This window comes from Halorientalis pallida (genome assembly GCF_004118325.1).
Taxonomy (GTDB): domain Archaea; phylum Halobacteriota; class Halobacteria; order Halobacteriales; family Haloarculaceae; genus Halorientalis; species Halorientalis pallida.
This window is the reverse complement of sequence record NZ_RDFA01000001.1, coordinates 348,261-401,583: the sequence shown is the minus strand read 5'-3', so window position 1 is coordinate 401,583 and position 53,323 is coordinate 348,261. Positions and strand designations below refer to the sequence as shown.

At 66.9% G+C, this 53,323-nt stretch carries 65 protein-coding genes, 1 tRNA gene and 1 other RNA gene (2 of these 67 only partly in view); 33 read left to right on the top strand and 34 right to left on the bottom strand.

Annotated elements, in window-relative coordinates:
* From nth to EAF64_RS02225, 4 genes are all read right to left on the bottom strand, one after another.
* On the bottom strand, window positions 1–429 hold the 5' portion of the coding sequence (nth, locus tag EAF64_RS02240) for an endonuclease III (RefSeq protein ID WP_129067342.1). 255 nt of this gene lie to the left of the window's left edge; the window shows 429 of its 684 coding nt (coding positions 1–429); the start codon lies at window positions 427–429; its stop codon lies off the left edge, out of view.
* A gap of 73 nt (window positions 430–502) precedes the next feature.
* Complete coding sequence (locus tag EAF64_RS02235) at window positions 503–880, bottom strand: hypothetical protein (RefSeq protein ID WP_129067341.1); 378 nt, start codon at window positions 878–880, stop codon at window positions 503–505.
* Window positions 881–882: 2 nt separating this feature from the next.
* Entirely contained in the window at window positions 883–1,107 is a 225-nt protein-coding gene (locus EAF64_RS02230; RefSeq protein WP_129067340.1) for a hypothetical protein, read from the bottom strand.
* Between the two features lie 63 nt (window positions 1,108–1,170).
* The gene (locus EAF64_RS02225) at window positions 1,171–2,313 is read right to left on the bottom strand and encodes an acyl-CoA dehydrogenase family protein (RefSeq protein WP_129067339.1); all 1,143 of its coding nucleotides are present in this window, start codon (window positions 2,311–2,313) and stop codon (window positions 1,171–1,173) included.
* Window positions 2,314–2,409: 96 nt separating this feature from the next.
* On the opposite strand from EAF64_RS02225, the gene EAF64_RS02220 reads away from it, so the two are divergent.
* The 3 genes from EAF64_RS02220 (at window position 2,410) to EAF64_RS02210 (ending at window position 5,282) form a co-directional block, all read left to right on the top strand.
* A complete protein-coding gene (locus EAF64_RS02220; RefSeq protein WP_129067338.1) occupies window positions 2,410–3,207 on the top strand; it encodes an RIO1 family regulatory kinase/ATPase domain-containing protein in 798 nt (265 codons plus the stop codon).
* 93 nt (window positions 3,208–3,300) lie between these two features.
* Window positions 3,301–3,681 (top strand): hypothetical protein, encoded by a 381-nt coding sequence (locus EAF64_RS02215; protein ID WP_129067337.1) that lies wholly within the window; start codon window positions 3,301–3,303, stop codon window positions 3,679–3,681.
* Window positions 3,682–3,755: 74 nt separating this feature from the next.
* Window positions 3,756–5,282 (top strand): aldehyde dehydrogenase family protein, encoded by a 1,527-nt coding sequence (locus EAF64_RS02210; protein ID WP_129067336.1) that lies wholly within the window; start codon window positions 3,756–3,758, stop codon window positions 5,280–5,282.
* A 211-nt stretch (window positions 5,283–5,493) separates the two neighbouring features.
* Here the strand turns inward: EAF64_RS02210 and EAF64_RS02205 are convergent, their stop codons facing one another.
* The 4 genes from EAF64_RS02205 to EAF64_RS02190 are packed head-to-tail and all read right to left on the bottom strand — an operon-like array spanning window position 5,494 to window position 7,248.
* On the bottom strand, window positions 5,494–6,309 hold the full coding sequence (locus EAF64_RS02205) for a carbon-nitrogen family hydrolase (RefSeq protein WP_129067335.1): 816 nt from the start codon (window positions 6,307–6,309) through the stop codon (window positions 5,494–5,496).
* Complete coding sequence (locus EAF64_RS02200) at window positions 6,306–6,734, bottom strand: CoxG family protein (RefSeq protein WP_129067334.1); 429 nt, start codon at window positions 6,732–6,734, stop codon at window positions 6,306–6,308. The genes EAF64_RS02205 and EAF64_RS02200 overlap by 4 nt, the downstream gene beginning before the upstream one ends.
* 50 nt (window positions 6,735–6,784) lie before the next feature.
* Window positions 6,785–7,009 carry a DUF7123 family protein gene (locus EAF64_RS02195; protein WP_092660546.1) on the bottom strand — a complete coding sequence of 75 codons (225 nt, stop codon included), beginning with the start codon at window positions 7,007–7,009 and terminating at the stop codon, window positions 6,785–6,787.
* Window positions 7,010–7,062: 53 nt separating this feature from the next.
* The gene (locus EAF64_RS02190) at window positions 7,063–7,248 is read right to left on the bottom strand and encodes a DUF7525 family protein (RefSeq protein WP_129067333.1); all 186 of its coding nucleotides are present in this window, start codon (window positions 7,246–7,248) and stop codon (window positions 7,063–7,065) included.
* 132 nt (window positions 7,249–7,380) lie between these two features.
* Here EAF64_RS02190 and EAF64_RS02185 point away from each other — a divergent pair, with 132 nt between their 5' ends.
* The gene (locus tag EAF64_RS02185; protein ID WP_129067332.1) at window positions 7,381–8,187 is read left to right on the top strand and encodes an LEA type 2 family protein; all 807 of its coding nucleotides are present in this window, start codon (window positions 7,381–7,383) and stop codon (window positions 8,185–8,187) included.
* A gap of 141 nt (window positions 8,188–8,328) precedes the next feature.
* Window positions 8,329–8,748 (top strand): DUF7528 family protein, encoded by a 420-nt coding sequence (locus tag EAF64_RS02180; protein WP_193767574.1) that lies wholly within the window; start codon window positions 8,329–8,331, stop codon window positions 8,746–8,748.
* A gap of 58 nt (window positions 8,749–8,806) precedes the next feature.
* Here EAF64_RS02180 and EAF64_RS02175 read toward each other — a convergent pair whose 3' ends face one another.
* Window positions 8,807–9,841: a phosphate signaling complex PhoU family protein gene (locus EAF64_RS02175; protein ID WP_129067331.1), complete on the bottom strand. Its 1,035-nt coding sequence runs from the start codon at window positions 9,839–9,841 to the stop codon at window positions 8,807–8,809.
* Window positions 9,842–9,944: 103 nt separating this feature from the next.
* The gene (locus EAF64_RS02170; protein ID WP_129067330.1) at window positions 9,945–11,012 is read right to left on the bottom strand and encodes an ATP-NAD kinase family protein; all 1,068 of its coding nucleotides are present in this window, start codon (window positions 11,010–11,012) and stop codon (window positions 9,945–9,947) included.
* Between the two features lie 136 nt (window positions 11,013–11,148).
* Between EAF64_RS02170 and EAF64_RS20720 the strand changes: the two genes are divergently transcribed.
* A complete protein-coding gene (locus EAF64_RS20720) occupies window positions 11,149–11,289 on the top strand; it encodes a hypothetical protein (RefSeq protein WP_193767540.1) in 141 nt (46 codons plus the stop codon).
* A 1-nt stretch (window position 11,290) separates the two neighbouring features.
* Here EAF64_RS20720 and EAF64_RS02165 read toward each other — a convergent pair whose 3' ends face one another.
* From EAF64_RS02165 to EAF64_RS02140, 6 genes are all read right to left on the bottom strand, one after another.
* The gene (locus EAF64_RS02165; protein WP_129067329.1) at window positions 11,291–11,986 is read right to left on the bottom strand and encodes a competence/damage-inducible protein A; all 696 of its coding nucleotides are present in this window, start codon (window positions 11,984–11,986) and stop codon (window positions 11,291–11,293) included.
* Between the two features lie 86 nt (window positions 11,987–12,072).
* Window positions 12,073–12,708, bottom strand: coding sequence for a chemotaxis protein CheC (locus EAF64_RS02160; RefSeq protein ID WP_129067328.1), 636 nt, complete (start codon window positions 12,706–12,708; stop codon window positions 12,073–12,075).
* A gap of 56 nt (window positions 12,709–12,764) precedes the next feature.
* A complete protein-coding gene (locus EAF64_RS02155) occupies window positions 12,765–13,532 on the bottom strand; it encodes a DUF5803 family protein (RefSeq protein ID WP_129067327.1) in 768 nt (255 codons plus the stop codon).
* Entirely contained in the window at window positions 13,529–14,194 is a 666-nt protein-coding gene (locus EAF64_RS02150) for a DUF2110 family protein (protein WP_129067326.1), read from the bottom strand. Before EAF64_RS02150 ends, EAF64_RS02155 begins: the two co-directional genes overlap by 4 nt.
* Complete coding sequence (locus EAF64_RS02145; RefSeq protein ID WP_129067325.1) at window positions 14,194–14,727, bottom strand: transcription factor; 534 nt, start codon at window positions 14,725–14,727, stop codon at window positions 14,194–14,196. Before EAF64_RS02145 ends, EAF64_RS02150 begins: the two co-directional genes overlap by 1 nt.
* 89 nt (window positions 14,728–14,816) lie before the next feature.
* Window positions 14,817–15,365 (bottom strand): tRNA (cytidine(56)-2'-O)-methyltransferase, encoded by a 549-nt coding sequence (locus EAF64_RS02140; RefSeq protein WP_129067324.1) that lies wholly within the window; start codon window positions 15,363–15,365, stop codon window positions 14,817–14,819.
* Window positions 15,366–15,495: 130 nt separating this feature from the next.
* Between EAF64_RS02140 and EAF64_RS02135 the strand changes: the two genes are divergently transcribed.
* Both EAF64_RS02135 and EAF64_RS02130 read left to right on the top strand, forming a co-directional pair.
* Entirely contained in the window at window positions 15,496–15,813 is a 318-nt protein-coding gene (locus tag EAF64_RS02135) for a hypothetical protein (protein ID WP_129067323.1), read from the top strand.
* 128 nt (window positions 15,814–15,941) lie between these two features.
* Complete coding sequence (locus tag EAF64_RS02130; protein ID WP_129067322.1) at window positions 15,942–16,151, top strand: hypothetical protein; 210 nt, start codon at window positions 15,942–15,944, stop codon at window positions 16,149–16,151.
* On the opposite strand, the gene EAF64_RS02125 is transcribed toward EAF64_RS02130, so the two are convergent.
* Window positions 16,108–16,773, bottom strand: coding sequence for a hypothetical protein (locus tag EAF64_RS02125; RefSeq protein WP_129067321.1), 666 nt, complete (start codon window positions 16,771–16,773; stop codon window positions 16,108–16,110). The genes EAF64_RS02130 and EAF64_RS02125 overlap by 44 nt on opposite strands.
* A gap of 256 nt (window positions 16,774–17,029) precedes the next feature.
* Between EAF64_RS02125 and EAF64_RS02120 the strand changes: the two genes are divergently transcribed.
* From EAF64_RS02120 to EAF64_RS02100, 5 genes are all read left to right on the top strand, one after another.
* Window positions 17,030–17,959, top strand: a complete 930-nt coding sequence (locus EAF64_RS02120) for an NAD-dependent epimerase/dehydratase family protein (RefSeq protein WP_129067320.1) — start codon at window positions 17,030–17,032, stop codon at window positions 17,957–17,959.
* A gap of 72 nt (window positions 17,960–18,031) precedes the next feature.
* Window positions 18,032–18,790, top strand: coding sequence for a DUF2797 domain-containing protein (locus EAF64_RS02115; protein WP_129067319.1), 759 nt, complete (start codon window positions 18,032–18,034; stop codon window positions 18,788–18,790).
* Window positions 18,791–18,851: 61 nt separating this feature from the next.
* On the top strand, window positions 18,852–19,868 hold the full coding sequence (locus tag EAF64_RS02110) for a DUF7490 domain-containing protein (RefSeq protein ID WP_129067318.1): 1,017 nt from the start codon (window positions 18,852–18,854) through the stop codon (window positions 19,866–19,868).
* On the top strand, window positions 19,865–20,179 hold the full coding sequence (locus tag EAF64_RS02105) for a hypothetical protein (protein ID WP_129067317.1): 315 nt from the start codon (window positions 19,865–19,867) through the stop codon (window positions 20,177–20,179). The genes EAF64_RS02110 and EAF64_RS02105 overlap by 4 nt, the downstream gene beginning before the upstream one ends.
* A 49-nt stretch (window positions 20,180–20,228) precedes the next feature.
* Window positions 20,229–20,693 (top strand): hypothetical protein, encoded by a 465-nt coding sequence (locus EAF64_RS02100; protein ID WP_129067316.1) that lies wholly within the window; start codon window positions 20,229–20,231, stop codon window positions 20,691–20,693.
* Window positions 20,694–20,741: 48 nt separating this feature from the next.
* Here the strand turns inward: EAF64_RS02100 and EAF64_RS02095 are convergent, their stop codons facing one another.
* From EAF64_RS02095 to EAF64_RS02085, 3 genes are all read right to left on the bottom strand, one after another.
* Window positions 20,742–21,773, bottom strand: coding sequence for a sensor histidine kinase (locus tag EAF64_RS02095; RefSeq protein ID WP_193767539.1), 1,032 nt, complete (start codon window positions 21,771–21,773; stop codon window positions 20,742–20,744).
* A 132-nt stretch (window positions 21,774–21,905) separates the two neighbouring features.
* Entirely contained in the window at window positions 21,906–23,012 is a 1,107-nt protein-coding gene (locus tag EAF64_RS02090; protein WP_129067314.1) for a glycosyltransferase, read from the bottom strand.
* 25 nt (window positions 23,013–23,037) lie between these two features.
* Window positions 23,038–24,099 carry a glycosyltransferase family 4 protein gene (locus EAF64_RS02085; RefSeq protein WP_129067313.1) on the bottom strand — a complete coding sequence of 354 codons (1,062 nt, stop codon included), beginning with the start codon at window positions 24,097–24,099 and terminating at the stop codon, window positions 23,038–23,040.
* 109 nt (window positions 24,100–24,208) lie between these two features.
* Between EAF64_RS02085 and EAF64_RS02080 the strand changes: the two genes are divergently transcribed.
* From EAF64_RS02080 to EAF64_RS02070, 3 genes are all read left to right on the top strand, one after another.
* Window positions 24,209–24,493, top strand: coding sequence for a ribonuclease P protein component 4 (locus EAF64_RS02080; RefSeq protein WP_129067312.1), 285 nt, complete (start codon window positions 24,209–24,211; stop codon window positions 24,491–24,493).
* A gap of 81 nt (window positions 24,494–24,574) precedes the next feature.
* Window positions 24,575–24,823 carry a YhbY family RNA-binding protein gene (locus tag EAF64_RS02075; protein WP_129067311.1) on the top strand — a complete coding sequence of 83 codons (249 nt, stop codon included), beginning with the start codon at window positions 24,575–24,577 and terminating at the stop codon, window positions 24,821–24,823.
* Entirely contained in the window at window positions 24,820–25,716 is an 897-nt protein-coding gene (locus tag EAF64_RS02070; RefSeq protein ID WP_227738857.1) for a mechanosensitive ion channel family protein, read from the top strand. The genes EAF64_RS02075 and EAF64_RS02070 overlap by 4 nt, the downstream gene beginning before the upstream one ends.
* Window positions 25,717–25,951: 235 nt before the next feature.
* Here EAF64_RS02070 and EAF64_RS02065 read toward each other — a convergent pair whose 3' ends face one another.
* The 3 genes from EAF64_RS02065 to EAF64_RS02055 all read right to left on the bottom strand — a co-directional run bounded on the left by EAF64_RS02065 (window position 25,952) and on the right by EAF64_RS02055 (window position 27,349).
* On the bottom strand, window positions 25,952–26,314 hold the full coding sequence (locus EAF64_RS02065; protein WP_129067310.1) for a VOC family protein: 363 nt from the start codon (window positions 26,312–26,314) through the stop codon (window positions 25,952–25,954).
* Window positions 26,315–26,545: 231 nt separating this feature from the next.
* Window positions 26,546–26,857: signal recognition particle sRNA (gene ffs, locus EAF64_RS02060), an RNA gene on the bottom strand.
* A gap of 96 nt (window positions 26,858–26,953) precedes the next feature.
* Window positions 26,954–27,349 (bottom strand): DUF7548 family protein, encoded by a 396-nt coding sequence (locus EAF64_RS02055; RefSeq protein WP_129067309.1) that lies wholly within the window; start codon window positions 27,347–27,349, stop codon window positions 26,954–26,956.
* A 111-nt stretch (window positions 27,350–27,460) separates the two neighbouring features.
* Between EAF64_RS02055 and EAF64_RS02050 the strand changes: the two genes are divergently transcribed.
* Window positions 27,461–27,775, top strand: coding sequence for a DUF5798 family protein (locus EAF64_RS02050; RefSeq protein ID WP_129067308.1), 315 nt, complete (start codon window positions 27,461–27,463; stop codon window positions 27,773–27,775).
* An 18-nt stretch (window positions 27,776–27,793) separates the two neighbouring features.
* Here the strand turns inward: EAF64_RS02050 and EAF64_RS02045 are convergent, their stop codons facing one another.
* From EAF64_RS02045 to EAF64_RS02035, 3 genes are all read right to left on the bottom strand, one after another.
* The gene (locus EAF64_RS02045) at window positions 27,794–28,201 is read right to left on the bottom strand and encodes a CoA-binding protein (protein ID WP_129067307.1); all 408 of its coding nucleotides are present in this window, start codon (window positions 28,199–28,201) and stop codon (window positions 27,794–27,796) included.
* Between the two features lie 60 nt (window positions 28,202–28,261).
* Complete coding sequence (locus tag EAF64_RS02040) at window positions 28,262–28,897, bottom strand: RAD55 family ATPase (RefSeq protein WP_129067306.1); 636 nt, start codon at window positions 28,895–28,897, stop codon at window positions 28,262–28,264.
* A 129-nt stretch (window positions 28,898–29,026) separates the two neighbouring features.
* Window positions 29,027–29,887 (bottom strand): geranylgeranylglycerol-phosphate geranylgeranyltransferase, encoded by an 861-nt coding sequence (locus tag EAF64_RS02035; RefSeq protein ID WP_129067305.1) that lies wholly within the window; start codon window positions 29,885–29,887, stop codon window positions 29,027–29,029.
* Window positions 29,888–30,025: 138 nt separating this feature from the next.
* Here EAF64_RS02035 and EAF64_RS02030 point away from each other — a divergent pair.
* Window positions 30,026–30,100, top strand: a tRNA-Arg gene (locus tag EAF64_RS02030).
* 166 nt (window positions 30,101–30,266) lie between these two features.
* Here the strand turns inward: EAF64_RS02030 and EAF64_RS02025 are convergent.
* On the bottom strand, window positions 30,267–30,683 hold the full coding sequence (locus EAF64_RS02025; protein ID WP_129067304.1) for a PIN domain-containing protein: 417 nt from the start codon (window positions 30,681–30,683) through the stop codon (window positions 30,267–30,269).
* Between the two features lie 8 nt (window positions 30,684–30,691).
* On the bottom strand, window positions 30,692–30,922 hold the full coding sequence (locus EAF64_RS02020) for a hypothetical protein (RefSeq protein ID WP_129067303.1): 231 nt from the start codon (window positions 30,920–30,922) through the stop codon (window positions 30,692–30,694).
* Window positions 30,923–31,806: 884 nt separating this feature from the next.
* On the opposite strand from EAF64_RS02020, the gene EAF64_RS02015 reads away from it, so the two are divergent.
* Entirely contained in the window at window positions 31,807–32,379 is a 573-nt protein-coding gene (locus tag EAF64_RS02015) for a hypothetical protein (protein ID WP_129067302.1), read from the top strand.
* A 326-nt stretch (window positions 32,380–32,705) separates the two neighbouring features.
* Here EAF64_RS02015 and EAF64_RS02010 read toward each other — a convergent pair whose 3' ends face one another.
* Window positions 32,706–33,071 (bottom strand): TFIIB-type zinc ribbon-containing protein, encoded by a 366-nt coding sequence (locus tag EAF64_RS02010; RefSeq protein ID WP_129067301.1) that lies wholly within the window; start codon window positions 33,069–33,071, stop codon window positions 32,706–32,708.
* 178 nt (window positions 33,072–33,249) lie between these two features.
* Between EAF64_RS02010 and EAF64_RS02005 the strand changes: the two genes are divergently transcribed.
* The 4 genes from EAF64_RS02005 (at window position 33,250) to EAF64_RS01990 (ending at window position 36,338) form a co-directional block, all read left to right on the top strand.
* Window positions 33,250–34,419 carry an ABC transporter substrate-binding protein gene (locus tag EAF64_RS02005; RefSeq protein ID WP_129067300.1) on the top strand — a complete coding sequence of 390 codons (1,170 nt, stop codon included), beginning with the start codon at window positions 33,250–33,252 and terminating at the stop codon, window positions 34,417–34,419.
* 65 nt (window positions 34,420–34,484) lie between these two features.
* Window positions 34,485–34,922, top strand: coding sequence for a DUF7552 domain-containing protein (locus tag EAF64_RS02000; protein WP_129067299.1), 438 nt, complete (start codon window positions 34,485–34,487; stop codon window positions 34,920–34,922).
* Window positions 34,919–35,857 (top strand): FAD-dependent oxidoreductase, encoded by a 939-nt coding sequence (locus EAF64_RS01995; RefSeq protein ID WP_129067298.1) that lies wholly within the window; start codon window positions 34,919–34,921, stop codon window positions 35,855–35,857. The genes EAF64_RS02000 and EAF64_RS01995 overlap by 4 nt, the downstream gene beginning before the upstream one ends.
* An 82-nt stretch (window positions 35,858–35,939) precedes the next feature.
* The gene (locus EAF64_RS01990; RefSeq protein ID WP_227738856.1) at window positions 35,940–36,338 is read left to right on the top strand and encodes a metal-dependent transcriptional regulator; all 399 of its coding nucleotides are present in this window, start codon (window positions 35,940–35,942) and stop codon (window positions 36,336–36,338) included.
* Window positions 36,339–36,428: 90 nt separating this feature from the next.
* Here the strand turns inward: EAF64_RS01990 and EAF64_RS01985 are convergent, their stop codons facing one another.
* On the bottom strand, window positions 36,429–37,448 hold the full coding sequence (locus EAF64_RS01985; RefSeq protein WP_129067297.1) for a DUF4397 domain-containing protein: 1,020 nt from the start codon (window positions 37,446–37,448) through the stop codon (window positions 36,429–36,431).
* Between the two features lie 623 nt (window positions 37,449–38,071).
* Between EAF64_RS01985 and EAF64_RS01980 the strand changes: the two genes are divergently transcribed.
* From EAF64_RS01980 to EAF64_RS01950, 7 genes are all read left to right on the top strand, one after another.
* The gene (locus tag EAF64_RS01980; protein ID WP_129067296.1) at window positions 38,072–38,476 is read left to right on the top strand and encodes a DUF5518 domain-containing protein; all 405 of its coding nucleotides are present in this window, start codon (window positions 38,072–38,074) and stop codon (window positions 38,474–38,476) included.
* 101 nt (window positions 38,477–38,577) lie between these two features.
* On the top strand, window positions 38,578–39,597 hold the full coding sequence (locus tag EAF64_RS01975; RefSeq protein WP_227738855.1) for a sulfite exporter TauE/SafE family protein: 1,020 nt from the start codon (window positions 38,578–38,580) through the stop codon (window positions 39,595–39,597).
* Window positions 39,598–39,861: 264 nt separating this feature from the next.
* Entirely contained in the window at window positions 39,862–43,437 is a 3,576-nt protein-coding gene (locus EAF64_RS01970) for a hypothetical protein (protein ID WP_129067295.1), read from the top strand.
* Window positions 43,437–45,881, top strand: a complete 2,445-nt coding sequence (locus EAF64_RS01965) for an efflux RND transporter permease subunit (protein WP_129067294.1) — start codon at window positions 43,437–43,439, stop codon at window positions 45,879–45,881. Before EAF64_RS01970 ends, EAF64_RS01965 begins: the two co-directional genes overlap by 1 nt.
* Window positions 45,882–46,110: 229 nt before the next feature.
* The gene (locus EAF64_RS01960) at window positions 46,111–47,445 is read left to right on the top strand and encodes a glycosyltransferase (RefSeq protein WP_129067293.1); all 1,335 of its coding nucleotides are present in this window, start codon (window positions 46,111–46,113) and stop codon (window positions 47,443–47,445) included.
* Between the two features lie 158 nt (window positions 47,446–47,603).
* Entirely contained in the window at window positions 47,604–48,284 is a 681-nt protein-coding gene (locus EAF64_RS01955; protein ID WP_227738854.1) for an HdeD family acid-resistance protein, read from the top strand.
* 3 nt (window positions 48,285–48,287) lie between these two features.
* Window positions 48,288–49,037: a hypothetical protein gene (locus EAF64_RS01950; protein WP_129067292.1), complete on the top strand. Its 750-nt coding sequence runs from the start codon at window positions 48,288–48,290 to the stop codon at window positions 49,035–49,037.
* Window positions 49,038–49,082: 45 nt separating this feature from the next.
* Here the strand turns inward: EAF64_RS01950 and EAF64_RS01945 are convergent, their stop codons facing one another.
* Together EAF64_RS01945 and EAF64_RS01940 are read right to left on the bottom strand one after the other, a co-directional pair.
* Entirely contained in the window at window positions 49,083–49,967 is an 885-nt protein-coding gene (locus tag EAF64_RS01945) for an ABC transporter permease (RefSeq protein WP_129067291.1), read from the bottom strand.
* Window positions 49,964–51,037: an ABC transporter ATP-binding protein gene (locus EAF64_RS01940; protein ID WP_129067290.1), complete on the bottom strand. Its 1,074-nt coding sequence runs from the start codon at window positions 51,035–51,037 to the stop codon at window positions 49,964–49,966. The genes EAF64_RS01945 and EAF64_RS01940 overlap by 4 nt, the downstream gene beginning before the upstream one ends.
* A gap of 105 nt (window positions 51,038–51,142) precedes the next feature.
* Here EAF64_RS01940 and EAF64_RS01935 point away from each other — a divergent pair, with 105 nt between their 5' ends.
* Window positions 51,143–51,532, top strand: a complete 390-nt coding sequence (locus EAF64_RS01935; RefSeq protein ID WP_129067289.1) for a hypothetical protein — start codon at window positions 51,143–51,145, stop codon at window positions 51,530–51,532.
* Window positions 51,533–51,537: 5 nt separating this feature from the next.
* Here the strand turns inward: EAF64_RS01935 and EAF64_RS20715 are convergent, their stop codons facing one another.
* Both EAF64_RS20715 and EAF64_RS01930 read right to left on the bottom strand, forming a co-directional pair.
* A complete protein-coding gene (locus EAF64_RS20715) occupies window positions 51,538–51,699 on the bottom strand; it encodes a hypothetical protein (RefSeq protein ID WP_193767538.1) in 162 nt (53 codons plus the stop codon).
* Window positions 51,699–52,907, bottom strand: coding sequence for an iron-containing alcohol dehydrogenase family protein (locus EAF64_RS01930; protein ID WP_129067288.1), 1,209 nt, complete (start codon window positions 52,905–52,907; stop codon window positions 51,699–51,701). The genes EAF64_RS20715 and EAF64_RS01930 overlap by 1 nt, the downstream gene beginning before the upstream one ends.
* Before the next feature lie 98 nt (window positions 52,908–53,005).
* Between EAF64_RS01930 and EAF64_RS01925 the strand changes: the two genes are divergently transcribed.
* Entirely contained in the window at window positions 53,006–53,185 is a 180-nt protein-coding gene (locus tag EAF64_RS01925; RefSeq protein WP_129067287.1) for a hypothetical protein, read from the top strand.
* Window positions 53,182–53,323 carry the beginning of a BKACE family enzyme gene (locus EAF64_RS01920; protein ID WP_129067286.1) on the top strand. It continues 701 nt past the right edge of the window, so only the first 142 of its 843 coding nucleotides appear in the window; it begins with the start codon at window positions 53,182–53,184; the stop codon falls past the right edge of the window. Before EAF64_RS01925 ends, EAF64_RS01920 begins: the two co-directional genes overlap by 4 nt.

Below are 53,323 nucleotides of genomic sequence, written 5' to 3'. Positions count from 1 at the left end.
GACGATGCCCTCGACCACTTCGTGGCCGTGCTGGAGGACCACGTTGGCCGTCTTCCGGCCGACGCCCTGGAGGTCGGTCAACTCGGCCATCGTGTCCGGGACCTCGCCGTCGTGTTCCTCGACGATCGTCCGGCAGGCGCTTTTGATGTACCCCGCCTTGTTGTTGTAGTAGGTGATCGAGTTCAGGTCCTCCGCCAGTTCCTCCTGGTCGGCTTCCGCGTATTCCTCGGCCGACGCGTACTTGGCGAAGAGGTGCTCGGTCTCCTGGTTGACCCGCTCGTCGGTACACTGGGCCGAGAGGATCACGGCGATCAGCAGTTCCAGTCGATCGGAGAAGCGGAGGGAGATCGTAGTGTCGGGATACTCGGCGTGGAGTCGGTCGATGACTTCCTCGGTCTGTTCCTCACGCGAGGAAAGCGGCGTGCCCATGCGCGAACGGCCGTTCGCGGGGGACTTGGCAGTGTCGGGTTCGGGCGCGCTCCGCCCGGCGCGCTCGCGGCGCTCACCGGAGCCGGAACGCGGCCTGGACCACTGCCCGTGGGTGCGTCTCGACCGGTCCTTCCGACAGCACCCAGTCCAGACGGCCCGGCGTGGCGTCGTCGCCGACGACGGCGACCACCGCGTCCCCGACCCGGATCTCGGCCGTCTCACCCGCGTCGGCGAGGATTCGGGCGAGCCGCCCGAGCCGCACCCGTTCGGTCCGACCCAGGCGGACGCCGTCCCACACGGAGGGTACCTGCACGCGGATCCGATCGTCGACGGTGCTGACGGCCAGGTCGACCCCGTCGACCGTCACCGAGAGGTTCGCGGTGACGTCGAACCGGTCGCCCGCACGCGCCACTCGCCCGACGGTGGCGGCGAGGTCACTGCTCGTCGCCACGCTCAGTCACGCTCTTCGGTCGTGATCCGAACCGTGCCGTCGACCTGCCAGTGGGCGTGGTCCGCGTCCTCGCCCACCTTGCTGGGGACGGCCACCTCCATGTCCTCGAACTCGTAGACGATCTCCGCCCCCCGACCCGTCAGTCGGTCGTAGAGGCTGATCGCGAGTTCCGGCCAGTTGGTCGTCTCTTCGATCGTCTCGTCCGGGGCCGCGTCAGATTCACTCACACACCAAACCCAGGATTCGTCTTACTTATAATTACGCCGCGGGGCCGACGAGTCCGCGGTCCTCTACAGCCCCAGCTCGTCACCCAGGATGGCGTGTTGGATCTCGCTGGTCCCCTCGCCGATCTCCATGAGCTTGGCGTCCCGGTAGAACCGCTGGGGAGAGAAGTCTTCGGTGTAACCGTAGCCGCCCAGCACCTGCACGGCGTCCTCGGCGACTTCGCGGGAGATCTCGCTGGCGTCGAGTTTGGCCAGCGAGGAGAGCCGCGTGGCGTCGCCGCCGGCGTCGTAGGTCGTGGCGGCCTTCTGGGTCAGCAGACGGGCGCGTTCGATCTTCCGGTCCATCGAGACGAGTTTGTCCCGGATAGCGTCGAACTTGGAGATGGCGTGTCCGAACTGTTCGCGCTCGCGTGCGTACTCGCGCGCAGCGTCGAACGCACCCTGTGCGAGCCCGACCGAGAGTGCCGCGATAGAGATGCGGCCGCCGTCCAGCGTCTTCATCGTCTGTGTCCACCCCTCACCTTCGCCCCCGAGCAGGCGCTCCTCGGGGACCCAGCAGTCCTCGAACTGGATCTCGCAGGTCGGCGAGGCGTTCAGTCCCATCTTGTCCCAGACCGTCGAGACCGAGAAGCCGTCGTCGGCCGCGGGGTCGACGACGAACGTCGAGATCCCGTCGTACCCCGCCTCGGGGTCGGTGACGGCCTTCACCAGGATGGACTCGGCGACACTGGCGTTGGTGATGAACTGCTTGGTTCCGTCCAGGACGTAGCCGTCCCCCTCTCTCTGTGCAGTCGTCTGCATGTTCGAGGCGTCACTCCCGGAACCGGGTTCGGTCAGGGCCCACGCGCCGAGCCCGTCGCCCTCTGCCAGCGGGCGGAGCCACCGCTCTTTCTGCTCTTCGCTGCCGAAGGCCTCGATGGGTTTCGCCCCCAGGGAGGTGTGGGCGACGAAGGAGAGGCCGATACTGCCCGAGACGCGGCCGAGTTCCTCGGCGACCAGGGCGTACATGAGGTAGTCCCCGCCCAGCCCGCCGTACTCCTCGGCGACGGGGACGCCCATCACGTCCAGGTCGGCCAGTTCGTCGAATACCTCCGCGGGGAACCGGTGTTCGTCCTCGATGTCCTGTGCGATGGGCTCGATCTCTTCGGCACAGAAATCGCGAACCGTCTCCCGGATCATCCGGTGTTCGTCGGGGAGGTCGAAGTCCATGGCGCCCCATAGCACGGAGCCGACAAAAGCCCTCGCCCGCTGGAACCGGGCCGCCGGGCCGAAAGGCTTTGTCCGTGGCCCGTCTGCCTCGAACCGATGGCGATCCGTCGACTGCTCAGAGGCCAGCTCTCGGCAGCGGCGGTCGAACCGGTCGTCGAGGCGGTCGCCGAGCGGTACGACCTGCCGGCCAATCGGGTGGCCTTCCTGGAGGCGGACAACTGGCTGTCGACCCCACTGGTCATCGACGACGAGGTGTTCGTGAAGGTCATCACCGACCGTCACACGCTCGTCCACGCCCTGTTGACCGCGGGACGGAATCTCGGTGCGTTCTCCAGCGGTACGGAGGGCTTCTTCGAGCATTTCGACTCTCCGGTCGAGATGGCCGAGCACGAACTCGCCGCGACCCAGCGGATGCTCGAACTCGGGCTCAACGTCCCCGAACCCCTGGAGGCCTTCGAGGTCGACGAGTTCGGTGTCCTCGTGCTGGAGTACCTCCCCGAGTTCCGGACGCTCGACGTGCTGGACGCCGAGACCGTCCGGGGGCACGCGCCCGACCTGTTCGCGGCGCTCTCGTCGATGCACGCCGACGGACTGGTCCACGGCGACCTCCGTGCCGAGAACGTGCTGGTGGCCGAGGGCGAACTCTACTTCATCGACGCGACGAACGTCCGCGGGGACGGTCTCGACGACGCACGGGCTTACGACGTGGCCTGTGCGCTGGGTGCACTGGCACCCGAAATCGGGGCTCGAGCGGCCGTCGCGGCGGCACTGACCGCGTACTCGCCCGCCGACTTGCTCGACGCGCGGGCGTTCCTCGATTTCGTCAACATCCGGCCGGACCACCGCTTCGACGCGGCCGCGGTCAAAGGCGAGATCGAGCGGGAGGCGACCTGACGGGTCCTCGACCGTTTCACACGTAACGACCGGCGTACTCCACGAGTAGGCGGTGGATAGCTATCACGCTGGGTTCGGAACCGCCGCGTGCCGATGACTCGACTCACACGCCGACGACTGCTCGGTGCGACAGCCGCGGCCGCCGCTGCGCTGGCGGGGTGTGCCGGCCCGGAAGGCGGCGGAAACGAGACCAGTCCAGAGGGCGAAGCCGGCGGGACCCCCGAAGGTGGCGGTCTCGGCGAGACGCCCGAAGACGGCATGGAGACACCGACAGAGGAAGGGATGGAGACACCGACAGAGGAGACGCCGATGATGCCGGGCGAGGAGACACCGACAGAGGAGACGCCGATGATGCCGGGCGAGGAGACACCGACAGAGGAGACGCCGATGATGCCGAGCGAGGAGACGGAGACGGGAACACCCGCGATGCCCGAAAACGAGACCACCACGACGGAAGACGGTGGGTTCCTCTGACCTGACTCCCGGCCACCGAACCGCCGACCGGGGATGGATTTTTACCCTCGCCGGTGCAATTTTTGCCGGAGAGTATGAGCCAGCAAGTCACGGGTCCGGTAGGCCACTACGTCGACGGCGAGTGGATCGAGAGCGGCGGTGACCCCTTCGAGAGTGTCGACCCTGCGACCGGTGAGTCGCTGGGCGAGTTCCACCGCGGGACACCGGCCGAGGTCGAACGCGCGGTGAGGGCCGCCGAAGACGCGTTCCCGGCCTGGCGCGCCCTCTCGTACGTCGACCGCGCGGAACACCTCTGGGAGGTGTTCCACGAACTCAGGGACCGCCACGAGGAGTTGGGGGAGATCGTCACTCGCGAGTGCGGGAAGGAGATCAGCGAGGGGAAAGCCGACGTGACCGAGGCCTGGCACATGGTCGAGTGGGCCGCCGGCAACGCCCGCCACCCCCACGGCGACGTGGTCCCCAGCGAGATCGCCGAGAAGGACGCCTACATGCGCCGGAAGCCCCGCGGCGTCGTCGGCTGTATCACGCCCTGGAACTTCCCCGTCGCCATCCCGTTCTGGCACATGGCCGTCGCCCTCGTGGAGGGCAACACGGTCGTCTGGAAGCCCGCCGAACAGACGCCCTGGTGCGGGCAGGTCGTCGCCGAGATGCTCGACGACACCGGCGTCCCCGACGGCGTATTCAACATGGTGCAGGGCTTCGGCGACGCCGGCAACGCCATCGTCGAGGACGACCGCGTGGACACCGTCCTGTTCACCGGTTCCGCCGAGGTCGGTCACTCCATCGCGGACAAACTCGGTAGCGAACCCGGACGCGAGGTCGCCCTGGAGATGGGCGGGAAAAACGCCATCGTCGTCACCGAGCACGCCGACCTCGACGTGGCCGTCCACTCGGCGGTGATGTCGGCGTTCAAGACGACCGGCCAGCGCTGTGTCTCGGCCGAGCGCCTGATCGTCCACGAGGACGTGCACGGGGAGTTCAAAACCAGGTTCGTCGATCTCGCCGAGGACGTGGCCGTCGGCGACCCCCTCGACGAGTCGACGTTCATGGGTCCCGTCGTCGACGAGAGTCAGGTCGAGAAGTTCCACGAGTACAATGGACTCGCTCGCGAGGAGGGCGTCGACGTGCTGGTCGACCGCGCCGAACTGGACGAGGGGGAAATCCCCGACGGCAGTGCAGACGGCTACTGGGTCGGCCCGTTCGTCTACGAGACCGAGTACGACCCCGAACTGCGCTGTCTCCAGGAGGAGGTGTTTGGGCCCCACGTCGCCCTGATCCCCTACAGTGGCGACATCGAGCGCGCCGTCGAGATCCACAACGACGTACCCTACGGGCTGGCAGGGGCGATCGTCTCGGAGAACTACCGACAACTCAACTACTACCGCGACCACGGCGAGGTGGGCCTGGCATACGCCAACCTGCCCTGCATCGGCGCGGAGGTGCAGTTGCCCTTCGGCGGCGTCAAGAAATCGGGGAAGGGCGCGCCGAGCGCGCGTGAGGTGATCGAGGCCGTTACCGAGCGGACGGCGTGGACGCTCAACAACGCGACGGACATCGAGATGGCACAGGGACTCTCGGCGGATATCACGACCGAGGAGTAACCCTCGAAACCGGCTCCAGCCGGCCGGCATCCCGGCCGGAGTCGGTCTCGCCGACGGGACGAGGCGGCTGGCGTCTTTCGACGCCGCCGGACGGACCGAGTGGCGGTGGCCGAGCAGCGAGGCGGGCGCCTGTTAGTTGCCGGCGTGACGTGAAAAGCGCCGTACCGGCACCCGCTGGTATGGCTGCCCACTGCATAAATATTCGGACCGCTCACCCGTTTCGACGGTCGGCCAGCGCGGGAAACTCCGTTCGGACCGACTCGACCGTGCCGGGGTCGAGATCGGCCGTCACCAGCGCCGGGTCGTCGTCGGAACTCGCGAGCACCGTGCCCCACGGATCGTAGACCGTCGAGCGGCCCAGCAGTTCCGCGTCGTCGAACCGCCCACTGCCGTTGATCGTCGCCACGTAGGCGAGGTTCTCGACGGCCCGCGCTCGCGGGAGGAGTTGCCAGTGTTCGACCCGTGGGTACGGCCACGCGCTCGGGACGAGCACGAGCGTCGCGCCGTCGTCGACGAGGTCCCGGTACAACTCCGGGAAGCGCAGGTCGTAACAGGTCGTGATGCCGATACCGAACCCCTCGAAGTCGACGACAGGTGCGCGCTCGCCGGGGACCAGCAGGTCCGACTCGGCCGACTCGTACCCGAAGAGGTGGTGTTTCCGGTAGACTGCCCGGCGCTGCCCGTCACGGCCGAAGAAGACGGCGGTGTTGGCCAGGCCCTCGTCGCTCGGTACCGCGAGATCCGTCCGCGCGGCGGTCGCGCCGAGGTCTTCGACCACGGTGCCGGCGAGGACGGCCACGTCGTGTTCGCGCGCGGCCGCGGCGAGTCGCTGATGGGTCTCGCCGCCGACCGGTTCCGCGGTGCGGGCGTACAGGTCGAACGCGAAGTACCCGACCGAGAACATCTCGGGGAGCGCCACGAGATCCGCGTCAGAGTCGGCGGCCCGCTCGACGGCGGCGACTGCGCGGTCGACGTTGCCGGACAGGTCGCCGGGCTCGACGGACAACTGCGCCAGTGCGACCTTCACGCCTCGAGCCCCAGGTCCTCGCGGATCGCGTTCTCGATGTTGCGGAGCTGTTCGTCCATGTTGCGCTTGAAGAAGCGCTCGACGCCCGGCAGCTTGCCGTCGACGGTGAAACGGTTGATGACGCGGGTTCCGTTCTCGGTCGTTTCGAGTTCGTGTTCACCGACGACACGCATCACCTTCGAGCGGCCGACGAACTCGACGTAGCGTGGCGGGTCGAACTCGGTCTCCTCCGTTTCGATGGCGACGCGTCTGTCGATCACGGGGATCGGGAGTTTGACGTACCACGTCGCGGTGTGTTCACCCGTCTTCTCGAAATCGTCGACGACGCTGATCGGACGGGCCCGTTTCTCCGGGTCTGCGATGAACGACCACACGCGGTCCCGTTCGGCGGGCAACTCGAACGTCCGCTCGACCCGGACGGTCATAGCCTACCTTCGGGCCGCCGGTCAAAAAAGAGTCCGACTTCCCTCGAGACTCAACTCCGGGTGACTCGCCAGGTCGTCGACCGCGCACGACCCCACTTTTCGATGTCCACGTCGTCGGACTTCTCGGCCAGTCGGGGGAGGCGTGCACCGACCTGCTTCGCCGAGAGTCCGATCTGCTCGGCGATGTTTTTGGCCCGGACGTAGGCTTCGTCCCCGCCGACCTGGTCACGGAGGTGCTCCAGGATACGCTGTTCCTCTTCGCTGAAATCGGCCATACTGGACGTAGGCGGTCCAGACCTTTAAGCTCTCGTTTTAGCGAAACGCCTGCCTACGAGAAGATCTGAATCGCGGCGACGGCGAGCGATCCGAACAGGATCGCGAGCGCGAAGCCCCAGCCGGCCAACAACTGTTGTTCGGCCGCGACGTACATCACGACTGCCCCCGCGACGCCGAGCGCCCCAAAGAGCAGTCCGAGGCCGATCGCCTTGTCCGACTGTAGTCCGGTTTCTGCCATTGTCCGCGCTACCAGTAGCGCGCACTTAGTCTATTCGAACCGCGCTACTGCCGTCTGCGCCGGCGTTCGTCGGCCACCCGGCTGGGCTGTCGGCCCAAAGACATCTCTGCGCAGTTGTATCACTCCCCGCCGATGGACACCGAACGGATCCGGTCGGCACTGCTCGGGAGTAGGCTGTGCATAGCCGGGTCGGTCGGCGGCGGACTGGTCGTGCTGGTCGCCCTCGCTTTCCTGCTGGGCGTGATCGGCGTCCCCGGCGTCGGGGCCGTCGAGAACTGCGTCGGGACAGTCAACGACTCCACGACGGTCGTCGAGACCGACATGGTCGTCACCAATCCCAACCCAGCCGGTGTCTCGCTGTCGGACACGGATGTCAACTTCCGGGCTTACAACCCCAAACAGTACCCCTACGCGCTCTCCGAACTCGGGTACACGATCACGACGAACGGCGTCCAGGTGGGTGCGGGCAGTAGCGAGGACGTGGCGACGCTCCTGCCACGCACCACCCAGCGCATCCGGGCTGACGTGGCAATCCGGAATCGAAACCTCGACGACTGGTGGGTGACTCACCTCCGGAACGGCCAGGTCACCGACCTGGAGATCCAGTTCTACGCCGTCGTCGACCCCGCCGACGACGCCGTGGGCAGCGGACTCGGAGACAGCGGCTCGTTCCGGATTCCCCTCGAACCGCTCGATTACCGGACTACCATCGACACCGACATGTTCGGCACGAAAGACGGGGCGACGAGCGGGAGCGCAGACGCCAGCGCCGGCGACGACAGCGGCCAGCAGACCACGACGGCCCCGACGGACGGGACGGCGGACGACGGGGCGACCGCGACCACCGACGACGGCCACGGTGACACCGGCGGTTCGGTCACGACGACCACCGACGGCGGACAGTCCGGGAGCGACGACGACGACGGACTGCTGGGGTGACTTAAAACACCCTGTCATCCCGCGGACAGGGCTTTATTATGCGGATCGAAACGTGTGGTTGCATGACACGGAGTGCTGACGCTCCTGGTCGCGTTCTTCGAGGGTAACGAGGATCGCGACACCGGGAAGGGTGTTACGGCGATGGGGGATCGCATCCGGGTCGAGATCGACGGGGTGACCCACGAGTTGACCCGCGAACAGGCGACCGAACTCAGGGGGACGATAGACGACGCGCTGACGAGCCGCCGGGAGTTCCTGCACACCGCAGGCGAGTACCGCGACGACGGCGCGTACGTCGTCTCCAGACGCGGTGCCGACTCGGCCGGCAACAGCAAAGTGTTCGAGAGCTTCGAGCAGGTGCGCCGGCTGTACGAGCGCCTGCCGACGGAGTTCACGGCCGACGCGGTCAGTCGGTCGGGCATCACCGGTTCGCGCCGGCACATGCTGGTTCGCCACTACGCGGAGCATCCGGCGTTCGACTGTGCGATCACGCGCCGGAGTCCGCTGACGGTGCACAAGACGACGGCCGACGGCACCGGCGACGAAGCGACGGCAGACTGACGCCCTTCGGGTGTCAGCCTGCGGGTCGCAGCCACCAGCGAGAAGCGACGGCGTCGCGTTACTGAATCTCGGTGTGCACTGACTCTTCGTTGAGTGCCAGGTTCGTCGCGATCTCGGCGTTCCGGACGGCGTACTGGGCGGTCTGCTGGAGGCTGACCAGCACTTCCCGGACCCGGAGCAGTTCCTCGTTTTCCATCTCCGGCAGGTCGCTCAGGATGTCCTGTTCGCGGTTGCCGATCTCGGCGTACAGTTCCCGGACCTCGATGGCGGCGTCGTAGTCGCGTTCGACGGCGGCGGTGACGGCCATCTCGGTGATCTCGTTGACCTGATCGGTGAACTCCCGGATGCGCCGCATCGTCGAGGACTCGACGTTGAGGGTGTGGCCCTCGGTTTCGAGGACGATCTCGGCGATGTCCTCGGCGTTGTCGGCGGTGAGTTCGAGGTTCTTCGCGATGGAGCGGTAGCCGATCAGCGGGAAGCCGTTGTCCAGCCCCACCGCCCGCGCGAGGTTGGGGTTCTGGTAGGCAGTGAAGATCAGGCGAAGCAGGAGGACGAAGATCTTGTTGGCCTGCCGTTCCCGGTTGAGGGCCCGCTGGGCGAGGTCCGGGTTGCCGTGGGCCAGCGACTTGACGGCCTCGTTGCGCATCGTCGAGCCCGTGGATTCCAGGCGTTCGAGCAGGTTGTCCAGCGTGAAGTCCTCCGGATCGACCGAACAGCGGATGGCGATACGCTCGGGGGTCTCCTCGATGACGCCCAGGCCCATCAGCTGTGTCTCGGCGTTGTAGACGGCGTTGATGTGTTCGGATTTGAGGGTGCCGTCCTCGCCGGCCTCGACGTGGATGATGCGCCGGCCGAGGACGTACTGGGCCACGATGGCTCGCTCGACTGCGTCCGCGTCCAGATCCTCGGTGTAGATGATGGCTTCCGATTCCTCGGTCTGGACCGACTCGGGCATCACCGTGAGCGTCCCCTTCCCGCCGATGCGCAGGGACACCTCGTCGCCTTTCTCGACGTTGTGCTCGGACGCCCACTCTGCGGGCAGAGTCATCGCCAGCGTGGAGGGACCGAGCCGCTGCACTTTCCGCGTTTCCATACTCCCTTTGTCATACCCCATCGACCTTAATCTTATCTATACACCACTTAATCCGCTGACGAATGTAATAGTGCTTGATCGATCGGGCAGAAACGCCACGTTCCTAAATCACTTGCATCAGCCGCCGCTCGTACCGGCCGACGCGGACCTGGAGCCACCCCGCGAGCTCCTCGTCGAGGTCGGGGTCCCCGGTGTCCACCCGGAGGGTCCCGATCTCGTCCAGTTTGGACTTCGAGGCGACGACTTCGAGGTCACACTGTGCGATCACGGCCGGCGAGAGTTGCTGATTCCCGCGGCCGAAGACGAACCCCTGGCCGCCGATGGGCGAGACGACGATCACGTTCTCTTCCCCGAGCGAGTCCAGAATCTCCCGTTCGCTGGCGTCTTCGACCAGCACTTCGCCGTCCCGCCACACGTCGACGCCCAGCGGCGAGCCCTCGAAGCCGAGGCGTTCCTTGATCGCGCCGACCGTGCTGCCGGGCCCGAGGACGTACGTCACGCCCTCGCGCGCTTCGCGGCCGACGCCCTCGGCGAGGCTCTCGACGGTGCCGCCGCCCAACTGCTTGCTGGCCTGGCGCTGTTCGGCCGCAGGCACGCGAACCACCGCGCGCAACTCCGTGTGAACCTCGCCCTCGCGGTACTCGTCCTCGTCGATGTCGTTGACCTCGGCGCGTTCGGTGTCCGCGAAGGTCGCGGCGATCTGTCCGGCGGCCCGCGGCGTGACGCCGAACACCGACGAGTACACCTTGACGCCCGCGGGGACGCCCAGCATCGGCACGTCGGCGTCGTGCTCCCGGATCGTCTCGGCCACGTCGACGGCGGTCCCGTCGCCGCCGACGAACAGGATCAGATCGACGCCGTGATCCAGGAAGTCCGCGACGGCGGCCCGCGTGTCGGCCGCCGTCGTCTCCTCGTCCCCGAGCGTGCCGACGACGGTGGGCTCGAAGCCGGCATCGCACACGGCCCCTCCGCCCATCGGGGCCGCGTAGGTGAGCACTGTCGTCTCGGGGGCCAGTTCGTGGATCCGGTCGAGGGCCGCACGGGCACGTGACGGGGCTCGCGGCTCCGCACCGCGTGCGCGCGCCTCGTCGACTTTCCCGTCCGTCCCTTTCAGTCCGACGCGCCCACCCATCCCGGCGATAGGGTTGACGACGACGCCGATCGTTCGCATTACTCGACCTACCCGCGGCAGGGTCAAAAGGCGTCCGGCGACGGCAGGCCCGTCGGTCAGATACCGACGGATCGATCGACGAGGGCGCCGCTCGTGGTTCGGGATTCTTAAGACACCTCGGTCGGAACGGGCGGACATGAACGCGATACTCGCTGCAGCCGCCACGAACGCGTCGGAGCCGGGCGTCCAGACGGCCGTCATCAACAGTGCCGGGGCCCTCGTCGGACTGGTGAGTCTCCTGCTCGCCGCCGCCTGGGTCGCGTACCTCTACCGCTGAGTCACTCCGTCTCCGGTGTCTCGACCCGTTCGGCCAGCCACGCGGCCGCCTCGCGCACGACCGCCTCGTCGGTACTCTCCAGTTTGATCTCGACCGTCTCGCCGGGGTAGCTCCCCACCTTCACGTCGAAGCGTTCGCGAACGTCTTGGACGCGGGTCAACAGTGCACTCTCGGGTTCGTCGGCTTCGACGGTCTCGACGTGGCGGCGCTCGCCGGAGAACCGGTCCGCGACGTCCTCGAACATCGTCTTCATCTCGGCGGGAACGCCCGGCAGGACGTACACCGATTCGAGGGCACAGCCGGGCGCGACTCCCTCGCGGTTCGGCAGCATCTCCGCACCCGCCGGGATGTCGGCGGTTCCCTCCGCGAGGTCCTCGCGGGCGTAGCCACCCTCCGACTCGAGCCAGGCGAGCGCCTCCTCGCTCCGGGCCACCTCGCGGCCGAAGGCCGCGGCGACGCCGTCCATCGTCACGTCGTCGTGGGTCGGCCCCAGTCCGCCGGTGACGACGACGGCATCGTACTCGGCGCGGTACTCGTTGACCACGCGGGCGATCTCCCCGATCCGATCCGGGACGACCGTCACTCGCTCGACGGTCGCCCCGCGCTCGGTGAGCCGCTCGCCTAACCAGGCGGCGTTCGTGTTGACCGTGTCCCCCGCGAGCAACTCGTCGCCCACGGTGACCAGCGCGACGCGCATACCACCCGGTTGGCGAGCCGCGAATAAAAGTCCACCAGTGTCTCCGCTCCACACCCGAGTCGACGCCCGACCCCAGGCCGGCCGCGTCACAGCCCGGCCACGTCCGGCTCCTCGGTCCGGATGTCCTCGACTTCCAGGTGATCGAGGACGTTGACGAAAGCGCCGGGATCGGGGACGAGGAAGATCCGGATACGGAACTCGCGACGCGGTTCGGTCACGTCGACCTGAGAGTCAAGCACGATGGCCAGCGAGTCGTCGGTGATGTGCGAGAGGTTCGCCGCCAGCAACTCGCGGCCGGTCCCGTGTTCGAGTTCGGGCGTCCCCATCTCGATGGAGCGCCCGAGCGTGTTGGCCAGGCCGTCGATGAACCCGGAGGTGAAGATGTTACACATCTCCTGGAGGGCGCTCTCGTGGAACTGGTTCAATTTCCCGTCGACCGCCCGCCCCGTCATGTGTTCGGCGACGTTTTCGGCCGTCTGCATCCCGAAGGTCATGACGAAGTAGCCGTAGGGCGGCTCGGTCAGCTTCACCGAGGCACAGAAGAGTCGCTCGTCACCGAGATCGTCCGGGATGTCGCCCGGTTCGACCATCGAGAGGCTCTTGACCGCGACCGACGCGTCGAGCCCCGCCAGCGACTCCAGGGAGTCGGCGACGTTGCCCGCACCGCTCTCCATCAGGACGTTGATGATCCGGAGTTTCCGCACGTCGATCAGCAGGGGCATTCACTGTCCCGAGGTCGGCCGCCCGGTTCAAGCTTTGGGCCGCTTCGAGCCCCGAACTACCGCATTCCCGGCGGCGGGCCGTCGTCACCCACGTCGTCGCCCGTGTCCACGTCAAGGCCGACCTCCTCGCGCCGTTGTTCGAGTTCGCGAATCTGCCGGAGGTAGTAGATCGCTCCGCCACCGCCAAGCAGCAGCGCCAGCACCACCAGGCCGCCGAACAGCCACAGGTCACGCTCCAGGTACCAGCGAATCGAGAGCGCGCGTCGGTCCACGTCGCTCCAGGTGAGCGTGACGCGGTCGTTCCTGAGCGTCGCGTCGTAGCCTCCGGGGCTCACCTGCGCCAGAATCGGGACACCGACACGGGCGTCTTTGGGCAACGTCACCTCGTAGCTCCCCGAGACGAACGTCGGGAGTGCGAAACTCTTGCCGTTCCGTGGCGAGGAGAACGCGACCCTCCCGGAGACGTTCTCGGCGGGGAACGAGACGGTCATGCGCTTGCGACTCAACTCCACGTCGTCGGCCGTGAGGTTCCGGACGGTGCCGTTCTCGAACTGGAACTTGAGCCCCTCGATGTCCAGCGGGCTCTCGGTGCCCAGCGCGTCACGGTCGTAGAGTTCGATCGACGAGCGGTTCTCGACGCGGTAGACGGCCTCGTACCGCGTGTCGTTGATGTCGATGGTCGCGTTCGCGTCGGTCGACCAGTTGTACGTGACGTCTTTGCCCAGCGCCTCCGCGTCGGGCTCTCCCGGGCCCAGCACCGAACAGCCCGACAGGGCGACGAGGGCGGCGAGCGCGACCAGTCCGAGGAGGCGGCGGCGATTCATGGAACGACGGCGAGAATCTCCGACGGCAGGTGTTTGCCGATGCTGGCGAGCAGTCCCGGCGGGTCGGTTCCCTCGCGGCAGAGGACCGACTGTTCGAGCAGGCCCAGTCGCTCGACGGTCACGATGTCCTGGGCGTGACCCGCGCGGTTGACGGTGGCCCGCACTTCCGCCCGGGTCGCGCTGTTGACGTTGACCCGACCGGTGCCCCGGGTCCAGTCGTACAGCCGGTCGCGTTCGTCGTCGGCGATTCGGGGCGAATCGTCCCAGACGAACGAGAGCGGGAGGTGCTGGACCAGCCCGAACCGCTTGCGGATCTGCTCGGGCGACCCCTGTCCGAGCCCGATCTCGGCGGCCGGAATCCGGACTTCCCGGCCGGCGTCGAGGACGAATCCGTCCGCGTCCCAGGATTCGAGGGTTCCCACGTAGCTCTCGCCGGCCTCGAAGTCCGGCGTGATCGCGCCCCACTCCTCGCGGAGGAGGTTGCGAGCGATCACGGCGTCGTCGCCCTCGACGGTCACGGAGGGGAAGTCGTCGTCCCGGAGGCCGACCTCGTAGGTCACGTCGAGGTCGCCGATCTCGTTCCCGATCAGCGAGCCCAGTCCGTCCAGTGCCCGTTCGCGGGCGTCACCGTCGACGTAGCACTTCGTTGCGAGGACGACCATCAGGCTTCGGTCTCTTCTCGTTCGACGTTCAGTTCGTCGCGCAGGGCGTCGATGCGGTCCTCCATGGCCTGGACCAGCGCCGTGTTCTCCATGGCGTCGACCGGCGAGCCACACTCGGGACACTCGAACCCGAAGTCCATCGCCTCGCCGAACTCGAAGCGGATGCCACAGACGTCACAGAGGTAGAACTCGTTGTCGTGTTCGTACTGCTCGCGGTCCTCCAGCGCGTCCAGGAGGCGGTACATCTCCTCTTCGAGTTTCTCGGGAATCTTGTCGTACTCGAAGGTCCAGAGGTAGGTCAGCCAGCCCGAGTCCTCGTCGCGGAGCCGTCGATAGCTCGCCAGGTCGTTCTCGTAGAGAATGAAGAGGGCGCGGCGAACGTCGTTGAGCTCCAGTCCCAACTCTTCTGCGAGCTCTTCGTCCGTCACCTCGCCGTCCGGCGGTGCGGCCGCGACGGGCATCCCCTTCGGGCCCACCAGTTCGTGGAGGTACTTCTGTATGACCGGGTCCTCCAGGAGTTCCTCAAAAGCCATTGGTGTACTTATCGGTGCCTGGCTCGTTTAAAAGCACCGAACCGGGTTCCCAACTGGGTGCGCCCGTCGGACACGCCTGCGCTGGCCGGCTACTCCTCGTCGGCGTCCACGACTCGCTTCCCGACCGCCTGGGGAACCACGACCTTCTCGGCGTCTTCCCACTCCCGGTCGAGTTCCCGGCCCTCGAACAGGCGGTCGAGAAAGACAGCGAGCGAGGCGATCTCGGAGTGGGGCTGGTTGGTCACGCCGACGTTCCAGTCCGTCTTCTCGTACACGTCGAAGGGCACCTTCTCCGCGCCGACGACGACGAGCAGCGGCTCCCGTCGCTCGCGGTGAGCCTCCCGGATGTCGCCCTCGACGGTCTGGACCTCCTCGCCGTACATCGTGAGGTGGACGACCGAACCCTCCCACTCCCGGAGGGTGGGTCGCCAGGACTCGACGGTGTCGACCGCGAAGGGGCCGCCGAAGCGCTCGGTGATGTCTTCGACGGTGTCGGCCCGGCTCGCACCGTCGCCGGCGAGGATCACGCGGTCGGCCCCCAGCGCCCGCGCGGTCAACCCGACGTGTGTCGTGATCCGCTCGTCCCGGCCCGGCCGGTGACCGAGTCTGAGTACCGCGACCTCGGGGTCTCCCTGCATACGCCACAGAAACAGTTTACCCGGTTAGGGGGTTTCGATCCGCCGGCTGTATGGGTCCTCCCGGCCCACCGCCGGAGGCGACCGCTCCAGCGATGCAAAGAGTTACACAGCCGCCGCGAAAGGAACGTCCATGCGCCTCCTCTCCGTCTCTGCGATCCCGGATATCGCGATTCTGACGGCGATGATCGTCTTCTGGTCGGTGATGATCGTCGCGACCTATCTGACCAGCTCCGACGTGCTGTTCGCCAAGCGCGGTCCCGAGACTCAGCGTGAACGACTCGTGACCACATGTGCGCTCGCCACGCTCGGGTCCTTCCTCGCCGGGACCGTGCTGGCCCCGCCCGATCCGCTCACCCAGATCGCGTGGTATCTGGGCGGCCTCGTCGTGACGACCCCGGCCGCCGTTCTGTACGTGACCTACGGGGCGGCGCTTCGGGACGCTATCTGAGGGTTCGGTTCCCGCTGTGGTGGCTGTCTTCAACTCCCGTACTGGGAACGTTCCGGTAGCCTGTTCTCGAATCCAAGCTGGCGGCCGCGCAGGTCGGTCCGCGGATCGTCCTCGGCTACGCGACGGGCGTGATCTTCCTCACGATCCTCCTGCCGCTGAGCACCATCGTGGTGACGATGCCGTTCAGTTCGCGGCTGTTCGCCGCCGTGTTGCCGACGGCCAACGACCTCGTCTCGATCGTCCTGCTCGGTGGCGTCCTGTTCCCCGCGGTACTCGGCGCCGCCGGCGGTTACCTCACCGCGGTCGATCTCGAACGGCAGGGCCAGCCGATCCGTTGAGGGATCGATTCGACCGGTTGCGCTGTCCACGGTCCCATCGCGCCTCGGCCGCGTCGCCGACGACCCGCACGTCGAGCGGATTGGTCATACTGCCGGTGGTGAAGAAGGCGGGCCCGTCGGCGTCGGTGTAGACGCCCATCACTTTCACGAGTGGGCTGAGACGGCCGAACAGCGCGATGTCGATGCCGCTCAGCTCGCTCTCGTCGTGGCCGGGGTGGCTGTGGACCGTCCCGAGGAGCGCGGCGTTCTCGCCGGCGAGCAACTGGCCAGCCGTCTCGGGCAGGCAGGTGAACGTGACCCGTTCCGGTCCCTGGCTCACGGGAGCGGCCGGGACCACGTCGTCGATGCGAACGTGTGTCTCGTTGCTCGTCCCGTAGAGACACCAGCCGACCTCGTCGTCCTCGTCGTAGTGGGTAGTGAACGCGGCACGCTCGCTCTCCTCGATCACGACCGTCCGGTCGTCGCTGTCGTAGGCCATCGCGCCCATCGAGAGCCCGACGCTCCCGACGTACCAGGCGACGCCCGATCCGACTACCACGAATCCAGCCGCGAACACGAGCACCAACCGGGCGAGCGTCCGCTCGCTCGTCCGGGTCGCGAGCCACGCACTCGGGCCGGTCATCGCCGCTCCGTGGCCGGATGGACGGTAGTTCGTCGTCGCTGCACGTCGGGTCCGTTCGTTCGCGTTCCTGCAATCATCTGCACACCTGCGACGTGTGCCGGCTGCACGTGGGGATGGAATAAGGCTACTTGCGAGCTGGGGGCGGATACTGACCGGGTGACAGCGTCGATGGTCGCCCGCCATCGGGCGTCCGGGGCCGCGTGGCAGCGCTGACACCATTCACAAGTATCTTGACCGGTGGTTTCGCAGGAGTGGTATGGACCTGACAGGAAAATCCCTCCTGGTGACCGGCGGCGCGGGCTTCGTCGGCTCACACCTCTGTGAACGACTCGTCGAGGACAACGACGTGCGGGCGGTCGACGACTGCTCGAACGGCGACCCGTCGTGGGTGCCCGACGGCGTCGAGTTCGTCGAGGGCGACCTCACCGACCCCGCGGTGGCCGCGGACGTCATCACCGAGGATCTGGACGGCGTCTTCCACTTCGCGGCCGATCGAACCGTGGACACCGACGACCCGCGCGCCCAGTACGAACTCAACGGCGACCTCACGCTCACCGTGCTCGAACGGATGCGCGAGGTCGGCGTCGACAACGTCGCCTTCACCTCCTCATCGACGGTCTACGGGGAAGCGCCACGGCCCACACCCGAGGACTTCGCGCCGATGGAACCCATCTCGGCCTACGGCGCGAGCAAGCTCTCCGAGGAGTCGCTGATCTCCGTCTACGCCAAGAGCTACGGCATGACCGCGTGGGTCTACCGCTTCGCCAACATCGTCGGCCCGCGCCTCCAGAAGGGCGCGGTGATCCCCGACTTCATCCACAAGCTCCGGGAGAACCCGGACACGCTGGAGATCCTCGGCGACGGCCGCCAGGAGAAATCGTACATGCACGTCGAATCCTGCGTCGACGCCATGTGTCACGTCGTCGAGAACGCCGACGACGACCTGAACGTCTACAACCTCGGCACCCGGACGACCACGTCGGTCACCACCATCGCGGACATCGTCAGCGACGCGATGGGCCTCGACCCCGAGTACGAGTTCACGGGCGGCGACCGCGGCTGGGTCGGTGACGTGCCCCGGATGCGCCTCTCCATCGAGAAGCTGTCGGCACTGGGCTGGGAACCGGACCAGTCCAGCGACGACGCCGTGCGTCAGGCCGCCGAGGAACTCGTGCGAGAACACTGAGCGGATCGCTTCCGACGATCGACCGAAGCGCCCAACGGCAGTCCTTTTGTCGCCCGGTTCGTAGTCGGGTGCGTGCAGATCGTCGGGTACGACACGGGTGTCGGTGACGACTGGGAGCCCGCGCTGAAACTCGCGACGGCCGAGGGGCTCGACCGACTGTCGCTCGCGCCGGGGACCGACCTCGCGTACACCCTCGAAGACCGCCACTGCGCCGGGACGATCAGCGACGGCACCCACGAGGCCTGTCCGACTCCGACGGTACCGTACTGCGACGCCCACACGAGCCGGTGGGCCTGTGCCCGCTGTGTCGGGAACTGCAACCGTCCATTGCCCTCCTGCCGGGAGGAACACGCGGTCTACCTCGCCGCGTTCGCCCCGGCGACGTTCAAGGTGGGCGTCACCCGGTCGTGGCGACTGGATACGCGACTGCGCGAGCAGGGGGCCGACAGGGCGGCTCACCTGCGGACGGTCGTCGACGGCCGGATCGCCCGGCAGGTCGAGGCCGACATCGCCCGCGAGGTGGGTGATCGGGTGCGCGTCCCGACGAAGATCGAGGGTCTCCACCGCGACGTGGACGAACGGGCGTGGCAGAGCCTGCTGGCCGGCTACGACCCCAACGAGACGTACGACTTCGACTACGGGTTCACACTGGCCGACCGACCGGTCGCCGAGACGCTGCTCACCGGCACCGTCCGGGGCACCCAGGGCCGGGTCCTCGTCCTCGACAACGGCGGGACGACCTTCGCCGTGGACATGCGCGATCTGGTGGGCTACGACCTCTCGACGGGCGGGACGGATCGGGAGCTCCAGGCCAGCCTCGGCGCGTTCTGATTCCTTTCTCACCGATCGTGTAGTACACAAAACACTTACCGGGGACCACGGACCGTCGTGTATGGAGCGTGAAACGAAACTCCTGGGCGCGGCGGGGGCGGTCCTCGTCGCGGCCGCCCTGCTCGTCGCCGTCGCGCCGGGTGCGCTGGCCGACGCGACGCCCGACCCGCCGCCCTCCGAACTCACAGTCCGGGAACAGACCATCGCCGCCGGCGAGGTGACCGGCGGCACTGCCACGCTGTCCGTGCGGAGTCGGCTCTCTCACGACGGCGGCCCCGGGGAGAACGTAACGGTGCTGGTCCGCGCGGTCGAACTGGACACCGATCTGGTGGCCGCGGAGGTCACTCAGCGGGTCGGGACCGTCGACGGGACCCGCGAAGTCCCGGTGGTCCAGAACGTCAGCGTCGCCCGCGAGGGTGACTACCGGATCGAGACAATCGTCTTCCAGGACGGCGAGCGCGTCGCCTCGGGCACGAAGACGGTCCGTGGCGTCGGCGGCCTCCAACCGGCATACGCCCGGACCGGCGTGGAGTTCCACAGCTTCGAGGGCTTCGGCTCGGGGCAGGTGCCGCCGATCCAGTTCTCCATCGCCGAGACGGCGGGGTCGTCGGCCACGCTGAACGTCACGGCCTATCTGACCAACACCGGTGACCTGTCCAACGACCAGTTGAAGGTGACCTTCCTGGCCCGACAGGCGGACTCGAACATCGTGGCCGACCGGCAGGTCAGGCGGGTCGGGTCGATCCGACCGGGACGGACGACTACCCCCTCGACGCTGCTGACGGTGCCCGACGATTACAACTACAAGCTGATGGCCATCGTCCAGAACGACGGCGTGTTGATCGGGACGGCACAGGCCGCAGCGACGCTGAATCCCGATCAGACGGTGACGGTCAACGCCAGCAACGCGTCGGCGGACACCCTCGATACGAGCGACTTCGAGACCGACGAGGGCGTCCAGCGGACCGAGAGTCAACCCGACGAACGGACCACGACCAGTGCCGGTCCCGGCTTCGGCGTGGGCGTCGCCGCCGTCGCCGTCCTCGCCGTGGCCATCTACACACGGAGGTTCCAATGACGGAGAACACCGACACGACAGACGACGCACCGACCGCCGATCCGTCGCCGGCGGGGTCGGACGCGCCCGACTCCGTGGACGGTGAGATGGAGATATTCGAACAGCTCCAGTGGGGCGCGCTGGTGCTTCTGATCGTCGCCGCGATCTGGGCGACGGCCCAGTTCTACCTGAGCGCGACCCGGGCCATCGAGGTCTGGGTCGGAGCCGGGTACCGGCCCGTCGCGATGGCGGCGTTCAACCTCGCCGTGTTGCTGGGCGCGGTCGCCGGAATCTCGCGGCTGGCCCGCCGGTTGGGGTCGGTGCCGACCTGAGTCGTCGGACACGACAATCCTTTTCCCAGCCGCTCCCGAACCGGGACCCATGGCAGACGACGATCCTTCCGACGAGACAGAAGCGGAGAGCGAGAGCGAGGCCCCCGAGAGCGAGGGCGAGGCCGAAGAGAAGTCCTTCCGCGAGCGGGTCGAAGAGATCCGCCAGCAGCGAGCCGAGGAGGGCGAAGGTGAAGAGGGCGAGGGCATGAGCCGCGAGGAACGCCTCGAAGAGATGATGGGCGGCGGTGGCGGCCCCGGCGGCATGGGCGGCGGGGGCAACCCGTTCGCACAGATGATGGGCGGCATGATGGGTGGCGGTCCCGGCGGTGGCGGCATGGGTCCGGGCGGCCCCGGCGGTATGGGTCCCGGCGGTCCCGGCGGCGAGGGTCGCGGGCGCGGTCAGGAGGGCGGCAGCGACAACGAGGAACTGACCCGCGAAGTTCGCAAACTCCGCGACGAGGTCCACGACGTGCGCCGGACGCTCGACCGGATCGCCGACGCGCTCGAAGACTGACGCCGCCGGCGGCACCGACGTTCTCTCTGTTCCGTCCACCAGCACGGCTCAGGCCTGTGGGAGATCCATCCGGACCAGACTGCCGTCGCCGTCGGTTTCGATGCGGAGCTCACCCTCGGATCGTTCGACGAACCAGTCGACCAGCCACAGGCCGAGCCCGTTGCTGTGTTCGAGTGCGGACTCCGCGGACAACTCCCGCATCTCGAGTTCGTGGTCGGGAATCCCGGGCCCGTCGTCACACACGGTCACGGTGGCGGTGCCGTCCCCGTTCGTGACGGTGACGTCGACGACTGTGGTCGACCCGTCGTTGTGGACGATGGCGTTCTCGACGACGTTCTCGACGGCGACCTCGAACATCCTGCCGACGGTGACCGGTGCGGTGTCCGGGGTCGTGACCGTAATCGTCGCCTCCTCGTGGGCCGCGTCGAGAGTGCTGGTGACGCGTTCGACCACGTCGCTGGCGTCGACCACGATCCGATCGTCGGTCCGCAGGACGGACTCCATCTGCCGTCCCTGGTCGGCCAGTTCGACGATCCGGTCGACGTGTCGCCGGATGGTATCGACGGACTCGGGGTCGGCATCGAGCGCGTCGACCTGCCCTTCGAGGACGGTCGCGTGGTTGCGCAGGTCGTGGCGGAGGACGCGGTTGACCACGGACAGGCCCGCCGCGAGCTGTTCGGCCTCCTGGCGGGCCTGTTCGGTCCGTTCCCGTTCGAGCCGTCGTTCGGCGTCGTAGATGCCGATGAGGCCGCCGTCGAGCAGGCCCCCGGCTGCCCAGCCGACGAACAGATCCACCGTCGAGCCCAGCCTGATGCTCTCGACGGCGTTCAGGTATCCGTTCAGCGCGCCGCCGATACCCAGTGCGGCCGCACCGATGAACGCCCAGGCTGCCACACGCGTCAGGTACCTCGCACGGTCGCGGTCCGCCCGGACCCAGACGCCGACCGCGACCAGCAGGACGATCACCGCGGCTGGGGCGATCAGCCAGAACGCGACCGTCACGTCCGCCGTGTCCGAGTTGAGAATCAGGGCCACGTTCGTGGCCAGTAGCAGGAACGACACGGCTACGAGCGATGCCACTCCGAAACCGATCGTCCGCCGATGCTCCGGATCGCCGATCATGCTCTGCGGTCCCTGGACTGGTCGGGTCGAAGCAGGCCACAGTAATGAAGCCTGCACACGGCACGAGACTCGAAGCGCCCCGCTCGCCCACTACAGCAGCATCTCGTAGACCTCGGAGAGCTTGTCGACGGCGTGGTCGACGCTCACGGCGTCCCGGCGTTCGAGACAGTGTTCCGTCAGCGAATCGCGCTCGGCGAGCGTCCGTTCGATCGCCTCCCGGAACCCCTCGGCGTCGCCCGGCGGCGCGCGGTGGCCGGTCTCACCGGTCACGACGGTGTCGGAGAGCGCGCCGGCGTCGACGGCCGCGACCGGCGTCCCGCAGGCGTTGGCTTCCAGCGCCACCAGCCCCTGTGTCTCGACGGGGCTCGGGAACGCGAACACGTCGAGCGCGCTGTAGAAGGCCGGGAGGTCGTCCCGGTCGAGAAAGCCCAGAAAGCGCACGTCGACGTCGGCCTCGGCGGCCATGCGTTCCAGTCGATCCCGTGCCGGCCCGTCGCCGCCGAACACGACGGTCACGTCCATCCCATCGGTGGCTTCGACGATGAGTTCCAGTTGCTTCTCGAATCCGTGCCGACCGGTGTAGCCAACCAGCGGCTTCCCGGTGTCGAGGTTCTGGGCCTCGACGAATCGGCTCGTCTCGACCGGTCCGAATTGGTCGGTGTCGACACCGTTGGGGACGACCTCGACCGCCGTCCGGACGCCGATCTCCCGGAGGTGGTGGCGGGCGGGTTCGCTCGGGACGACGACCATCTCCGCCCGGTTGAGGTACCACTTCTCGTAGGTGCGGGCGGCCCGCTCGACCGGCGACCGGAGCCACCCCTCCGCGATGTAGTCGGCGTACTCGGCGGTCGGCGTGTGGTAGGAGGCCACCAGCGGGACCCCGTGGCTCCGGGCGAACTTCAGGCCGGAGAGGCCGAGCAGGAAGGGCGTGTGCGTGTGAACCAGGTCGGGGTCGGCGGCTTCGATGTCGTCGGGAACGCCCGGGACGGCGGCGTGAAACCCGTCGTAGAACGGGAACTCGATGCTCCGGACCGGGTGCTCGCCCTCGCCCGGTTCGTAGTCGTCGGCTCCCGGATAGACGATCGGCATCCGGCCGCCGCGTTCCGCCCACCGCTTCCGCCACGTCTGGACCGTGTAGGTCACGCCGTTGACCGTCGGGAGATACGTGTCGGTGAAGACGGCCACGGTCCGACCCATCGCCGAAGCGTTCGACGACCGGTCTTTAATACGTTGTGTCATCGACGAGATCATGATAGATACCTTTCAGCTCTTCTCCGACCCGTTCGAGCGCGTGTTCCTCGGCCGTCTCGCGGGCGTTCTTCCCGAGACGCTGGCGCAGCTCCGGGTTCGCCGCCAGTTCCGCGAGCGCGTCCCGGAACTCCGACCGCGTCTCGCACTTCAGGCAGTCCTCGCCGTGTGTGTAGAACTCGTCGAACACCGGGATGTCCCGGAGGACGACGGCCTTCTCGCAGGCCATCGCCTCCAGCACGGCGATGCCCTGGTTCTCGGCTTTCGTCGGGAAGAGGTACACGTCGCCGGCCCCGAAGGCCCCTCGCTTGTCGTCGATCCAGCCGGTGAACGTGACGTTCGCGGGTGGGTTCTCGGTCCACCGTTTGACGGTCTGTGAGGCCTGCAGTCCCGTGTCGTAGGGGCCGAACCAGGCGAAGTCGTAGTCGGTCTCCTGGGCCAGGCGACAGAACGTCGTCACGCCTTTGCGCTCGAAGACGTTGCCGACGGCGAACACTACCATCCCCTCCAGGTCGAACCGGTCGCGGTACTCCGGCCGGCGGTCCTCGTATCCTTCCAGGGATTCGAGATCCACCCCGTTGCTGATCGGGCGGACGGGTGCGTCCACGGGGTAGGACTGGATAGTCTGTTTGGTGTACTCGCTCGGACAGAGGACGAGGTCCGCCTGGGAGTAGAACCACCGCAGGTAGCGCCGGAGCGGTCCCGCCAGGTACGTCGACCCGCGAAAACTCTCCGCGAAGTCCTCGCCGGTGACGTGGGAGTGCAAGACGAGCGGCACGTCGTTGCGGCGCGCGTACCGGGACACCGCGACCGTCACCGGCCCGATCATGTTGCAGTGGGCCAGATCGAAGTCGGCGAACGTGTCGCCGTCGGTCACAGCGTGTCGCAGGCCACTCACCGGATCGCCCCCGGCCCACGGCGACGTACGCACCGCCACCTCGGTATCGGCGAGCGCACGGCGCTGCTGGTCGACGGAGGTCCCGATACCGCTCCGATCGAGTCGCCCTGCGAGTTCCAGGTAGTTGAGCGCCTGCACAGGCGAGGCGAGACGAGCGTGGGAAAAAACCCTACCGAAAGAACACGATGCGGGGACGCCGCGGCGACAAACAGAACCTATACCCGGGTCCGACCGGTGAGTCCCGGGTATGCCCAGCGAGGAGCAACTGGCCGCCGAGCGGATCGAGCGCCTCCGGGCGCTCGCGAAGGCCGCCACGTCGGCGGGTGAGACCGACCGCGCCCGGGCGTACGTCCGCCGCGCCCGCCGCGTCGCCGAACGCAACCGGCTCTCGCTCCCGCAGGATTTCAAGCGGTTCACCTGCGACCGCTGTGACGCGTACCTCAAGCCCGGCGTGAACGCCCGCTTCCGGACCCGGGACGGCCACGTCGTCGTCACCTGTGACTGCGGCGGGCACGCCCGATACCCGTACTGACACGCTCCGCCACTGGGACCCGCTCCCACACGGTGCGTCGGTGATAGCTTTTAAGAACGGTTGCCGTATAGTGAAGACGACATGACCGAACAGGAGAAGCGCCGGCGGATGCACGATCTGGACGTGACCGTCTGGGTCGGGAAGCACGGGGTCGACGCCGTCGTCGAGGAGTTGTCCGACCAGCTCGACGACAGCGACATGGTGAAAGTCAAATTCCTCCGTGCGGCGCGTGGGGGGACCACGACCGAGGAGCTGGCCGAGGATCTGTCCGAGCGGGTGGGTGGTGATCTCGCCCGGACCAGGGGGCACACGGCGGTGATCGAGCGGTGATCCCGCTCCAGTCCGCGAACACGTTTCTCGCCGATCAACTCGCGCAGTTCGGCGTCCCCGCAGCGGGGGCAGTCGGCTCGGCCATCACCTTCCTCGTCGCCTTTCTCGTCCTCTACCTGCTGGGTCGGCTCTCCGTCGTCCCCGTCGTCAACCGGGTACTGAAACGACGTGAGCTGGACGCACACGCGCGCAAGCCCCTCGTGAAACTCGTGCGTATCGTGACCGCCTTCGCCGCGGTCGCCATCGCCTTCACGTTCGCCGGGTACGGCAACATCCTCACCGCCATCGCGACCATCGGTGCGGCCGCCACGCTGGCCATCGGCTTCGCGATGCAGGACGTGCTCGGCAACTTCGTCGCCGGCGTGTTCATCTACACGGACAAGCCCTTCCGCATCGGCGACTGGATCGAGTGGGACGGCTACTCGGGCGTCGTCGAAGATATCTCCCTGCGCGTCACACGCGTCCGCACGTTCGACAACGAACTGCTGACCGTTCCGAACTCCCAGTTGACCGGCGGCGTCATCAAGAACCCCGTCGCCAAGGAGCAACTCCGCCTGAAGTTCCTGTTCGGCATCGGCTACGACGACGACATCGACAAAGCGACCGAGATCATCGTCGAGGAAGCCGAGAACCACGACGGCATCATGGAAGACCCCGAACCCTCCGTCCGGCTGACGGAACTCGGTGACTCTTCGGTCGGCCTCCAATCGCGCATCTGGATCGACGATCCCAGTCGCGCGGACTTCGTGAAGGTCCGCGGCGAGTACGTCACCGCCGTAAAAGAGCGGTTCGACGAGGAAGGGATCGACATCCCCTACCCGAACCGCACCATCGGCGGCGACATTCAGATCGAGAACGTCGAGGGACTGGCCGAATCGACCGCCGACGACTGACAGACACCCACTTTTTCCGTCGGGGGTGCGCAGAGCGCACCCCCCGAAGCAAAAACTCGGGGACAAACTACCTCGACGCTCGGCGTCGCCTCGCGTCGAGTGAACCGAGCTCGCTCCGCTCGCGCGGATGCTTGACCGCATCGTGATCCTCACTGACACCTGCCCGTCACCAACGGCGACCGAGAAGTTCCACTCGAACCACGTGACGAACTGGGCACACCGCGAACTCGCTTCGTCACTGGTACTCGCTCACGCAGAAGCCGTTGCCCTCGGGATCTTCCATCACGGTCCACGTGGCGGTGTACGCCTCGTACTCCTCGGTTTTCGTCTCCCGCACCGAGGCACCCAGTTCACGAAGCCGTTCGACGGTTGCCTCCCGATCCGAAGTCGACAGATCGAGGTGGATCGGCAGGTCTCGCCCGGTCCCCTTCGGCTGCTGCTTGAACAGCAGGTTTGGGCCGTCACCGGGCCGGTCGACGATCTCGGGATCGAGCGACGGCGGCAGTTCGCGGCGCTCCCCGTCCAGCGCGGCCGCCCAGAACGCAGCCAGTTCGTCCGGCTCGGTACAAGCGACGGTAATAAATTCTAATTCGATCATGTTTCCTGGAAATAACTTGGCCGGGATCTGTCACTGGTGACGACGGAAAGAACTGCCAGTGTCGGGAGTTCGCTCGATTGCGGTCAGCCGTCGGAACGCCAGCATCCGGCGCGCGAAGCGCGCCGGTTCACCGGACGCGAACGAAGTGAGCGTCCGGGACGTTTTTGCACTAAAGTGTTGCGAGCGGGGGTGCGCGGAGCGCTCCCTCCGAAGTAAGAATTTAGATGAATGGAATGGACCTCGGGATTGCCCGGCGTTCGGGCGCGGGTAATCCCGCGTGCCTCCTCCACCCCGCGACCCTACGAGCGACGGGTGTTCGGTGATCCGCTGCTCGCTTCCGCGCCTGACGGGGTATCTCCGATTAACCCCACCGGATCGCCCCTGCAGGCGAGCCCGTGGGGACCGCCGCCCCCGCAGGACGAGGCTTCTAAGTTGGCTTGCGGGGCCCGCGTCCGTCTGACCGGACGCCCCCGAGCTTCGGTCCCCGCTAAAGACCATATCGCGGGTTCTGAGCAGGGCCTAACTGCCCGACCTAGTCCACTCCCTCCTAATCCGGAGCCCCATAAGGGCCTTTCGGATGCGCTCCCGTCGCCCGGTTTCGACGGGGTTCGGGCCCGCCCAGCGTCTCACGCGGTTCGGTCACAGCAGGCCGAGCGCGCGGGCGAACCACGCCGAACCGGCGGGCACGAACACGCTCGCGCCAGCGACGACCCACCGGTGGACGGTGTCGATGGCGACCACGTCGACGCGGACGGTCAGCGCCCACGCCAGGGCGATCACGGTGATCGCCGCGCCGAGAACGAGTGCGACGCCGGCGGCCATCGCGGGGTCGGAGCGGCCCTCGCGGCCGGCGGCCAGCGCGATGAGCGTGACCATGGCGAACAGCCCGGCCAGTAGCGGGTTGACCGCGCCGGAGCCGTAGTAGAGGCCGACACCGCTGGGGTCCTCGAGGAGGACGTAGGGCACACCGAGGGCCAGGAGGACGAACAGACAGCCGACGATACCGACGAGCGGGGCGATCCGGAGGTCGTCCATACCCGCATCTGCTCACCGCCCGGACTTAACCGCGGCGTTGTGGCGCCGGTCGACGGCGCGCCGTCGCGGCCAGCCGAAACGACCACAAGTGTGCGCGCGAAACGGCCGCCCATGGTCGGACTCGGTGACACGAAAAAGAAGATCGAGAAGATGATCTCGGCGGCGGAGGACCTCTACGAGAAGATGAACCAGTTGCGGGCACAGATCGACGACCTCCGGTCGAAAGTCGAGAAGACCAGCGAACAGGTCGACGCGATGGAACACGACCTCGACGAGCAGCGCGTTCTGATCGAGCGGCTGGCCCGCGAGCAGGGAATCGACGTGGACGAAGTCCTCGCCGAGGCCGCCATCGAACAGGCCGACGCCGGAGAGAGCGCCGAGACCAGCGGCGCGGCTGGCGGGAGCGCGGCCGAACCCGAGGACTGACCGGCGAGTTCGCTCGGATCAGACGAGCCGCCGGTGTTCGACTTTCAGACAGCGATCCTGCACTACGTCGAGTCCGGCGTCTTCGGCGCGGGCGGCCGCCGCGTCGTCCTCGATCCCCAGTTGCATCCAGACGACCTGTACGTCGTCGCGGTCGAGGACGGCGTCGACGATCCCCGGAACCTCTTCGCTGGGGCGGAACACGTCGACGATGTCGATCTCCACCTCGACGTCGGCCAGCGAGTCGACGGCGGTTCGGCCCAGAACCTCGTCGGCGTAGGGGTTGACGGGAACGATCTCGTAGCCGTGGCGTTGCATGTACGCAGGGATGTCGTGGGCGGCTTTGCCGGCGGTCGACGAACAGCCGACGACGGCGATGGTGTCGAGGTCGAGCATCTCCCGGAGTTCGTCGTCTGTTTCGACTGGCATACGACAACCGAGGCCGGGCGCGATCAAAAGACTGCTGGCGACCGCGCGTCCGGGTCGGAGTCAGGGACCGACGGTTTCGGTGTCGACGCCGGGAAGCTGGAGGGTGACCGACCGATCCTCGTCGGTGCGAACGACACCGTCGAACAACTGGATGAGCGTGTTCATCGTCTCCTCGTCGTGGGCCGTCGACTCGATGACGTGAATGCCGATGGCGTCGGCGTTCTCGATACGGCTGGTGAACACGTGCATGAAGCGGAATACGGTCTGGAGGTTCGAGTACAGCAGGAGTGTCGACAGCGAGTCGACCATCACCCGGTTACGCCTGCTGTTGCGGTTGCGGTAGAACTCCTCGACGAACTCGGAGAACTTGATCCCGATGCCGGTCATGTCGACCGGCGACGAGGCGTACTTGACGACGTCCGTGTCCGAGGCCGACTGACCCTGGTGTTTGGTGACGCAGTCGACGACGCCGATGTGTGCATCGTCGGGGTCGGCGAGCAAGGAGCGAAAGTCCGTCAGCACGCGTTCGGAGTTGTCCCGTGTCGTGACGATGATCGATCCCTCTCCCCGTTCGGACCCGGTCTCGAGGGCACGCATGGCTAACTCGCGTTTGCCGGACAGCGGCGGCCCGGCGATGAGAATGTTGGTCCCCGGGTCCACCGTCGCGTTTCCGAACTCCGTACCCAGATCGTACATGGAATGGCCTCGTTGAAAGCAGTCGACCGCGAGCAACTGGTCACGGCCGATATTCGTACACCCTAGTCTGCTGCCGGCATACATATATCCTTTTGTGTACTGACTGCTGCCGATCGCCCGCGGACGCGGTTACGCCAGCGCTACCCCGCGGCCGATCACGAACGCCACAGCCGACAGAAACATTCCGTATTTCAGGTGTGATTGGCCGGCCGTCGGATCCCCGAACCCCTCGTAGCCGGCGTACAACATCACTAGATCGGCCGGCAGGACCACCACGAGATAGGCCACACCGAAGGTTCCCAGCAGATACGGCACCGGACTCGCGACGGCCGCGACGACCAGCAACACTGCCGCGAGCACGAGTGCCCGCCGTTCCCCGATGGCGATCGGGAGCGTGTTCAGTCCCTCCTCGCGGTCCCCCGCCACGTCCTCCACGTCCTTGATGATCTCCCGGGCGAGCGTCGACAGCGCGGCCAGTAAGAACAGGACCACGACGCTCGCGAGGACGGTTGTCTCGACCGGCCAGACCGCCGCAGTTCCGAACAGGAACGTACTGCCGCCGAGATACGCCACCAGCGTGTTTCCGACGCCAGGCAACCCCTTGAACACTTCCGTGTACGTGACCAGCGCGAGCAGATTGAACACGGCGATCGAGATGGCCAGGAGCGGCAACAGCGCGAGGACGAGCGCGACCGCGACGAGAAAGAGCGCCACGCTGAAAACGAGCGCGCTGCGGGGCGAGACCGCACCCCGCGGGATCGGACGATCCGGCGCGTTGATCCGGTCGATTTCCCGGTCGAAGTAGTCGTTGATGGCGTTGCCCGCACCGGTCGCTAGCACCGTCGCGAGGACGGCCCCGAGGACCGGCACGGCCGGGAGCGAGCCGCCGACGGCTACGAACGCACCGATGAACGTCAACGCCCCGGCCGCGATGGCGTTGACCGGCCGCGTCAGCTCTACCAGGCCGCGAACGCGCTCCAGCGTTCCCATGTGCTCTCCTCCCGACGACCGACTGATAAACCACCCGATACGCCACGCCAGCGGCGTGGACAGGTGCGTGTCCCCGCGTCCCACCGACCGACGCCAACCGAGTGGTTTAACACGGCAGGTTGATTACCGATGGCGCGAGGGCGCTTAGCTCAGTCTGGACAGAGTACTTGGCTTCGGACCAAGCTGTCGCGGGTTCAAATCCTGCAGCGCCCATCGTTAATCCCTCCACTCAAATCCGCAACTACAGCCGCTAATATTCTTGTTTGATTTCTTCGGTGGCAATGCGTTAGCTTTCGGTCGATGGGTAATCAGGCGAGTGGTGTCCACGGAACGCGTCCGTCCAAACGGTGGCGATGCAGAAAATCAGTCACACAATGAGTTAGAGCGTGTCGAACGAGTCGATGATATCACTCGTCGAGTACGTCTCGACCACATTCTGCTCGTCGAAGTCGGAATCGTCACTCCAGATGGCTGCATCGTTGGCGAGCGCACATGCGAGGTAGAGCACATCGTCGGGGTCGGTATCGCCAATTGCGTCGTCCGCGCTCTCGATAGCCGGATAGAACTCGCTGGCGGGGACAACGTCGATATATTGGAACAGAAGATCGATGAACTGTGCCACTCTATCCGGTTCCATTCCGGACTTCTCTCCAATTAGGTCTTCGTAGTTGTCGATCTCATCGTAGACGAACGCGGGTGTCAGGAGATCCGGTTCGAGCGTGACGATGAGTTCTCGGGTCTTCGAATCGGCGATGAGTGCCGAGATGACGACGTTGGCGTCGATTTCCAGCTTCATCGTGACGGTCAGGTGGATTCTTCGTCGACACGTTTGCGTCCCTCCTCGTTGATTTTATCCGCAATCTCCTGTACGTCGCTCTCGGTGAGTTCACTCTCGCTTGTGAGTTCGTCCATCACTTCGAGCGCGTCGATTTTCTCCTGGATGGCCTGTCGCGTGACCTCACTCCAGTTGATTTCGGGGTGCTCCTCCATGCGCTCTTTGAGGTCGTCGTCCACGTTGACCGTGATAGTCGGCATATAGAAACTACGGATACACAGATTACTGTGTCTTTCGGTGTACCTCACATCCACTGAATTTGACTGTCTCACGGCCCAAAGGTGGGTTCGTTCGGTCATCGAACTCGAGTCTGCAGCGCCCATATTGGATTCACCTCCAGAATCAACGAACTACACCCCCTAATTCCGACGTCTAGCGTTCTGCTGGTGCAGTGCGTTTGCTTTCGTCCGATGAGCAACCGGGCGAGTGGTGGCCGCGGGGATCAGCGTCCGTCCACATTGGTAGCCCAAGAGAAAATCGATTGTTGGTCGATACTACATATTAATAAACTTACACGTTTTGAGTGATAAATATGGCTATAAATTCAGCAATAATACTATTTCTGTGAACGTGGGGCGCTCTGTAGGAGTACCATCACACGGCAACTCTCGACAGGCACTGCGTTCTCTGCCGGATCTTTTCTCCCAATCTCAGCAGAGACAACTTCAAATAACCGGAATAGTCACAGTTTCACCAGTACTTATGATAGGCTTTCACCCATTTGCCAATGAGACGACGCGGCTTTGTGGGAACTTGGACAGTGTCACCCTCGAGACTGCTATCACAGGCTGTAGCACCAACTCAGGCCGATGGTAAATAGACAGAACGCAGTTGACGATCTGCGTTATTGGAGCCACGTTTATACATGTCGAATGTTGGAATGGTAAGTATGATGAGAAGAGATTTCATCGTTGGGGCTGTGTCCACAGCATAAGTTGCAACAGCGGGATGCACTGGTGATTCAAATAGCGGCAGTCCTCCTGGACAGGATACCGCTACAGAGCAAACCAATCCAAATTCTCCAGTTGATGACGAGGAACTACCACCTCCAGAAGAAATTAATTATGACGGTCTCACTGTTGATTTGCCACTTGGGCATAGTGAGGTCGCAGGTGTCGGAGATGCCACCCTACTTATATCGGAGGCAATTGATCGAGCGATCTATAATTCTGAAGAGGGCTTCCCAGATGAGACAGAAAGAGAACTCACCCCGCCATACGCAAGTTTAGAATTAGTTGGAACTGAAACAAGAAACCCTGAATATGGGGAAGAGTATGAACAAAATCAGATCGCATTGAATATTGATTTGAGTGTCTCCAGAGCTCTTGAGCATGATGTAACTGAAGATTTAGCTGTAGCAACCTATGAGATAGTTGCTGACGCATCTAATACAGTACTCGGAGAGAATGCTATGGAAGAGAATAGCGGTATTTCCTATGACCCTGAATTCGATACGGGAAAAAAATCCTCTGCGGTTTCAGCAGTCTCACTTGACATTGAATCTGAAAACGGAACTGGTGAAGTTAGCTATCAACATCCTGATGAAGCAGCCGATGGTCAGTCAATAGTTGATCTATCTACCGCTATAGATTCATACTTGGAAGGTTCAGATGAAGCAATCCGTGGAGAAGTATCAGGGGAATATAATTTCAATTGAAAGTCAGGTGAAAAACTACTTCCAATTTGGACAAACTCAGAATAGACGGCGAGTTGGAACCACCTCTGACTGTCACATTTTCCGTTTTTCAAACGCCCAAATTTAACAGCCTCACGCCTCACAAGACGATTCGTTCGACAGGCGGACCAGAGCCTGCAACACCCATCTTTTCGGGGCTATAATCGCCTGACAGCGGTGGGTCGATTGCTGGACGAACGCCTCGCCGTTTCGCTCGTCGGACGAACGGATGTGTGGATGTCCGCGGGATACGCGTGTAGCCAAACTGATCCCAAGGGAGACACTCGATCGCCGGTCGTCCCGGCCCCTCAGATGATATTTAAATCCCGTCCGTATTGTCGGTGAAATCCGGCTCGGAAGTCTTCCTCGTCTTCGAACCCTGCGTCCATCTCGTCTTCTTCATCGAACGCCCCGTCTTCTGCTTCCCCTCCAAGTGCGCCAGCGATGGTGCCGAGGATGCCGCCCTCGTCTTCCGCTTTCTCCTCGCCCTCGATATCGATGTCGACGTCGCGATGGTGGTTATGGCTCTCGTGGCCGGTGAGCTGTTCGAGCTCGCCGGGATCGAGACAGACGCCACCACAGTTTGGGCAGTAATCGATCGTGACGCCGTGTTCCGTGCGTTGGTCGAGCGCTGTCTCACACGGCAGACAGTCCAACGATTTACTCGCTGTCATCGATCTTGACTGTTTAGAGAAAATAAAAAACTTCGCCGACGAATCACGACTCCGCGTCGCTAATCACCGAAAGACAGTGTTCGACGACCGGTCCGTCGCTGAAGTCGACGACGATACCCTGTTTTAGGCCCCCCTAAATTCCGAAAGCTGTTTATGCATTTAGGCGAGCCTAAATCGCATGGATCGATCACGACGTGGCGCGACGCGCAGAGATGTACTCACATACGGCACTGCACTCGCCGCAAGCGGTGGGCTCGCGGGCTGTTCCAGCATTCTCGGCGGGGACACTGCCGACGCCGAGGCGGGGACCGGATCGTACACGGTCTCGATGTTGCCGATGGGTGAGGTCACGTTCGAGTCACCGCCGGAGACGGTCTTCACGCGCCTGACCCACCACGCCGACATGGCGTTCGCGCTCGGCTGCGGTGACTCGATCACCGCCATGCACGCGCCGGACTACTACGACGGGCTGTGGAACCAGTTCGTCGAGCGGCTGCCCGGCGTCACGCTCGACTGGACCGGCCTGTACTCCTCGTGGAAGCCGAGCAAGGAGAAGCTCTACGAACTGGACAGCGACGTGCACCTCGCGGACCCGGCCTGGATCGCCAAACAGGACGCCTGGAGCCGCGAGGACCTCGAGGAGGTGGCGACCAAGATCTCGCCGTGGTTCGGTAACTCACTGAGTGACCGACACGCCGAACCGGCCCTCGGCTGGAAAGCGGGCTACGAGTACTACGGGCTCTGGGAGCAGTTCGAGATCGTCGCCGAGGCGTTCAAAGAACGGAACCGGTACGAAGCACTCGCCGCGGTCCACGACGACCTGCTGTCGACCATCCAGTCGGGCCTCCCGCCCGAGTCCGAGCGCCCCTCGGCGGTGATGCTCGCGTCGGCCGACCTGGACGAGATCTACGCCTACACGCTGGACAATCCTGGCTTCCTGACCGCCCACACGCGACCGCTGGGGCCGAAAGACGCCTTCGACGGCGAGATCGAGACGAACACGGTCGTCGACTTCGAGGCGCTGCTCTCGGCCGACCCCGACGTGATCTTCTTCCTCGGCGGGTTCGAGCCCGGGACGAGTCTGCCAAAACGCGAGGAGGCGTTCCGGGCCGACCCCGTCGCATCGGAGATCACCGCCGTCCAGAACGGGCGGATGTACCCGCAGGGCGCGCGCTACCAGGGGCCCATCCTGCACCTCTTCCAGCTAGAGATGACGGCCAAACAGCTCTACCCCGAGCAGTTCGGCGAGTGGCCCACATACGAGGAGGGCCCGTATCCGGAGATTCCGACTGAGGAGCAGTTGTTCGATCGTCAGAAGGTCGCGGCCGTGATCAGGGGGGATCTGTAGTCGTGTCGGATACCCGATCTCCACGCGAGGGCGACGCCACAGGTCGACCCGAGACGATACGGCGAGTGCGAGCCCGGATCGCAGAACTCCGAACGGACGACGGCGAGTTCGTCGTCGCCTGTCGCGACACTGGCGTGCGACCGGAGCCGGTGACCGACGCGCGGTTCGCCCGCTACGCTGACGCCGAGCGTGCGTGTTCGGCCGCGAGTCGCTACCGGACCGCGATGCGCGAACTCGCTCCCGAGTTGACCCGGCACGACCTGACGGTCTCCACGGTCCGAGAGGGGACGGTCGAACTCGCCGCGGTCCGGGAAGCCACCGACCGCCGGCGGCCGAACGGCTTGCCCCACTCCCGGCAGACCGTGACGCTCGCCGGCAGTGGGAACGACGAGTGGCTTCGCGTCGAGAACGGGCCCGTCGTCCACTTCACGGGTCCGGACTCCCTGCTCGACGACGAGTTCGTCACGCGGCAACTCGACTCCAAACTGGGTGAAGATGCGTGACGGACGACGACAGAGACCGTCACACTGCGGACGTCGTGATCGTCGGTGGCGGACCGGCGGGTGCGTCGGCGGCCGTGTTCTGTGCCCGGGCCGGCCTCGATACGCTGGTGTTCGACCGCGGTCGCTCCTCGCTGAAGCGGTGTGCCCACCTGGAGAACTACCTCGGATTCCCGGCCGGGATCGACGTCGAGACGTTCTACGAGCTGGCCCGAGCCCAGATGAGCGAGTCCGGAGCCGACTCGGTTTCGGATCTCGTCGAATCCGTCACCCGGAGAGACGCCGGATTCCGTGTCGAAACCCAGCAGGGTCGGGTCGTCGAGACGGACCGGGTCGTCGCGGCCGCGAAGTACGACGCCGACTACCTCCGGCCGCTGGGGACCTCGGACGCGATGTTCGAGACGTACGAACACGACGGGGAGAGCGAGGCGTACTTCGACCGGGAGTATCCCGACGACGACGGCCGGACGCCCATCGAGGGGCTGTACGTCGCCGGGCCGCTCGCCGGTGTGGCCGATCAAGCGGTCGTCGCCGCCGGCCACGGTGCGACGGTTGCGCGTACCCTGATCGCGGACGCCCGCCGCGAGGACGGCTACTGGGACGCGGTCGCGGACCGCGTCGACTGGCTGCGCCGCGAGGCCGAACTCGACGAGGAGTGGACCGACCGCGAGCGCTGGCACGAGTGGTTCGAGAGTCGAATCCCCGACGGTCTCGACCGCGAGGCCGAGGCGGTCGAGCGAATTCGGGAAACGGTCGTCGACGAGCGCCTGGCGGCCTACGTCTCGGAAGCCGAGCGGAATCGCCGTGCCGGACGCGGACACCGCCGACTCGCTGCGACCCTCGACGACGAGGCGCTCGTCGACGGACTCGACGACCCGACGGTCGTCCTCGACTCGCTCGACGACGACACGATTCGGACGTATCTGAACGAATCATGAGCGACACCGAGGCCGACGAGGCGGTCACTCGACCCCCAGTGTGGGCGACTGGCGGATGTCGTCGCCGGCGAAGGGTGATCCCGTGACCGACACTGCGACCATCGTCGATCAGTATCTGCTCGCCCTGTACGTCGCGCAACAGCGGCGTTCCCCCCCGATTCCGTCGGGCGACCTCGCGGATCGGCTCGACAAGTCGCCGGCGGCGACGACCGAGATGTGCCAGCGTCTCGATGAAAAGGGACTGATCAGCTACGAGCCGTACGACGGGGCGACGCTCACGGCCGAGGGCCGGTCGAGGGCCGACGACCTGCACGAGCGGTACGTCACGCTCTCGTGGTTCTTCCGGGACGTCCTCGGCCTCGACGACCACGAGACGGCGGCGATGCGGCTGGCCGGGTCGGTGAGTCCCGACATCGCGGCGCGTCTCGCCTTTTTACTTCTGTCCGACGACGCACCGACAGCCGCCGAGTCACCCCCGTAGCCGCCGCTGTCGGGTATCGGTTGCAAAAATAAGGCTGGATCTGTCGGGGGACCGAAGGGAGTACCCGGGTCGGCACGGGCGACGAGAGGGTCACGCCTCGGGCGTGGCAGTCTCGGTGTCTTCCTCGTCGGCTTCGTCCTCAGCCGCCTCGTCGTCTTCGTCGTCAGTTTCCTCGTCGGCTTCGTCTTCGGCCTCTCCGGTCTCCTCCGTGACTTCCTCGGTCACGTCAGTCTCGTTGATGTCGATCGGTTCGTCTTCGGTTTCGTTCTCGACAGTCTCGTCGGTCTCGTCCTCGGCAGTCTCCTCATCGTCGGTGTCGTCCGCTTCGTCACCGTTGGGCTGGGGGACGATGTCTGGCGAGAGTTCCTCGGGACCGGTGGGATCGGTCTGCTGGAGGACCTGGAGGGTCTCGTTTTCGTCTTCCGCACCGACTGCGAGCAGGGACGTAGCCTCGCCACCAGCGAGGTCCGCGTCGACGGTCGCGATGACGTCACCGTCCGCGCCGTCTGCGCGGATATCGAGGGTGTACTCGCCCTCGGGGATCGTCTTGTACTGCGTGGCCTCGCCGAACGTAACCTGTTCGAACACCACGCCGCCGGTGGCGTTGAGGGTCACCGTGACGTCGGGGGCACCGCGGACGAGGTGGCCCAGTCGGACGGCCGCGAACTCGCTTTGCACCTCGGTCGCGTTGTCGAGCAAGGCGACGGGTTCGGTCTCACCGTCACCACCCTCGAACTGGCCCGTGGCTGCGACGGTGTAGTTGCCCCGCTCTTCGGTCTCGACCCGCGTATCGAGGACGACGCCACCGGGTTCCTCGGCCGCGACCAGCACGAAGCTGTGGTTCCCGGGTTCGACCTCCTGATAGTCGATCACCTCTCCGGGATCGACCTCCTGGAGCACTCGCTCACCGTCGATGTACACGTCCACGGCGGGACCGTCGGGCACCGCGTGCACGAGACGGACCTGTGAGCCGGGTTCCTCCTCGTCCTCGTCCGCCTCGTCGTCATCTTCCTGTGCGAGCGTGGGGCCGACGACGACCAGACCCCCGACGGCGACCAGAAGCAACGTAATCGCCAACACCTGCGTACTGCGCTTTCTTGCTGAAACCATGCACCACCAGTCCACCACAGGCCAACCCTTGGTTATGTGGAAAGTAGCAGACGCGACGACTGTTGCACGCTCGGGTAAGTGCAGATAGCCGGAACTGTCACGAGCGGGAGAGACGGGGACGACCCGGCACGAAAGCCGGGTCTGCTGTCCCCGAAACGGAACGAACGCGACCGCCGGAACGACGGCCGAGTCGCATCACCGGCGGGTTCTGAACCGATCCGCACGAAGCCCGTAGCCACGACTGCGACGGGTCTCGATTTCCGGATGGTTTCGATTTTATCCAGCTTTCTGTCGGACCGCCGACCGGACGAGCGGCGGGACCGGGCGGGGCTCGACTCGTCGGGACTGACTGTCGCCAGGATCGAAACGTCCGCCCAGTTGCAATCGCGGTAAGCCGATCCCCCAGTCGTTTCGCCCGCAGTCTGGTTCGGATTACGGTGACGGAACGCCAGTCCTCGCGGGTTCGACGGTCCCCCTACTGGTGGCCGACTGCCGCGGCGACCCCGAACCGACGCTCCCCGGTCCATCTGTCCGGAAACGCCACGTAGAGGAACGCAACGCGGAGGAAAGGCTCGAACTCGTCACATACGGTTACGGTCTCAGCCGGCGTAGTTCTATACGTTATGGCAGCTCTCAACACACGCGCAGTACTCGCTGGATTCGTCGTCACCCTCGCCATCGGGATCATCGGTGGCCTGACGCTCCCGCTGACGGGCATCACGCTCCCCAGCTTGGGCTGGGCGGCCACCGGCCTGCTCGGTGGATTCGTCGCGGGCTACGTCGCCGGCGACGGGGTCGGGAACGGGGTGGTCAACGGGATCGTCGGAACCACGCTCGGCGCGCTGATCGTCGGCGGTATCCTGGCGGTCCTGGGAACGGTGCTGTTCGGCCTCGTCGGCCTCGCCACCGTGCTCGTGTGGGCGCTGTACCTCGGCTTCCACGCGATTCCCGGGGCCATCGGCGGCGGCCTCGGCGGGATGGTCAAGCGCCGCGAACCCGAACCCGCGGGTCGACCGACCGGTCGCTGATCCCTGAACGGACTCGCGACACCTCCTTTTTACGCCCCGTCACAACCGACCAGCGCGGCCGGTACGTGCTGGATTACAATCCCCGTGTCCGCCCTCCACCGATGGGAGCGATGTCGGAGGGACGGATCGGGGAGGTCGAACCAGTCGAGCCGGCGTATCGAAACCCCGAGATCGACGCTGTAGCGCGCGAACTCGACGACAAACCGTTCACGGAGCGGGCCCGGATCGGCACACGGACCCGACGTCGGGTGGGCTGGCTCCTGCTCGTGCTCGGGTTCGCGCTCCTCGCCAGCGTCTGGGCCGCCGGTGTCCGGTCGACCGACCCCGCCGCTGTCTCCCGCTTGTTCGTCCCGTCCGTGATCGTCGCCGGTGTCGTCTTCGAGACGCTGGACTCGGCCTCGGGCATGGGGTTCGGGACGGCACTCTCGCCGCTCCTGTTCTCTCTCGGCTACGCCCCGCTTGAGGTCGTTCCCGCTCTGTTCGTCACCGAGAGTATGAGCGGCTTACTCGCCGGAGCGATGCACCACGAGTTCGAGAACGTCGAGTTCTCGATCCGTCCGCCCCTGACCGATGCGACTCGCGCCGTGATCGTGCTGACCGCTGGCGGCATCGCGGGCACCGTCCTCTCGGTCCTGCTCGCGTATCTCGCGCTGGGTCTCCCCGAAGCGTTGATCGAGGGGTACGTCGCCGTCCTCGTGATCGGCATGGGCCTCGTCGGCATCGCCCGCCAGTACCTCCCACGTTCGAACGTCTACCGCCCGCGCAGGCTGGCCGGCTTCGCCCTGCTCGCAGGCGTCAACAAAGGCATCTCCGGGGGTGGCTTCGGTCCCGTCGTGACCCTCGGGCAGATATTCGCCGGCGTCTACGAGAAGACCGCGACGGCGATCACGTCGTTCGCGGAAGGGCTGGTCTCACTCGTCGGCGCCGTGCTGTACTTGACGCTGTTCGCCGCCGGATTCGCCGTCGACTACCGGTTGCTCCCCTCCTTGCTCGTCGGATCGGTCGTCGCCGCCGTCGTCGCGCCGTACCTCGTCAGGGTCGTGCCCGGCAATCTGCTGGGCTACCTCATTCCCGCGTACGCCTTCGGGATCGGACTGGTCGTGCTCTCGCAACTCGTGTGACCGACCGTCGCGGATCGTAGACTGGTTCAAAAATCCGTCCTCGCGAATACGGTCCCGTTAACCAGCGCGAACAGAGCGCGTACTAACGGGTCTCTGGTACCAGGGTCGGCGAAAGATGCGACTGGCCACCGACGGCTGGGACACTCGTCCCGCCCCGAGCACTACCGGGCACCGGCTGGGTCGACTGGTGCCCACGGGTCGGCGTCTCCGGCGTGCTGATCGCGCCCTGTCGACCGATCACTCTCGGCTCGCGGCCCTCCGGCGATGAGACGACGCACCCTCCTCTTGGCGGTCACCGTGACCGCCATCGGTGCGGGGCTCTCGCTGGCCGACCCCGGAACGGGGGACGCCGGCCTGGCCGACGACGAGTGTGGCTCGACCGAGACGGCGACGACCGCTCCAGCGACGCTCTCCCCCACCACACCGACCGACGACTGTGACGACGAGCGAAAAACCCCCTCCGGGGGACCGGAACGGACGGGGGCCCCTGCCGGCGGCGACGGCGGCGAGGAACCGCCGGACGGACCCGACGGAGAGACACCCGAGGACGGCGAATCCACCACCGCCGGGGACGACGGCGGCGACTCCACGACAGAGGACGGACCGCCACCGTCCGAGGAACCGCCGGCGGACGGGGCGCCAGGTTCACCGACCGACGGAGAGACGCCCGCCGACGGAGAGGCGCCCGCGGGTGGGCCTGCCCCGTCGGAGCCAGGCACGCCGGCCGACGGCGGCGCTGGGACGCCCGGGAACCAGACGACGCCGGGCGACGGGGCCGGAACGCCGGTCCCCGGTGACGGGGGCGAGCCTGGGAATCAGACTGCACCGGGACCCGGCAACCAGACCGCGCCGGAGGAGGGGACCGGTCCCGTGCAGGAACAGACCGAGCCGGTCACCGGAGAGCCCGACCTCGACGCGTTCGCGCCCAACCGGACCGTCGAACCCGGCGTCGACCGGCGACTGACGGTCAGCGTCGTCAACTCGGGCACCGTCGACGACGGCGGCACGGGAACCGACCCCGAAGCGGAACAGGCGGTCACCACTGCGCGGAACGTCCGGGTGACGCTCACCGAGGGCGACGCGCCCGTGACCGTCGAGTCCGGGACGGTCCCGCTCGGTGACCTCCGGAGCGGGTCGGTCTCGCGCGCGGACTTCAGGCTGGCCGTCGACGACGACGCCGATCCGGGGACCTACGAACTCGACGCCGAGATCGAGTACGAGTTCACCGAGGAGATCGACGTGAACGAGAGTGATCGAGACACAGAGACCGTCACGGTCCCGGTCGAACTCGTCGTCACCGAACAGGGCCGATTCGAGGTCGAGTCCGTCGACAGCGACCTCCAGGTCGGCGAGCAGGGGACGGTCGAACTCGACCTGGAGAACACCGGCTCGGCGGACCTCACGGAGGCCTCCGTACTGGTTCGGTCACAGACCGGTGCGCTCCTGGTCGACGGGAGCGCCGGCCGACAGACGAGCGGCGAGAACGGGGGTGCCGCCGGTGCCGGAGCGTCCCGCTTCGTCGGCGATTGGGAGGCCGGCGACACCGAGTCGATCACGTTCTCGGCGACGCCGACAAACCGCTCGGCGACCCAGGAGTACGCGCTGGAAGCCGTCGTCCGCTACGTCGATCCCGACGGCGACCGGCGGCGGTCGCGCGACATTACATTCGGCGTCACGCCCGACGAGGAACAGGACTTCTCACTGTCGGACCTCGACGCCGACCTCGAAGTCGACGCCGACGGTACCATCAGCGGCGAGATAACTAACGAGGGACCGGCCCCGGCCACCGACGCCGCGGTCCGACTGGTCACCGGTGACGACGTGGCGGTCGCTCCCATCGGCGAAACCGACGCGACGGTCGTCGCCCGCCGCGAGGCGGTGGTGCTGGGTGACCTCGATTCCGGCGAGGACGAAGACTTCGAGCTGCCGGTCACGGTCCCCGACGACGCCGAACCGGGCGACGTGCAGGTCCAGTTCGTCGTCGACTACCTGAACGGCGAGGGCGACCCCCGCGAGAGCCGGGTCCTCCGGGGTGCGGTCGAGATCGACGACGAGGAGCCCGATTTCGACCTCGAGGACGTCGACGGCGACGTCCAGGTCGGCGAGGAGGGCACGGTCTCGGTGACGCTGTCGAACGAAGTGAGCGAGGACCTGACGGACGCACGGGTGTCGCTCACCTCCCGGAGTGACGAACTCCTCGTCGGCGGGGGGGCCAACGCCTCCCGCTTCGTCGGCGAGTGGGCGGACGGCGAGAACGAGACGGTAACCTTCGACGTGACCGCGAGCAACGACTCGGCGGTCGCCGAATACCCACTCACCCTCAGGGTCGCCTACACGGTCGACGGCGACGACGAGCGCTCGGACCCGATCCGGACGAGCGTCGAACCCGACGCCGAGCAGGCCTTCACCATCTCGAACGTCGAGGCTACGCTCCGGGTCGGCGAGGGCGGCACCGTGCAGGGCCGGGTCGAAAACACGGGCTCGCGGAACGTCTCGAACGCCGCGGTGGTCGTGACGACGGGCGACGAGACCGTCACCCCCGACCGGCCGGCGGTCCCGCTGGGCGACCTCGACGTCGACGAGAGCGAGGGGTTCACCTATCCCCTCGAGCTGGTAGACGACGCCGAACCCGGGCCCCGCCAGCTCCGCTTCGCCGTCGAGTACGAGACCGACGCCGGCGACCGCCGGCGGAGCGACCGGTACACCGTCACCGTGGGGGTCAGCGCCGAGCGCGACGGCTTCGCGGTCGTCGACACCACCGTCGAGACACAGGTTGGCGACACGGGCACGTTCGCCCTCACCGTCGCGAACCGGCGCAACGAGTCCGTGACTGACGCGCGGATCGCGCTCCGGTCGAACAGCGCCGAACTCACCGTCGGCGGCGCGGACAATTCAACCCGGTTCGTGGGCGCGTGGGACTCCGGCGAGAACCGGACCGTCGAGTACGAGTTGCGCGCCGCGAACGACAGCGCGGTCCAGGCCTACGCCGTCCGGGCACTGGTGGCCTACCGGGACGACGCCGGCGACGACCGCGAGAGCAGGCCGATCCGCTTCGGCGTCGTCCCGCTGGCAGCGCAGACCTTCACGATCACGAACGTCACGAGTACCCTCCGTGTCGCCGAGGAGGGCGTCGTCGAGGGTCGCGTCCGCAACGAGGGGCCGACGAACGTCACTGCGACCGTTCTGCGATTACGTACCGATACCGAGACCACGAACCCACAGGAGACCGAGTTCGCTCTCGGCGACCTCCTGGCCGGCGAGTCGAGTCCCTTCTCGGTCCCCGTCGAGATCACCGAGGACGCCGCGGCAACGCCCCGGTTGCTCAGCTTCCGCGTGGCCTACGCCGACACCGACGGCGACCGGACGACGAGCGAGGAACTCACGGCCCGCGTCCGGGTGCGCCCCGAGCGCGACCGATTCACCGTCCGCGGCGTCGACGCGGCGGTCGCGCGCGGGGAGACCGGCACGGTCACACTCGTCGTCCGAAACGCCCGAAACGAGACGCTCCGGGACGTGAACGCCAAGGTGTTCGTCGACGAACCGCTGGACAGCGGCGACGACGAGGCATTCGTCGCCGTCCTCGATCCCAACGAGACCGTCCGACTCGACTTCGACCTGAGCGCCGCCGGTGACGCGAGTACGAGAACCGTCCCGCTCCGCGTCGACTTCGAGTACGAACTGCCCGACGGCGACACGGAGCTCTCGGAGACCTACCAGGTCGGGATCAACGTCACCGAACCCGACGAGGAGGGCCTGATCGAGCGGCTCTGGCCGCTGGGGGTCGTCACCCTGCTCGCCCTGATGGGTGGCCTGGTCGGCCGGCAGTTCTGGACCGAGTGATGGACGCCACCGAGACCGTCGCTGACTGGATAATCGACCGGCCGAAGACGGTCGTCCTCGCTTTCCTGCTGGTGACGGCACTGTTCGCCGTCGGTCTCGGTCGGGTCTCCACGACCGCCGGGACCGAGCAGTTCACCGAGGGGACGCCAGCACAGGAGGCCTTCGAGGACGTTCAGCGGGAGTTCGGGACGCCGTTCGGGGCCGATACCGGGACGACCCAGCTGATCCAGACCGACCGGAACGTCCTCTCGAAGGCCGAACTCCTCGCCACGCTGCGTGCGCTGGAAGCCCTGTCCGAGCGCCCCGATCTCCGGGTCGAGTCCACACAGAGCGCGGCCGGACAGATCGCCACGGAACTCGACCCTGACGTCGAGTCCCTCGCCGAGAAGCGACGCGTCATCGACCGCGCCAGCGAGGCCGAGATCGACGCCGCGGTGGTCGATCTCTCGGATCGGCCCTCGTTCACCGACATCGTGAGCGACGACTTCAACCCCACCAGCGCGACCGCGAGCGCGACGGTCGCGGTCGTCACCCACCGCATCCCAGCCGAACTCGACGAAGGGGGCGGCGGTGGCGGCGAGCCCGGCCCACTCACGCCGATCCAGCTGCGGGCGCGGGGGATCGTTTCCCCGGTCGATACCGACATCCGGGTGTTCGGACAGGGGATCGTCGCCGCGGAGTTCTCGAACGTGATCGCGGACTCGCTGCTCATCGTCGTGCCCGCCGCCGCTGCGTTGATCCTCGCCTTCCTGATCGTCTCCTACCGCGACCCCGTCGACCTCGTGCTGGGAACCCTCTCGCTCGCGCTGACCCTGCTCTGGACGTTCGGGTTTCTCGGGCTCACCGGCATCCCATTCACGCAGTTCCTGATCGCGGTGCCGCCGCTGCTCCTGGCGGTCGGTATCGACTTCGGGATCCACACGATCAACCGCTACCGCGAGGAACGGGTCACCGGCGCGACCGTCGAGACGGCGATCCGGCGCGCGCTCGACCAGTTGCTCGTGGCTTTCGGCATCGTCACCGGGACGACCGTCATCGGGTTCGCCGCCAACCTGACGAGCGCCCTCCAGCCGATCCGGCAGTTCGGGATCGTCGCAGCCGTCGGCATCGCTATCACGTTCCTCGTGTTCGGCCTGTTCCTCCCGGCGGCGAAGGTCGCCAGCGACCGGTTCCGGGCGGCCCGCGACCTCCCCGCGTTCGGTCAGCAACCGCTCGGTCGGGAGGGCTCCCGGCTCGCCGGCGTCCTCTCGGGCGGCGTGGCGGTCGCGCGGCGTGCCCCGGTCGCGTTCCTGCTCGTCGTTCTCCTGATCTCGGCCGGTTCGGCCGTCTACGCGACCGGGGTCGACACCGCGTTCTCCGAGGAGGACTTCCTACCGCCCGAAGAGACGCCCGCCTACCTCGAAGACCTGCCCGAACCGTTTGCACCGAGCCGATATACCGTCACTCGCGATATCCAATTCCTGGAAGACAACTTCGAGGCCGTCCAGGGCGAGTCGGTGACGATCTTCGTCCAGGGGCCGCTGACGCGAGACACGACGCTGGAGTCGTTCCAGAAGGCCCAGCGCAATCCGCCGGACTCGTTCGTCTCCCGCGGTCGGGACGCCGAGACCACCAGCATCGTGACCGTGATCCGTGACTACGCCAACGAGTCCGACCGATTCCGGGCGCTGGTCGAGCGCAACGACGTGGACGACGACGGCGTGCCCGACGACGACCTCCGGCAGATCTACGACGCCCTGCTCACCTCACCGCAGCGCGACCGGGCGCTCCAGTACCTCACGGAGAGTCGCCGGGCGGCGCAGGTGGAGTACACGACGGAGGCCACGGCGTCACAGGAGGCGATCACCGCCGACGCCCGTGAGGTCGCCGACCGATACCGGTTCGAGGCGACCGCGACCGGGCAGGTCGTCGTCTTCCAGTCCATCGCCGCACTCATCCTCGAATCGGCACTCGTGAGTCTCGCTACGGCACTCCTGTTGGTCGCGGTCTTTCTGATCGCCGTCTACGCCGTCCTCGAAGGGGCCCCGGGACTCGGACTCGTCAACCTCGTCCCCATCGCGGTATCGGTGGCGCTGATCGCCGGCACGATGCGCCTGCTCGGGCTCTCGTTCAACGCCTTCACCGCCACGATCCTCTCGATTACCATCGGACTGGGAATCGACTACTCCGCCCACGTCGTTCACCGCTTCGCCGACGAGTACGACGGGCGTCCCGACGACGGTGATCCGTTCCCCGCACTCCAGCGGGCGGTCGCGGGCACCGGCGGCGCGCTCACCGGCAGCATGCTCACCACCGCGACCGGCATCGGTGTCCTCGTGTTCGCGCTCACGCCGGTCCTCGGCCAGTTCGGCCTGCTGACCGCCCTCAGTATCGTCTACTCCTACGTCGTCGCCCTCGTCGTCACTCCGTCAGTCGTCGCCGTGTGGGCGCGGTACGCGGAGTGAGCAGCGCACCACGAGTGGCCCCGCCGTCGCGCGTTCTCCGAGCCGGAAACAGCGCGAGTCGGTTTAACTGACCCCGGTGTCACGACCCGGACGTGATGGTCCTTCGAAACGTCCCGCGGCGGCGACCCGCGCCACCCTCTTCCCTCCCCCGAACCACCCGCTCTGGTCCCGATCACCGTGGTGAGGCACCTGAGTCGAACACCCACCGGCTAGCCCCGCCGTCGCCCGTATGACGATGCGATCACGGATCGCCCGTCTCCAGTCGACCCTCCCCTCCACACTGTCGCCCGACGGTCGCTGGGTCGACCGTGCCGGGTTCGCCTCCATCGCCGTCGCCGTCGTCGCAGTCGGGTACCTCCAGGGGACGACCCCGATCGCGGTCCACCTCGACGTACTCGCGTGGACGGTCAGCCTCGTCGTCCTCCCGGCGGCACTGTCCTGTCTGAGCTTCTCCGGCTTTCTGTCCGCCTCGGGGCTGGCGCTGTTCGCGGAACTGCGTCGGACCGACCCGCCCGCGACCGTGCCCCGCGACGGACCGCGAGTGGACGCCGTCGTCCCCGTCTACCGCGACGCCGCGGTCCTCCACCGGAGTGTCGAGACACTGCTGGACAGCGACTACGAGAACCTCGTCGTCCACGTCGTCTGTGAGGCCGCCGACGCGGTGAGCCGTCGCCGGGCCGAGGAACTGGCGACTCACGACCGCGTCGAGTGTCACGTCAACACCCACGATCCGGGCTCGAAGGCCGGCGCGATCAACGGCGTCGCCGCCGCGACCGACGGTGCGTACCTGGCCGTGTTCGACGCGGACGAACGGGTCGATCCCGCCTTCGTCCCGACGGCCGTCGCCCGGCTGGCCGAGCGGGACGTGGTGCAGGGCCGGACGGTGCCGGAACCCGACGGCCTGGTCGAGACCGCGGCCTACTACGAGTCGATCCTGCTCGGGAAGCTGACCCACCGATTGCTGGGCTGGGTGACCGGTTTCCGGATGGCCGCCAGCCGCGCCGTGGTCATGCGCCGGTCGGCGTTCGAGACCGTCGACGGCTACGATCCGGCGATGCTGACCGAGGACTTCGACTTCGCCGTCCGGTGTTACGAGGCGAAACTTGACGTCGTGGAGTCGTTCGACCACCCGTCGCTGATCGAGGCGGCTCACTCCCCCCGTGACTGGTGGGGACAGCGCAAACGCTGGATGACTGGCTACGCACAGGTCTGCCACCGGCAACTGGCCACCCTCGACCGGTCGATCCGGAGCCTGCTGGCGCTCGCGGTCACGGCGGGCACCGTCCTCGGGAACCTCCTCCTCCTCTCGCTGGTCTCGAAGGTCGCCGTCGTCGCGCTCGCCGGCGCGGGCTACGCCCTCGCCGCGCCGGTCGTGACCGCCAGTGCGGTCGCTCTGACGGCCCGAATCCACGACGTGACCAACGACCGGCTCCCCGCGGTCGGGTTGGGCTGGCTGTTCGCGCCCCTCCTGCTCCCACTGTACGGCCTCGCCGGCATCAAAGGCACCGTCGAGTACTGCTCGTCGTGGGACGGCGGCTGGTATCACGCCGCCAAAGGCGTCTGAGCCGTCGGCCACCGCCCAGCACCGTCCCGCAAGCACGCCGAAAGCACCGGGCCCCGCCCGGACACGCGCCCCGGAAATACCCCTTTCTCCTCGGCTGTGGAACTACCACGCGATTCCGCCGGTCGTCCACGCCCGGCGACAGCGGATCCACCCTAGCCATGAGTACCGACGACACCGACGACCGAGACAGCACCGTCGACGCGGCCGAGACACGGAACGGGTCGCCCCGGGACGCGTCCGAACGGCGGACGTACAGCCGCTCCGAGCGGTCGCTCGCCCGGAACCGGATGACCGTCATGCTCGGTGGCGTGTTGCTGGTCGTCCTCGGCCTGGCCGCGATTCTCACCCCGTACGTCACGGGGGTCGCGATCTCGCTGGTGCTCGGCGGCCTCCTCGTCGTCGGCGCGCTCGTGCACACCGCCGCGGCCTTCTCGGCGCAGGGCTGGCGTGGCTCGGTGTTCGCGGTCTTCCTGGCGATCCTGTACGGATTCGCCGGGGTCACGATGCTGGCCAATCCGACGCTGGGGCTGGTGGCACTGACGCTCGTGCTCGCCGTCTACTTCCTCGCCGAGGGCGTCGTCCAGCTGGTGATGGGCCTGCGCCTGCGGGCCAACGAGAACTGGAGCTGGCTGCTGGCCTCCGGAATCGTCTCGGTGTTGCTGTCCTCGCTGATCCTGCTCGGCTTCCCCTCCAGTGCGGACTGGGCCGTAGGCCTGCTGTTCGGCGTGAACCTGCTCACGTCCGGCCTCGCGCTGGTCATGGTCGGGACGGCCGCCCCATCGGCCAAGGAAGTGGACACGACCCAGCGCGTCGGTGAACCGGGAACCGGGTCGTCGTGACCGGTGCTGGCGGTCACGGCCGCGTCGCTGTCGGGCGGCCCCGACCCGCGGCTGGCCGCGCCGCTCGTGGTCGTTCTCGCGCTGGCCCACGCCCTCGGCGGCCGCGGCGAGGTCGCGGCCGCCACGTCGGTCCGCCACTGGCTCTCGGCCGGCGGCGGAGCAGCCGTCGCCTACGTGTTCGTCCTCGTCCTCCCCGAGGTCAGTGACGTCGCGCTGGTCGTCGGTGAGCGACTCGGCGAGGCGTTCCTGGCCGAACAGCTCGCCTACCTCGTCGTGTTGACCGGTTTCGTCGCCTTCTACGGCGTCGAGGTCACCGTCGCCCACCGGTGTGGCGGTGACGCCGAGTCCTCGGCGATCGTCTACCGGGCACACCTCGCGGTCTTCACTGTCTACAGCGCGCTCGTAGGCTATCTCCTGTTCCACCAGGAACGGCCCGGGCCGGCCAACTACGTCTTCTACACCGTCGCGATGGGACTGCACTTCGTCGTCACCGACGAGGGGTTCCACCGCCACCACGGCGACGCCTTCGACCACCGCGGCCGATATCTGCTCGTCGCGGGCACACTCGTCGGCGGCGTGGTCGGCGCACTCACCGAGATCGGCCCCCTCCACCTCGCGCTGGTGTTCGCGTTCGTCGCCGGCAGCGTCGTGTTGAACGTCCTGAAAGAGGAACTGCCCGAGGCCGGGCAGAGTCGGTTTCTCGCCTTCCTCGGCGGGGCTGCGGTCTACGCCGCGCTGGTCCTGCTGGTGTGAGCAGCCGGGGGATCGAACCCTCTCGACTCCCGGGTCGGAGACCCGTCACTTCACGTCCGAACTCGACGCCCGCGACAGCAGGTAGACCGCCACCGCACCGAAGGCCAGGTCCAGTCCGGCGAGGACGGCCACGGCCGGGACGACCGAATCGAGTGCGCCGCCGAACGCTGTCGTCTCGATCACGACCATCACGTCCGTATCGAGCACGATCGCCCGGGCGGCGTCGACGCCGTAGGTCACCGGGTTGAGCCGCGCGAACGTCTGGATCCAGGCCGGGAGCGCCGCCAGCGGCAGGAACGCCGAGGACAGAAAGAGCAGGGGAAACTGCAGCAGGTTCGCGCCGATGATCGTCGACTCCTGGTCCCGCGTCAGCACGGCCAGCGCGTTCGAGAACGAGACGAACCACAGCGAAAAGAGGAGACCCACGGCGACGATCCCGACCGCGCCGATCACGCCCGTCGCGATGTCCGCGCCGAGCACGACGCCCAGCACCAGGATGATCGAGATCTGAATGGCGATGCGGAACAGCTCGGCTGCGGTCTTGCCGAGAAAGACTGCGGTGCGGTTCATCGGCGAGACCAGCACCTTCTCGAACATGCCGTTCTCGATGTCGTTGACAAGGCCGACCCCGGAGGTGACCGCGGCGGCCAGCGCCACCTGGATCGCGATGGCCGGCACGAGGAAGGTCTCGTAGCCGACGTTGGGGCCGCCGCGCGAGACCGCTTCGCCCGCCACGTTGCCGAACACCTCGGTGAACAGGACGAGGAAGATGATGGGCTGGACGAGCGACACCACGAGGACGAACGGGTTCCGGACGGCCTTCAGGTTCCAGCGCTTGAAGTTGACCCAGACGTCCCCGAGGAACGTATTGGCCGAGCGGTCCACGCTCCGTGTCGCGGTCGCGCCCGAATCCGCCTCGGGTGAACTCATCGGTCGGCCTCACCGGCGGCCACGGTCGCCGGCCCGCTCGCTTCGTCGAGCCCGTCGACGTGATCGCCCGTGATCGCGAGGAACACGTCGTCGAGCGTCGGTGCGCGGACGTTGAAGCCCGTCACGGTCAGGCCCTCGTCGCGGAGTCGGACGAGCAGATCGGTCCCGTGCTGGCGGGCGGTGCCGGCGGTGACGCCGATCCCGTCGGCGGTCGTCTCGACCGTCGCGTCGTCGAACCCGCCGAACTCGCGGGCGACCGCGGCGGCCCGCTCGCGCGCGTCGCGCCCGCCGTCGAGGTCGATCTCCAGCACGTCGCCGCCGACACGGCGCTTGAGGTCGGTCGGCGAGCCTTCGGCGACGATCTCGCCGTTCGCGATGACCGCCAGTCGGTCACAGAGCTGATCGGCCTCTTCGAGGTACTGAGTGGTCAGGAAGATGGTCGTCCCCCGGTCGTTGATCGCCCGGAAGTAGTCCCACAGCCGGTTACGCGCCTTGGGGTCCAGTCCCGTGGTCGGCTCGTCCAGAAAGACCAGCGGTGGCTCGTGGACCAGTGCCGTCGCGGCGTCGAGTCGCTTCTTCATCCCGCCGGAGAACTCCTCGGCGCGCTTGTCGGCCTCGGCGGCCAGGTCCACGAGATCCAGCAGTTCGTCGATCCGGTCGTCCCGGTCGCCGCGGGGCACGCCGTAGGCCTCGCAGGCGAACTGGATGTTCTCGCGTGCGGTGAGTTCCGGATCGATGCTCGTCTCCTGGGCCATGTAGCCGATGGACTCCCGGACCTTCCGGGAGGCGTCCCGGACGTCGAACCCGTTGACGCGCACGGTGCCGCCGGTCGGCGAGAGCAGCGTGGCGAACACCTTGATCGTCGTGGTCTTGCCCGCGCCGTTCGGGCCCAGGAAGCCGAAGAACTCCCCTTCCGGGACCGAGAAGCACACGTCCTCGACCGCGACGGTCCCGTCGCCGTACACCAGTCGCAGGCCGTCGGCGTCGATGGCGAGCCGTGCCGGGTCGTCGGGTCCTGACTCCGTCCCGTCGGTTCGACCGCCGGTTCCGTCGCCCGCCGTGCGTTCCATGCCGTCCGTTCCGGACGCGGCGCATATATTCCCACCGTCGCCCGTCCCGACGCCAGGGGCTCACGGCTGGCCAAGGCTTACACTCGGTCCCGTCGAGTCACCGCTGTGAGCGAACTGCGGGAACTCGCGGTGAGCGGAGCCTTCGCCCTCCTCGCGGGAGTGGCCGTCTGGCCGCCCGTCGAGGCGCTCCTGTACTGGCGGTGGCTCCCGGGCGCGGCCGCGGCCGGTGACCTGATCGTCCTCCCGGTCGCGGTGCTGTCGGTCTCGCTCGGCGTCGGGTTCGCCGCCGCGACCGGGATCGGGCCTCGCCGGTTCCTCCCGGGCGGGATGGCCGCGTATCTGACCGGGATGGCCCTGATCGAGGCCGCGCTCGCACCGGAGAGCCCGGTCCACCTCGTCCTCTACGCCGCCGTCCTCGTCGCCCTCACCGCCGGTGTCGCGCTCGGCGTCGCGGCCTCCGGACCGATGCGACCGGCGTCGTCGCCACGCGACTGACGGACTCACTCGTCCTCGACGACGTGGTGCGGGCCGAGCGGGCCGTGTTCCGGGCAGGTGCCGACGATGGGCGTGGCGTTACAGCAACCGACCCGGCGGCCGGTCGCGACGAGGCCGGTGGTCAACTCCGACCCGCAGAGCCGACACTTCGGGGACGCGTCCGCCATCACCAGGCCTCGCGGAGGACACGTTCGAGATCGTCGACCGTGGGGTCCAGTTCGGCCGGCGCGTACCCCATCAGGCTGTCGTTCAGGGTGTACGCCGCGATATCGTGGAGATCGGACTGCTCGATGCCGTCGACTTCGCGGAGACTGGACGGCAGCTCCAGCGCGTCGCGGATCTCCGCGACCCGGGAGACCACGGCGTCGGCGAGTTCGTCGTCGCTCGCCCCCACGATGTCGACGCCCAGGCCATCCGCGAGCAGGCGACGGCGACCGTCGACGTGATCGAAGAGGTAGTCGAGCGCGTGGGGCGCGACGACGGCGTGGGCGACCCCCTGCTGGACCGGGTAGCCGGCGGTCAGTCCGTGACCGAACGCGTGCAACAGCGAGAGGGTCATCCCGTCCGGTCGGGAGGCCCCGTACTGCGCGAGGACGATCCCCTGCACGACGGGGTCGAGCGCCGCGTCCGTGTCCTCCCGCAGGTCCGGCAGGCCCGCCGAGAGCAGTTCCAGCGCCCGTTTGGCCGTCGCGTCGGTGACGGCGGTCCGCGTGCTGGCGTAGAGTGCCTCGATGGCCTTGTCGAAGCCGTTCATCGCCGACCCCGCGAGGACGTCCGTCGGCGTCGTCGCGAACAGGGTCGGATCGTACAGCAGGGCGGCGGGCATCAGTCCCTGGCCGAACAGTCCACCGCCGACGGGTTCGTCGACCAGTCCCGAGGCCGGCGTAGCGGTGATGCCCGCGGCCATCGAGAGGTCGGCCCCGGCAAGCGTCGTCGGGACAGTGACGATGGGCGGCACCTCTTCGGGTGTCGCGATAGTGCCCGTCGATTCCAGTTCGGCCGCGAGTTCGTCCGGACCCTCTTCACGGCCGGAAAGCACCGCGATGGCTTTCGCCACGTCGAGACTGCTCCCGCCGCCGAGACTCACCAGCGCGTCGGCGTCGACGTCCGCCATCGCCTCCAGGCCAGCCACGGCCGACCCGAGGCGCTTGTCCGGCGTCGTCCCGGCGAACGTCGCCGCGTGGTACTCGCCGAGGCCGTCCTCGACGGGGTCGATGACGTCGGAGGTCGCCCCGACCGTCTTCCCACAGACCACCAGCGCGCGATCGGCACCTGTCCCCGCGAGTTCGTCGGCCAGCGCGTCGACACAGCCGCGGCCGTACCGGATCGGCCCGTGGTCGTAGGCGAATCGGAATCCGTCGGCGTCGTCTTCCATACCCGGTGGTGGGAGAGCCGGAACATTAGGCGTGCCGCCCGAGTATCCCCGTTCGTCCCGCGCCGAACGGTTTTCCCCGTGCCGTGCCTGGGACTCCCATGGCCTGCCCCTACCTGGCGTACCGTCGCGAGGACGCAGAGCACAGTTTCGACACTGATCGCGCCTACTGCACGGCCGCCGAGACCTTCGTCCAGCCGATGCGCGCGGACATCTGCAACGACCGCCACGAGCTCGACCACACCACCGACTGCGAGATCTATCTGGAGGCAGACGAGTGAGCTACGAGACCTACCTCGCCGGGGAGCCGGTCATCGTCACCGCGGCGCTGACGGGCGGCGTCCACGGCAAGGAAGCCAATCCGGCGATCCCCGAGACGCCCGCGGAGATCGGTGCAGCCGCCGCCGCGGCCGAAGCCG

Bases quoted from the DNA above. Each gene is read 5' to 3' on its own strand.
- EAF64_RS02225 (WP_129067339.1), bottom strand. From the start codon at position 2,313: ATGGACTTCGACCTCCCCGACGAACACCGGATGATCCGGGAGACGGTT.
- EAF64_RS02220 (WP_129067338.1), top strand. From the start codon at position 2,410: ATGGCGATCCGTCGACTGCTCAGAGGCCAGCTCTCGGCAGCGGCGGTC.
- EAF64_RS02215 (WP_129067337.1), top strand. From the start codon at position 3,301: ATGACTCGACTCACACGCCGACGACTGCTCGGTGCGACAGCCGCGGCC.
- EAF64_RS02210 (WP_129067336.1), top strand. From the start codon at position 3,756: ATGAGCCAGCAAGTCACGGGTCCGGTAGGCCACTACGTCGACGGCGAG.
- EAF64_RS02200 (WP_129067334.1), bottom strand. From the start codon at position 6,734: ATGACCGTCCGGGTCGAGCGGACGTTCGAGTTGCCCGCCGAACGGGAC.
- EAF64_RS02195 (WP_092660546.1), bottom strand. From the start codon at position 7,009: ATGGCCGATTTCAGCGAAGAGGAACAGCGTATCCTGGAGCACCTCCGT.
- EAF64_RS02190 (WP_129067333.1), bottom strand. From the start codon at position 7,248: ATGGCAGAAACCGGACTACAGTCGGACAAGGCGATCGGCCTCGGACTG.
- EAF64_RS02185 (WP_129067332.1), top strand. From the start codon at position 7,381: ATGGACACCGAACGGATCCGGTCGGCACTGCTCGGGAGTAGGCTGTGC.
- EAF64_RS02180 (WP_193767574.1), top strand. From the start codon at position 8,329: ATGGGGGATCGCATCCGGGTCGAGATCGACGGGGTGACCCACGAGTTG.
- EAF64_RS02175 (WP_129067331.1), bottom strand. From the start codon at position 9,841: ATGGAAACGCGGAAAGTGCAGCGGCTCGGTCCCTCCACGCTGGCGATG.
- EAF64_RS02170 (WP_129067330.1), bottom strand. From the start codon at position 11,012: ATGCGAACGATCGGCGTCGTCGTCAACCCTATCGCCGGGATGGGTGGG.
- EAF64_RS20720 (WP_193767540.1), top strand. From the start codon at position 11,149: ATGAACGCGATACTCGCTGCAGCCGCCACGAACGCGTCGGAGCCGGGC.
- EAF64_RS02165 (WP_129067329.1), bottom strand. From the start codon at position 11,986: ATGCGCGTCGCGCTGGTCACCGTGGGCGACGAGTTGCTCGCGGGGGAC.
- EAF64_RS02160 (WP_129067328.1), bottom strand. From the start codon at position 12,708: ATGCCCCTGCTGATCGACGTGCGGAAACTCCGGATCATCAACGTCCTG.
- EAF64_RS02155 (WP_129067327.1), bottom strand. From the start codon at position 13,532: ATGAATCGCCGCCGCCTCCTCGGACTGGTCGCGCTCGCCGCCCTCGTC.
- EAF64_RS02150 (WP_129067326.1), bottom strand. From the start codon at position 14,194: ATGGTCGTCCTCGCAACGAAGTGCTACGTCGACGGTGACGCCCGCGAA.
- EAF64_RS02145 (WP_129067325.1), bottom strand. From the start codon at position 14,727: ATGGCTTTTGAGGAACTCCTGGAGGACCCGGTCATACAGAAGTACCTC.
- EAF64_RS02140 (WP_129067324.1), bottom strand. From the start codon at position 15,365: ATGCAGGGAGACCCCGAGGTCGCGGTACTCAGACTCGGTCACCGGCCG.
- EAF64_RS02135 (WP_129067323.1), top strand. From the start codon at position 15,496: ATGCGCCTCCTCTCCGTCTCTGCGATCCCGGATATCGCGATTCTGACG.
- EAF64_RS02125 (WP_129067321.1), bottom strand. From the start codon at position 16,773: ATGACCGGCCCGAGTGCGTGGCTCGCGACCCGGACGAGCGAGCGGACG.
- EAF64_RS02120 (WP_129067320.1), top strand. From the start codon at position 17,030: ATGGACCTGACAGGAAAATCCCTCCTGGTGACCGGCGGCGCGGGCTTC.
- EAF64_RS02110 (WP_129067318.1), top strand. From the start codon at position 18,852: ATGGAGCGTGAAACGAAACTCCTGGGCGCGGCGGGGGCGGTCCTCGTC.
- EAF64_RS02105 (WP_129067317.1), top strand. From the start codon at position 19,865: ATGACGGAGAACACCGACACGACAGACGACGCACCGACCGCCGATCCG.
- EAF64_RS02100 (WP_129067316.1), top strand. From the start codon at position 20,229: ATGGCAGACGACGATCCTTCCGACGAGACAGAAGCGGAGAGCGAGAGC.
- EAF64_RS02090 (WP_129067314.1), bottom strand. From the start codon at position 23,012: ATGGGTCGGACCGTGGCCGTCTTCACCGACACGTATCTCCCGACGGTC.
- EAF64_RS02080 (WP_129067312.1), top strand. From the start codon at position 24,209: ATGCCCAGCGAGGAGCAACTGGCCGCCGAGCGGATCGAGCGCCTCCGG.
- EAF64_RS02075 (WP_129067311.1), top strand. From the start codon at position 24,575: ATGACCGAACAGGAGAAGCGCCGGCGGATGCACGATCTGGACGTGACC.
- EAF64_RS02065 (WP_129067310.1), bottom strand. From the start codon at position 26,314: ATGATCGAATTAGAATTTATTACCGTCGCTTGTACCGAGCCGGACGAA.
- EAF64_RS02055 (WP_129067309.1), bottom strand. From the start codon at position 27,349: ATGGACGACCTCCGGATCGCCCCGCTCGTCGGTATCGTCGGCTGTCTG.
- EAF64_RS02050 (WP_129067308.1), top strand. From the start codon at position 27,461: ATGGTCGGACTCGGTGACACGAAAAAGAAGATCGAGAAGATGATCTCG.
- EAF64_RS02045 (WP_129067307.1), bottom strand. From the start codon at position 28,201: ATGCCAGTCGAAACAGACGACGAACTCCGGGAGATGCTCGACCTCGAC.
- EAF64_RS02040 (WP_129067306.1), bottom strand. From the start codon at position 28,897: ATGTACGATCTGGGTACGGAGTTCGGAAACGCGACGGTGGACCCGGGG.
- EAF64_RS02035 (WP_129067305.1), bottom strand. From the start codon at position 29,887: ATGGGAACGCTGGAGCGCGTTCGCGGCCTGGTAGAGCTGACGCGGCCG.
- EAF64_RS02025 (WP_129067304.1), bottom strand. From the start codon at position 30,683: ATGAAGCTGGAAATCGACGCCAACGTCGTCATCTCGGCACTCATCGCC.
- EAF64_RS02020 (WP_129067303.1), bottom strand. From the start codon at position 30,922: ATGCCGACTATCACGGTCAACGTGGACGACGACCTCAAAGAGCGCATG.
- EAF64_RS02010 (WP_129067301.1), bottom strand. From the start codon at position 33,071: ATGACAGCGAGTAAATCGTTGGACTGTCTGCCGTGTGAGACAGCGCTC.
- EAF64_RS02005 (WP_129067300.1), top strand. From the start codon at position 33,250: ATGGATCGATCACGACGTGGCGCGACGCGCAGAGATGTACTCACATAC.
- EAF64_RS01985 (WP_129067297.1), bottom strand. From the start codon at position 37,448: ATGGTTTCAGCAAGAAAGCGCAGTACGCAGGTGTTGGCGATTACGTTG.
- EAF64_RS01980 (WP_129067296.1), top strand. From the start codon at position 38,072: ATGGCAGCTCTCAACACACGCGCAGTACTCGCTGGATTCGTCGTCACC.
- EAF64_RS01975 (WP_227738855.1), top strand. From the start codon at position 38,578: ATGGGAGCGATGTCGGAGGGACGGATCGGGGAGGTCGAACCAGTCGAG.
- EAF64_RS01970 (WP_129067295.1), top strand. From the start codon at position 39,862: ATGAGACGACGCACCCTCCTCTTGGCGGTCACCGTGACCGCCATCGGT.
- EAF64_RS01965 (WP_129067294.1), top strand. From the start codon at position 43,437: ATGGACGCCACCGAGACCGTCGCTGACTGGATAATCGACCGGCCGAAG.
- EAF64_RS01960 (WP_129067293.1), top strand. From the start codon at position 46,111: ATGACGATGCGATCACGGATCGCCCGTCTCCAGTCGACCCTCCCCTCC.
- EAF64_RS01955 (WP_227738854.1), top strand. From the start codon at position 47,604: ATGAGTACCGACGACACCGACGACCGAGACAGCACCGTCGACGCGGCC.
- EAF64_RS01945 (WP_129067291.1), bottom strand. From the start codon at position 49,967: ATGAGTTCACCCGAGGCGGATTCGGGCGCGACCGCGACACGGAGCGTG.
- EAF64_RS01940 (WP_129067290.1), bottom strand. From the start codon at position 51,037: ATGGAACGCACGGCGGGCGACGGAACCGGCGGTCGAACCGACGGGACG.
- EAF64_RS20715 (WP_193767538.1), bottom strand. From the start codon at position 51,699: ATGGCGGACGCGTCCCCGAAGTGTCGGCTCTGCGGGTCGGAGTTGACC.
- EAF64_RS01930 (WP_129067288.1), bottom strand. From the start codon at position 52,907: ATGGAAGACGACGCCGACGGATTCCGATTCGCCTACGACCACGGGCCG.
- EAF64_RS01925 (WP_129067287.1), top strand. From the start codon at position 53,006: ATGGCCTGCCCCTACCTGGCGTACCGTCGCGAGGACGCAGAGCACAGT.